Origin of the sequence: Epilithonimonas hominis, assembly GCF_003730015.1 — a bacterium.
Lineage (GTDB): Bacteria > Bacteroidota > Bacteroidia > Flavobacteriales > Weeksellaceae > Epilithonimonas > Epilithonimonas hominis.
In genome coordinates, this window is sequence record NZ_RJTU01000061.1 from 1 (window position 1) to 57,671 (window position 57,671).

Consider the following 57,671-nt stretch of genomic DNA (forward strand, 5'->3'; position numbering starts at 1 on the left):
ACTGCGTGATTTGGGTTTAAATCAAAATGAAAAAACTTGTACTAACTCTTTTGGTAAGCCTTGTATTAAATTCTGTTTATGGACAGGCTCCGTCAAACTATTATGATGGCACTGCGGGATTATCAGGAGCTTCTTTAAAGTCAAAGTTGAAAACTATCATTACCAACGGCCACCAAGATAATGGCTATGGCAATTTGCTGACAGCTTTTCAAAGCACAGATAGGGATTATTTCTACGAAAATGATGGAACTGTAATGGATATGTATTCTGAAAATCCGACAGGAACAGATCCATATATTTATAATCATGGAGTCAAACAATGTGGAAATTATAGTGTTGAAGGAGACTGTTACAACCGAGAACATGTCGTACCGCAAAGTTTATTTAATCAGAATTTACCGATGAGATCTGATGTCCATTTTGTTACACCTACTGACGGAAAAGTCAACGGAATGCGATCAAATTATCCTTTTGGAAAAGTAGGATCAACCTCATTTACATCACTAAACGGTTCTAAACTGGGAAGTTCAGTATCTGCAGGTTATGCGGGGACTGTTTTTGAACCAATTGATGAGTTTAAAGGTGATATTGCCAGAATGATATTATATTTTGTAACCAGATACGAGACGCAGCTATCAGGTTTCAGCAGCGGAAACATATTAGGTAGTACAGCCTACCCTGGCTTACAGACATGGGAATTAAAACAATTACTCGAGTGGAATAATTTAGATCCTGTTTCTCCTTTTGAGATAGCAAGAAATAATGCGGCATTCACTTACCAAGGTAATAGAAATCCATACATCGATCGTCCTGAGTTCGTCGCTTTAATTTGGGGTGCTTATATGGGAGTTGCAGATGTAGATTTGTCAAAAAGTCTTGTGATCGTTCCTAATCCCGTAAAAGATAATAAGATTTATGTGTTAGGCGGAAAAAATCTAGGACAATATAAAATTGCTTTGATTTATAATATGACTGGTCAATTAGTACAGACAATTGAAAATCCATTTCAAAAAGATAATACAATTATTCTTACAGATCTTCCTAAGGGTATTTATATTTTGAAAACTGGCGATCTGAATACAAAGTTTATTATAAAATAAATCAATAAAAAAGATTATTTATAAAATACTGTTCTAAGTCAAAAAAATTATAATATTGGTTAGATTGTAAATTATAATATCTCCCATTAGTTGAGAAGGTTTTTATGTGTAAATATTTAATACATAAATAAAGAATAACTTTTTTGTACCATATTTGTACCATAAAAATATAACTATTTGATTTATAGTAGTTATTATATTAGAAGAAGTCAAATAACTTGATGAGTCAGATCACATAGAAAATCCGCGAGCGAAAGCTCGGGGATTTTTTGTCATTTGAATAAACAAGAAATTATCAATTCGAACAACTAATTTTAACAAAATAATAACATTTTTTTATAATATTTTAAAATTTTACGGCTCACTATTTGCAATTGTAATAAACGATTCTCATGTTTAATTTGAGTTTTCATGGTTATTAGTTTTTACCCAGCTTCGGCTGGGTTTTTATGTTTATCTTTAACAAAAAAAATGAAAAACTATATCATACCTATCTTATTCGTTGCTAATTTTTATCAATCGCAAATTACAAATAGAGATAAAATATTCACTTTAACTAAAGAAGAATATGACAACCTAAAAACATATCTCGCATCCAAAAATATTCCTGTAAAAGATACGATAGTAATTAAATATGATTATAAAAATGATTCCTGCTGGAATCTTCTCGATGAGCAATCCGACTCGAGAATTAAAAATGTTTTGCAGAACTTTAAAAAGCACATTAAAAACTTCAATGATAAGCATCCGGAAGCGATAGCAATTAATTTTAGAGAACCTGGTCGTAATTTTAATAAATTAAAGCTTTGGGATGACTCAATAATCATTGACGAAAACCTTTTCCTTAAAAATACAATTTTCAAAAAGAAAAGAATGTGTGGAAATTCTGCCATTATACTTAATGATGGCTCTTATGTATTAAGATCTTCTGACCCTCATTTTGACTTATTAGATGCAATAAAATAATTGGACTTTTATAGGATTTAATATCTTTGCAGTCCTAAAAACAAAATCAATGTTTTCAAAAATCACAGTTCATAGAGTCGGGAATAAAATCAATGGTGAGTCACTTACGCTTTCGCAGGAAGAACTTCAGCTGGAAGAAGATATGAAAGAACTGCTCGGTAATTATTTTATGAGCGCTTTCAAATCTGAGGAGCAATTTCAGTTTTACAGTGATTCTTATTTGGTTAATAATCCGGTGTACAGCTCTGTGTCGGAGATTTTTGAAGATAAAGCCAAATTTCAGTGGGAATCCGAGAATATTGCCAAACATCTTTTCAATGCGGCAGAAAATCCAAGAGTACAGGCCGGCGAATTGTTCATCGTTTACTTTGAGGGCGAGCCTATTGAAACTGAAGATGGCGAACCTAAACAAATCGATTCCATCGGTATTTTCAAAACTGAAAAAAGAGAATCTTTTCTGAAAATCTTTCCTAAGAATGAAACGTTTGATATCGACAGAGATCAAGGAATCAGCCTGTCAAAAATTGATAAAGCAGCGTTGATCTACAACAATGACAAAGAGTCCGGCTACATTCTATCCGTGGTAGATAATAACAAAAACGGCGACATCTATTACTGGTTCGAGGATTTTCTGAAGGTGAAACAGCGCGATGACGAGTACTTCCACACCCAGGAAACGCTCACGGTTTATAAGGATTTCATCACACAGAAACTACCGGAAGAATTTGAAGTTTCCAAAGCTGATCAGGCAGATTTTCTGAATAAGTCTATCAATTTTTTCAAGGAAAAAGAAGAATTCAAGTATGATGATTTTGTGAACGAAGTGTTGCAGGACGAAAGTGTGATCGAAAGTTTTTCCAACTTCAAATCCGATTATGAGCAGGATATGCAGATTTCTATATCGGAAGATTTCCCTATTAATAATCAGGCTGTTAAAAAGCAACAAAGACATTTTAAATCCATTATCAAGCTAGATAAAAATTTCCATATCTACATCCACGGTGATCGCAAAATGATAGAAACCGGACAGGATGACAAAGGAAAATTCTACAGACTTTACTTTGAGCAGGAGAAATAAATCTGTTACAGATTATTGTTGGGACTTAATATAATATCTGCTCTCTCAGAAAAAAAATTCTACATTTGCATCTATGTTCATTCGGGGAAACAAAATATTCAGAACGGTATTTTCGGCTTTTGTAGCCGTGAGCTACCTTTTTGTGGTCTTGTTTTCTGCCGAGCTGCATAATCATAATACGGACATTTTCAAGGATTTATCGTTCAAAAAATCCGAACTAAAAATCACCAAATCCACTCAGGATAAACAAAGTTCCGGCGACTGTCTTTCGTGTCATTTCGTAGCCACGGGCAACTCGCTACTGCCGGAGCAGTTCACATTTCATTTCGAAAATTATACCCAGGAAGTTAAAACGATCATTTCCATACAGGAAAAAATATGGTCTCAGACCAAGTTCACTTTCCAGCTGCGTGGGCCGCCAACTATTTCCTGATTTCGTTTTTCTCAGCAACCAATTGAGAATCTCTTTTTCGGAACAATCCCATTTATTTGCTTTTAAAATAAGTCTTATTTGGCAGCTTTATCCGTCTTCCGTTCCCGCTTTTTTCTGTCATTACGAATGCAGTTTCAAGATCTATAGACAATTTGTCCATTCGTAATAACAGAAAAAGAGCTCCACTCAAGCCGGGCTGCGTGCAATTCACCGTTCCAAATTCGTCAATAATTAATTTTTTTATTCGATAAGTGCAGCTGCGCTTATCATCATACATTTTATAAAATGAAAAACATTATTAGTCTGATGTTAGTCTTCTGTGGACTGGCATTGGTCTCTTCCCAGAAATATACTGTAGAAGGAACCGTTCAGGATTATCATGACAAGACCATGCTGCAAAATGTTACGGTGACCATCGGACCATATTCTGCCAAAACAGATCCGTCCGGCAAGTTCAGAATCAGACAAATCCCTGAGGGTAGTTATACTTTGCTGGCATCGCATCCGGATTGCGCGAGTTTTTCGGAAGCCATAGAAGTTAATAAAGATTTGCATCTTTCCATCAGCCTGGAACATCATGTACACGAGATCGAGTCTGTAACACTTCACGGCAATCATAAAAACAATGGGACGCTTGTCATAAAAACGCTGGATCACACTACAATTGAAAGAAATTCGACAGAAAATTTAGGAAATTTACTGAAGAATATTTCTGGTGTGAGCGGACTGAAAACAGGGAATAACATCGTAAAACCAGTGATTCACGGACTCTACGGAAGCCGGATTTCCATTGTTAACAATGGTGTCAGGATGGCAGAGCAGGAGTGGGGCGTGGAACATGCTCCCAATATTGATGTCAATAATTTCCAGCATATAGATGTCATCAAAGGTGCATCGGCTCTTCGGTACGGAAGTGATGCTATTGGTGGCGTTGTGGTTCTGGAGCCAGAGATTTTCCCTAAAAAAGATACTTTGAAAGGAAATATAGGACTTTCTGGAATATCCAACGGACGGGGTCTTGGTCTGGATGTCAATCTGGTAAAGGTCTGGAAAAACGGTTGGGCGGTAAAATCGGGAGGTAATCTTCAGAAGCTGGGTGATCAAAGTGCTCCACATTATAATCTGAAAAATACAGGCTCGGATTTTTCTTCTTTCAATTTTACGGTGCAGAAGAATTCCTTCAAAAGCGGAATATCATTCGATTATTATCTGACGAATCAAAATCTTGGGATCCTGCGCGATTCGCACGTTTCTACACCGCGGGATTATGAAGCAGCGATGAACACGCCAATCCCTTTCTACTCAGGAAAGTTCAGTTATGATATAGATAACCCGAGGCAGCTGGTAGAACATCATCTGGCAAAAATTGCTGCATTCAATAGGTTCGAAAACATAGGAAAAATATCGGCGACATACAGTTTTCAGTATAATCACCGTCAGGAGTTTGATTTGAGGAGAGGAACACTTAGTGAGATTCCGTCCCTTGATTTGGCGCTGATGACGCATCAGTTCAATATCAATGATCTTCTGGAAAGAGAAAAATGGTCTTTGGAAACAGGAATTGATGCAGCCTTTCAGAATAATTATTCCAATCCGGCGACGCAGGCAAGAAGACTGATCCCCAATTATGACAAATATTCAGCAGGCATTTATTCGGTGTTCAAATATAAAATCTCACCACAGCTGAATGCCGAAGCGGGAGTCCGTTATGATTACAATTATTATGATGTTACAAAATGGTACAATAAAAGCGATTGGGAAGATTATTATGCGGCAACTTTTCCGCAGTTCTATGTAAAAAAAGATGCCAATAGAGTCTTGACAAGACCTAAGCTGACTTTTGAGAACTGGTCTTACAACGCTGGTTTGGAATATCATCCGTCAGCCAGTTTTAATCTGAAATTCAACTATGCAAAAGTAGGAAGAACACCGAATATTGCGGAGCTTTTTTCAGACGGACTGCACCATTCTGCCGCTATTATAGAGAAAGGCAATATGAATATCAAAAATGAAGAAGGACACCAGTTCAACTTGGTTGCAGATATCAAATTTGAAGTTCTGAAAGGCTTGGAGATTTCTGCTAACCCATATTTCTTTATCACAAAGAATTTCATTAACCAGATTCCGAACGGCGTTTTGCAACTGACACAGGCTGGGACTTTTCCTGTTTGGATCTACCAGCAGATTGATGCCAAAATGTACGGACTGGATTTTGATATTAATCTTAACATTACGGATAATCTTTCTTATAAAGGAAGAGGCGCTTACGTCTACGGACAGGACGAAACGAACAATGAACCGCTGATTCTGATGATGCCGCTTAATTTTTCGAATACTTTACAGTTTAAAAATCAGAAATGGCACGGATTCTATTTCAATATTGAAAATCAGACCTTTTTATATCAGAACCGATTTCCGAGTCATAATCTGGAATATACGGACTATATAGATGGGGAAGAAGTCAATAAGACTGTGGACATCAGCACACCGCCAAGACAATATTCACTATGGAATATTCAGACAGGGATCAATCTGGCTAAGAATTTTTCTGCTGGTCTTACAGTAAACAACGTCTTCGATATTTCTTACAAGGATTATCTGAACAGAATGCGGTTTTTTGACAACGATTTGGGAAGAAATTTCATTCTGAACTTCAGATACAAATTTTAAAAACAATTATTAAGTTATAAAAAAACAAAAATTTAAAACAATGAAAAGTAAATTCAATTTCAAAAAATTAGTAAGTGTTTCAGCTGCATTATTTTTAATCTTTAATGTCATCTCTTGCCAGAGAGATGAGGATGTAGCAGCAGATGATCTTCCCCAGGAAGAGCTTACCAAAATCACGCTGAGTGTGAAGGATATTGCCGCAGAGACAACTAAAGAATATAGCTACATTATTGGATCTGGAGCACCCGTTATTCCGTTAACTGATGGTAAATCCTATGAAGTGACTGTTACGTTCTGGAATGGAAGTGATAATGTGACCCAGGAAATCCGGGATGCGAAAGATGAACATTTTCTGATCTTTGATTTTCCGAAATCGACAGTTAATCTTACCAGGTTGGATGATGTAACTTCTACAGGGGAACTTGGAAAAGTAGGACTCAAAACGAAATGGGATGTGATAAAAGTGGTAGGATCATCTTCACCACTGTTAAAGTTAACCTTGATCCACGAACCGGCATCTGCCAGTGAAGCGCAAAACGGAACAGCGTGGGGAAGTGTTTCCGGTGGAGAAACTGATGCTGAAGCAACTTTCGGACTGTCCAACTAAAAACAGGTTTTTTCAATAATCAACAAAGGCATCTTTATGTTATGAAGCTGCCTTTGTTATTTTTTCGTTTCTGATAATTATGATTTTTTTATAAGAATCTGTTGGGAATTTAATTTGCAATTCTTCAAAAATTGCCTATTTTTGCAACCTAAAAAATTCAATTAATGAACGTTACAGCAACCAACCATGACGAAGTGAGCGCATTGCTTACAGTAACATTGGAAAAATCTGATTATAAAGAAAAAGTAGAAAAACAATTGATCAACTATGCAAAAAATGCACAGGTTCCTGGATTCAGAAAAGGAAAAGTACCATTGAGTATGGTTAGAAAACAATATGAAGCAGGTATCGCTTATGAAGAAATCAATAAACAGATTTCGGAAGCTTTGAATAACTACGTTGCTGAAAATAAATTAAGATTAGTGGGGCAGCCGGTTCCACAGCCTGTAAACGATTTCAATCATAATGCAGATTCACTTTCTGTAGCATTTGAAGTGGGATATGAGCCGGAATTTACCGTGGACTTGACGCAATATGAAGCGCCACATTATAAAGTAGAAGCATCTGAAAAAGAGATCTCTACAAGCGTAGAAAACATGCAGAAGCGTTTCGCAGAAAGAGTTCCTGAAGAGAAGATCGGAAAGGATTCTTATGTGGCATTAGAAGTTTCTCAAGTGGTGGAAGCAGACGCAGAAGGTGAGCATCACCATCAGCCAAAAAACGTAACGGTTTCCAAAGAACAAAAAGAAGCTTATGATCTTGTAAAGAAACTTAAAAAAGACGAGTCTGTAAAAGTTTCTAAAGAAGATCTTCAGGCAAAAGAAGAATTGGCTAAACAATTAGGTTTCAGCAAAGAGGAAGCAGAACATCTTCATCATAATGAGGTGGAAGTAACTGTAAAAGATATCTACGGATTAAACCTTGCAGAGCTTAACCAAGAGCTATTTGATAAAGTTTACGGAAAAGATGAGATCAAATCTGAGGAAGAATTGAGAGCCAGAGTGAAAACTGAATTGGATGAGTATTTCCAACAAAATGCTGATGTTCATTTCGTAAACAAAATTCTTGAGCAGGTTAATGAAAAACAAGAAGTAAAACTACCTGAGGCTTTCCTTATAAAATGGTTGATGTTCTCTAACCAGAATATCACATCTGAAGAGCAGGCAAAAGAAATCCTTGAGAACGAAAAAAGCATTATCAAAGGTCAGATCCTGGAAGGGAAGCTGATGAATGATAATAATATTCAATTGGATTATGCAGAAGTTCTGGGGCAAGCTGAGCAGTTGGTAAGAAACCAGTTAGCAATCTACGGAATCCACCATTTAGGAGATGATGAGGTTCAGAAATATGCTGCTGAAATGCTTAAAGATGAAAACCAAGTGAGACAAATTTCTTCTGAAGTTGCAATGGCTAAGTTGAAAGACGTAATCCTTGAAAAATCTAAAAAGAAAGAAACTAAAATCTCTCACGATGAGTTTCTTGAAGAATTGAAGAAGTAATTTCCTCAGAATAAATGAAAAACGTTCCAAATATGGAGCGTTTTTTTTATTAGCATTTTTAAGTTTTTCAGAACCCTTGCGGTTGATTGAGAATTATAGATGATACTAAAAATTCACAAACAATCTTGGATTAACCGGCTGATTATTTTTATGAACTTCGTAATGCAGGTGCGGCCCGGTGGAGCGACCTGTATTTCCGGATTTGGCAATAATCTGACCTACTTTTACTCTGTCATTCGTTTCTACAAGGATTTCGGAAAGATGTCCGTACAGAGTTGCCAGTCCATTGCCGTGTTCCACAATGACACAGTTGCCATATCCGCCTTTGACACCTGCAAAAATAACTTTTCCAGAAGCGGCGCATTTAACAGGACTTCCATAAGCCACAGCAATGTCTAAACCTTTGTGGAATTGCATCTGGTCTTTTTCTGCCGGAGCATTGCTGGATGCATTTTTATCTTCTTTGATGATCGCTTGTCTTTTTATAACGTTTCCGAGACTATCCTTTTCTTCAAGTGTATTGTTTTGGGCGGAAATTATTTCCGGAGATTTAGGAGGAATAGGATTTTTACGGATACCAAAATTTGATGAGATATAACCATAGGTGGGAATTCCCAGCGGAACCTGCTGTAATTTCTGTTCAAGATCTGCCAGATACTGGCTGTATCGGTTGCTTACTTTTGCAAGATATACTTTATTTTGCAGGCTATCCTGCGCCAGTCTGTCAATCCGAAGATCCGACACATTTTTTGATTTCAGAAAACCGTCGATGCTTCGGATGCTTTGATCTACAAGAGCCAGGTCGGTTTTCAATTGCAGATGGTCAATACTGTCCTTTTCGTTATTTATTTTTACCAGATTTACTTCATAAAGTTTATCATCTTTGCCTGTGTATAATCTCGCAATGATCAAAGACTGAATAAAACACGCTATCAGCAAAAGTATCAGTACAATATTTTTTTTCTTTTTAGATTTGAAGAACTGAACCATTAATACATTTTTAAAATGGAATGCAAAATTAGTAATTTTTATCTTGATTAATGATAATCAGGATCAACGATATATTTTCTGCAAATAAAAGTTAATTATTCTTAATTTATAATTAAAGCATAATTTGATTTAGCCAAATTCATAAATAAGCTTAGATTTGTAAATGCTAAAAAAAGCCAAACCAGAAATGAAAAAGAAATTGACTAAAGCGACTAAAAATGCGAGAGTTGGAGTTTTAGGAAGCGGAAGTTTTGCAACGGCCATTGTGAAAATGTTACTGGAAAACTGTAAAACCGTCCAGTGGTGTGTGAGAAATGAATTCGTGAAGGGAGCTATAGAGCAAAGAGGCCATAATCCTACCTATCTCACTACAGTGGCTTTCAACTTAAAAAAACTTAATATCACAACCGATATCAATGAATTGGTTTCCAATTGTGATGTCATTATTCTTGCGGTGCCTTCTATTTATCTTGCAGAATCTATGGAGAAGCTGACATGTGATTTGGAAGGAAAATTGTTTTGTTCCGCTATAAAGGGAATTGTTCCCAAGCATAATGATATTGTTGCTCACTATCTGAGGGACAACTTTAAAATAGGTTTTAAAAATCAGGCTGTTATTGCCGGTCCTTGCCATGCAGAAGAAGTTGCAATGGAACGTCTGTCTTATCTTACGGTCGCTGTTGCAGAAGATGAAGATGCTAAAGTTCTCCAGGAGATTTTGTCTTCCTGTTATATAAAAGTGAATACAAGCCGGGATATTCTCGGAAACGAATATTCTGCAATTCTTAAAAACATCTATGCTATCGGAGCTGGTATTGCTAGCGGACTAGGCTATGGAGACAATTTTATTGCGGTTTATGTTTCGAATGCAATTCGTGAAATGGAGGCATTTCTGCAAGCCATTTATCCCGAGCCGAGAGACGTGAATGACAGTGCCTATTTAGGTGACCTGATAGTTACGGCGTACTCCCTTTTCTCCAGAAACAGAAACTTGGGAAATCTAATTGGCAAAGGTTATACCGTGAAGTCTGCAATCCAGTCCATGAGTATGGTTGCGGAAGGTTATTACGCTACCAACGGAATCTACTCTATCTGCAAAGACAAAAAATTGAAGCTTCCGATAGTCAATACCATTTATGAGATATTGTATGAAGGAAAAAATGCGGAAAAGCAATTTGCGAAACTAACAGAGAAATTAACCTGATCTTAATGAAAGTTAATTAATTATACAACAAACACAATGGAACAGATTTTGCAAAATTTGCATTCTTAAGAAATGAAAAAATATTCAAACACAAAAATGAAACATTCTAAGTTTAAGCTGGCTCAGGAAGCCTTAAAGCACAAAGGATTTTTACAAAAAATTCCAGCGGCTGTCAGAATGATAAAATCCTGGCGAAAAGGTGAGTATAAAATGAAAGTAACAGACATTTTATTACCTGCGCTAGCATTATTATATGTTATCTCACCAATAGATCTTATTCCGGATTTTGTTTTAGGAATAGGTGCATTGGATGATCTTGCAATATTGGCATTTGCTATTCCTCTGTTGCTAAAAGAAGTGGATAAATTTCTGCTATGGGAAAGCCAGAAAAAAAATCCAAATGTGATAGACGCAGAGATTGTTGAATAAAAAAACCAGAGAATAATTTTTCTCTGGCTTTTTTATTAGATATTTACCACAGTCTCTATTTCCGGAGCGTATTGCTTAATGGTGCTTTCTACTCCCAACTTCATTGTAGAGCTACTGATGCCACAGCTGGAGCAGTGTCCTAACAAACGGACATAGACAGTTTTGTCTTCTACATTTACCAGCTCTATATCGCCCCCATCTTTATTAAGAAACGGACGAATGCTGTCCAATGCCTCCATTACTTTAGTAACCAATTCTTCCTGGATATCATTTGTATTGTTCATAAATTTATTATTTCTTTGGCGAGCAGCCTGCCATAGTCGTAATTTTTACAGCTTCTGTTGCTGGAAGATTTTTATTTCTTTCTACTAAACTTTCAACCATATTTTGGGCAGTTTTTGTATAAATGTCAGATATTTTGGAATTTTCCTGCAGCGCCGCTGGTCTTCCTACATCTCCAGCTTCTCGGATACTTTGAATCAAAGGAATCTCTCCCAAAACAGGAATTCCAAGATCTTCTGCCATAAACTGAGCGCCTTGTTTTCCAAAGATATAGTACTTATTATCGGGCAATTCTTCTGGTGTGAAGTACGCCATATTTTCTATCAATCCCAAAACAGGAATGTTGATGCTTTCCATATTGAACATCGCAATTCCCTTTCTCACATCGGCCAATGCAACGTGTTGAGGTGTACTCACAATCACAGCTCCCGTAACCGGAACTTCCTGAATGATAGATAAATGAATGTCGCCAGTTCCAGGAGGAAGGTCAATCAAAAGGAAATCCAATTCGCCCCAATCTGCATCACGAATCATCTGATTCAATGCTTTGGAAGCCATTGGGCCTCTCCAAACTACTGCTTGGTTAGCACCGGAAAAATATCCAATTGATAACATTTTTACACCGTAATTCTCGATTGGTTTCATCAGATTTCTGCCGTTCACTTCTACAGAAATTGGTTTTTGGCCTTCTGTATCAAGCATTGTAGGAACAGACGGTCCGTAGATATCTGCATCCAGCAATCCAACTTTGAAACCCATTTTTGCTAACGTTACAGCAAGATTAGCAGAAACTGTAGATTTTCCCACGCCACCTTTTCCGGAAGCGATGGCAATAATATTCTGAATTCCCGGGATTTGTTTCCCTTTGATTTCGTTTGTCGCAGGTGTTGCAGGCAATTCAGGAGAAACAATTTTCAACTTCAAATTGATATGTTCCCCAAACTCCGAAGCAAAAGCCTGCTTCATAGCGACTTCCAATTTCTTTTTCTCATGCATTGCAGGAGAATGTGCAGTCATATCAATATAAACATCATCACCCATCACTTGGAAATTGCTTACAAGGTCATCTACTTCTATCTCTTTCAGAAAATCCTGAACTTTTGATTTCGTCAGCATAAAATTTATTATTCTTTAAGTGGCTACAAAATTACGGATTTTAAAATTAATTTAGAATTAATTGAATTTATGATTTTGTCTATGTTGATGATTTTTGGCAGGTTAAGTTGGCTTGCTATTTTAACTTGTTTTAAATTCGCATTGATAAGATGTCTAAGATTATTTCATTAAAAAGTTATAGTCGAATTCATTTTAATCGAAAGAATGTTCAACAATTAGCCCTCAAAATTATGAATGCTACTGCGATACAACAACTGAATGATAAATTAAAATCTCTTCCCGATACTTTGGTACAAGAAGTAGAACAGTTTATTGATTATTTATCTTTTAAAAATTCCCAAGAAAGAGGTATAACGGATATTCCTCAATGGCAAAAGGATTTAGTTTTGGACAGAGTCAATAATCCCCAAAAACCTGTAGATGCTTTTAAGATGTTGCAAGAATTGGAGGACGATCTATGAAAACCTTCCGAGTTATTGCTGACCCCAGAGTAAAACTGGATTTACAGGATGCTAAAAATTTCTTGGAAAGAAAGCAAAAAGGACTTTCTCTAGAATTCTTCAAAGATTATAAAAAAGCACTTAAAAAATTACAAACTAATCCTTTTTTCCAAGTGAGGTACAAAGAGATACATTGTCTGCCATTGGAAGTTCTTAAATATATCCTCCATTTTAAATGGATGAACAAAATCTTACAGTTACAGTTTTTGCTGTAATTTCTACTCGTAGAGAACCTGATAAACATTGGTTGTGAGTCTTAATCTTTAATATATCGTAAATTAAACAAAGTCAACTTTTAATATTTATTGCTCAAAGTAGTGAGATTAGCATCGGAGTTTATAGCTTTGGTATTAAAATAATTTTGCCCATCCAGAGTTAAAATCTTTTGTATTAATAAAAATCTTCTTGTCATTAGTTTTATCAAAAGTTTTTGAGACAAAAAAATGAAAATCAGTAATTTGCTTTTTAAATACTAAGTCGAAAATATATTTCGATATTTTTTTTGCAAAAAATACAACAATTAGAACAGATAGTAATCCAATATATTTTACTTCTTTAACATTAAAAAATAATAGACCAATCAAAGTATAAAGTGCTAAGATAAATGCAAAACAAAAAATAAATACAAATAAATAAAAAATAGGATGAACAATTAATGTTAAAGTAATATATCCAGTAGTTTTACTTATTGAGAATGCTATTTGCTTGTAATGAATTATATCTTCATTTTTAGAATTGTTTAAAACTTCGTTGAAATTTGTTTCATTTATCTTCATAATTATATTATTAGTTTTTTTAATAAAAAATTTCACATATTTTTTTCAAATTTAATACCTAAAATTTCTTCAATAGATTTTATTTGTTTTTTAGCTTGCTCTTCACTTTTTGAGATTTGAGACTTAAAAAAAAGGCATTAAATATTCATTGTTAATAATTTCAATATTCAGAAAGCCGTCATTTTCTATAATATACTGATATTTTTTCATTATTAATTTTTTTTTTAAACCTTTTGAAATTAAGTAATCTATAAAACTGAATTTCTCTTTATCCATTTGTTAATTTTTTTAATTAACATTTCCTATCCCTCCAATTGCCCTTCCCACTTACTCACAGCAGAAGTCGCCAAAGCATTACCCAAAACATTAGTCATACTTCTTCCCATATCGCAGAAGTGGTCTATTGGTAAAATCAAAGCAATTCCCTCAACAGGAATATCAAACATCCCACACGCTGCAACAATGATAACCAGACTTGCTCTCGGTACACCTGCAATTCCTTTACTGGTGAGCATCAGAACCAAAAGCATAATAATTTGCTGTCCAAGCGGCATATCGATTCCGTAAATCTGTGCAATGAAAATCGAAGCAAAGGTCATATACATCATGCTTCCGTCCAGGTTGAAAGAATATCCTAATGGTAATATGAATGAAACAATCCTGTTGTTGCAACCAAATCTTTCCAGCTCTTCTACCAGCTTTGGAAAAACAGCCTCGGAACTTGTGGTGGAAAAGGCGATCAATAATGGCTCTTTGATTCTTCTCAACAATTCGAAAAGGCGTTTGCCGAGAATCATATATCCAACCAAAAGTAAAACAGCCCAAAGAACAGCCAATGCAAAGAAGAAATCTCTCAGGTAAATAGCATAAACTTTAAAAATCTCGAACCCGTTAGTCGCAACAACGGCAGATATCGCACCGAAAACACCTAATGGCGCAACCCACATTATATAACCCACCATTTTCAGAATGGCGTGTGCAACAATGTCCAGACCTTTGATAACCGGCTTCGCATACTCTTCTCCCATCGCTGATAAAGCAATGCCGAACATCACTGAGAAAACCACAATCTGCAGCACTTCATTAGTTGCAAACGCTTCAAATAAACTTTTCGGAATGATATGTTTTACAAAATCTTCCATCGAGAAACCTTTGCTGTTGCTCACAATTTCCGAAGCAGAAGCTGCATCCTGAATTGGTAGTTTAGTAACGTGACCAGGTTCCAGCCAATTGACCAAAGCCAAGCCTATTGTAAGCGATATCAAAGATGCACTGATAAACCAAAGCATCGCCTTCGTTCCGACACGTCCCACCATTTTTATATCACCCATTTTTGCAATCCCTACAACCAGTGTAGAGAACACCAATGGTGCAATAATCATCTGAATCAGACGAATAAAAATCGTTCCCAGCAACTTTATGTTTTTGGCAAATTCTTCTGCGGAATCCGGATTATTGGTATGTACGATGCCGCCTAGGATCACACCTAAAACCAATGAAATAATGATTGCGAAAAAAAGTTTATTCTGACCTTTCATAACTTTCTACATATTTTAATGTTTTGAACACAATGTGCACAAATTCTAATCTATTTAAATTAAGCAGTTTCAGTTTAAAGTAATGCTGTATGTCTAAATCTTAGCATTATAAAATCTGACATAAATTGAAACTGAACAAAACTAATATTTTTGAGAGAATAACCGCTTATTTTTTTAAGTTAATATTAAGTACAATTCAGTAAAGCATCTATTTTCAAACATCAAAAATAAAATAACATTCACGCATAGTTTACATTAGAAGTCGTTCTTTGTACAAAACTGATAGCTAATGAAATCAATATCAACCCGTTTATGAAAAGAGAGGTGGAAATCGTTATCATTTCTGATCTGCACCTTGGGACTTATGGCTGCAAAGCTAAGGAACTGTTGCATTACCTCAATTCCATTCAGCCTAAAACACTGATCCTGAACGGCGATATCATCGATATCTGGCAGTTTAAGAAATCCTATTTTCCTAAATCACATCTGAAGGTTGTCAAGAAATTGATTTCATTTGCCACCAAAGAGTCAGAAGTATTTTACATTACGGGCAATCACGACGAGGCGTTCCGGAATTTTACAGATTTCGAACTGGGAAAACTCAAGCTTTGCAACAAGCACGTTTTGAAATTGGGAGATAAGAAGGCGTGGATCTTTCACGGAGATGCTTTTGATGCCTCTGTTCAGCATTCTAAATGGATTGCGAAGCTTGGTGGGAAAGGTTATGATTTACTTATAGCAATTAATAATTTGGTGAATTGGTTTCTGGAAAAGATCGGAAAAGAGAAATATTCTTTTTCTAAAAAAATCAAAAATAATGTCAAAAAAGCTGTAAAATACATTGGTGATTTTGAACTTACAGCTTCCGAACTGGCTATCGAAAATCATTTTGATTATGTGATCTGCGGACATATCCATCAGCCACAAATCAAGGAAGTGACTAACAAAAAAGGGAAATGTGTGTACATGAATTCTGGCGACTGGGTCGAAAACCTTACGGCTTTGGAATATAATGGCGGCGAGTGGAAACTGTTTGTTTATGAGGATGAGAAACACACTTTAAAAAATGAAGAACCAGATGAGTTTAAGAAAATAGACAGCAAAGATTTAATGAAAATAGTGACTCAACTTGCGTAAATAATTTTACAGCAAATGCAAAAAAAAATACTTAAGCGACTTTATGCTAAATTGAAAAAAAAGAGTAACCGATGAAAATATTATATGCCTTCCAAGGTACAGGGAACGGACATCTTGCCAGAGCTCAGGAAATTATCCCGATTCTAAAGAAGCACGCCTTGGTAGATACGCTGATCAGTGGTCATCAGACCCAATTGAAGTCGGATTTCGACATTGATTTCCGATTTAAAGGCATCTCCCTGTTATATAATAAAACTGGGGGACTTTCTTATAAAAAAACATTGTTTCACAACAATTTTTGCAAGGCTGCAAAAGTTATTAAAGATATGGATCTGACCGCTTACGATTTAATTATTAATGATTTTGAACCACTGACGGGATGGACGGCTAAACTTAAAAATCTGCCGATCATAGAACTGAGCCACCAGGCATCATTAACGTTCAAAGAAACCCCAAAGCCCGATAAGAAAGATTGGTTGGGAGATTTTATTCTGAAACATTATGTGCCATGTGATAAAAAAATCGGGTTCCACTTCGATAACTATAACCCAAGCATTAAAAAACCGGTTATCAGGAAAAATATCAGAAAACTGAATCCGGATAAAAAAGGGCATTATCTGGTTTATCTGCCGAGTTTTTCTGATGAGGTTATAACAAATATGCTAACAAGGATTGACGTGGAGTGGAAGGTTTTTTCCAAATACGCCAGACAGATTCAGAAATTCAGGAATGTGGAAATCTTTCCTATTGACGAATTAAAATACCTTGAACTGTTCGAATCCTGCGAGGGAATTCTCTGCAATGCTGGTTTTGAAACACCCGCCGAAGCTCTGTTTATGAATAAGAAACTATTCGTGATTCCCATAGAAAACCAATATGAGCAGGAATGTAATGCTTTTGCCCTTCATAAAATGGGTGTTTCAAGTTCCGAAAGACTTGATCCATCCAAAATCCGGGAATGGATTAACTCTGAACAATTAATCGAAGTGGATTATCCGGATAATATTGAGAGTATCCTGACAAAAGAGGTGTTGTATTGAATTCGTAATTACTTCAAATTTTGGTCAAATTCATCAATAAAATTATGAGCCTTTATTTCCGCCAAATCTACTCACATTCAGCAACAGAGAAAGCATGAAATAACGTCTCAGGACAAGATCTTCCCGATCTTCAATATAATTGTCACCAATGTTACGGATAGCATTCTGACGCTGGTTGAGCACATCATTAATACTAAATTTGAGAGTCATCTGCTTTTTGTAAAATTGATAGTTAGCGCCTGTATTCCAAAAATAGGAAGTACGATTAAAGCCAGCTGATATGTTATTATTTTTGGCGATGCTGATTTCATTAATAAAATAAAGGGAAGATTTCATAAAATAATTAGTCATACCAAAAGAAAAGTTTTGCTGTGCAGCACGGGTTTTATCAATACGATAATTCTCAAAGTTTGAGATATTATAATTGATTCCTAATGAACTGTTTATGTCCATAATTTCTTTTAAAACCAGCTTCAGTGTTATTTTCGGGGCGATGTTATATACTGAGTTTTTATATTCTGTTCCATTAATAAAACCCTTTCTTTGGGCATAACTCGAGTAAAACGAAGGAGAGATTCGAAAATCATTGCCACGCCATTTCCAACTTTTGGTAAAACGGCTGTCCAAACTTAAAACTTTATTGCCGCTGATGTTTGCATAAGTACGGAACTGCCTTCCGGCATCATCATAATAAGAATAATCCGAAACGTCATTATCGGTATAGTCAAATTTAATTTTTGCTGAATATGTGATGTTTTTCGGGATATTTCTGTTTAGAAAATATAAGGAACTCGTGTTTTTCCAGGTGCTTTCCAAATCGGGATTTCCCTGGATGGTCACCAGTGGGTTTGAAATATCTGTGAATGGATTGAGCGACATCATTGACGGTGCATTAAAACTACTCATATTCGAAAGTTCTACTGATTTGGTTCTGGAAAATCTATAAATAAATTTGGTGTTGTAACTGGGAAAAACAAAGTTTCTACGAAAACTTTTATCTTCATTGTTGAAGACAGAATTAAAATCATTATTGTTGATTTCCAGATTTGCGTGAAAGAAAAACCTGAATCTAGTTTTATTCAAATCATAACCAACTGAACTATAAAGCGAGTTGATATTTTGATTGATGAGGTTGGACAACAGTGTGTTATAGCTGGAGTAGTCTTCTGTAGCTAAATTAAAATCATGAACTTGTCTGTCGTTTTTTAAGGATTGTGATATGTAGGTGATTTCCGTTGAAACGATAGCCGAGTCCGAAACCGGTTCGTCATATCTGGCATTAAAATTAAAATCTGTATTTTGATTTTTAGCTACAGTACGCTGATTTCTGTAATCATTATCCAAAGGGGATTGGTTGAAAATGGTATTGGTTAAATTATAATCCGTGCTGCTGTTTCCCGTAATATTTGTACTGACGGATCCGGAAAAAGAGCGTCCCTGTTTCTCGAATTTTTTTGTAACAGCCAGTGATTGAGAGAAGTTGTTATTTATAGATTTTTGATTAATAACACCTGAGCTGGAGTTCAGTAAAATATTATCGCGGTATGTGGATGAGTTATTTTCTGAAGCGCCCTCATTTGTATTGTTATTAAAAGAAGAGTTGAAAATCAGGTTGGTGGATTTGTTAAGCCTAAGTGTAGCATTCGTGTTAAATGAAAATCGTTTAAGATCCCTTTTGCCCGATCGTTCCGTGTTTTTATCCAATTTGTAATCAGGCAAAAAAGTGGTTCTTGCAATTTTGGAGTAGGTTTCGGTATTTCTCTGATAAAAATTAGCATTCAACCTTTCCAGATCAAGGTTGTCAAATTTTTTAGAATAAGTTGCATTTACAATCGTTGTAGTGAAAATGCCAGTACCAGAACTAGTTTTGCCGGACAATCCACTATTGATATTATTAGAACCTGCGGACAATGAAAGCTTGGAATCCTGATTTATTTTTGTAAAAAATAATGCACCGTCATATCTGTTGTTCGAACCATAACCTAGCCTCAGGTTGGTAATTGTTCCAAGTCGGTTTTTTTTATCCATCACAAAGTTTATGGTCAGGCTGTCAGTTATTGGAGTTCTGCCCGTCAATTCTTCTTCCTTGGTTTTGGATGTGGTAACCTGAATTTTCTTGATGATGTTTGCGGGAATGGTTTCTAATTCTATTTTCCCGTTTTTGTCAAACAGAGGTTTTCCGTTGATGTGGATTTTGCTCACAGATTTTCCATTCACGGTTATTTTTCCATCTGCTTCAATTTCTGCACCAGGAATTTCTTTGACTAGATCATCAATTTTGCTGTCTGGCTTCACCTTCATTCTGGAAGCATTGTATTCAACCGTATCTTTTTTGATGATGACAGGTGCCGCATTGATCTGAACCTCTTCAATATTGGTTACAAGATCTTTAATTAGTTTTAAAGTTCCAAGTTCTTCGTTCTGTGATATGTTTTTGAAAATTCTTGAAGTCGGGCGAAATTGACTGCCAGAAATTAGTAGAAATACGGTCTCATTCTGCTTTGGGGTTTTGATGCTGAAGTTTCCGTTTTTGTTTGTACCGGTATAATTGATAATTGAAGAATCCTTTTGTTTCATTAAAGAAACGGTAGCATTTTCCAGAGGATTGTTATTTTCATCGGTTACTTTTCCTTTGATGCTAAACGTTTGGGCGTTTAGTTTTAGAAAAATGAATAATAAAATCAGTAATATTTTTCTAATCATTTGGTTTTTAGTTTTCCTTCAAATCATAAAATTTAACATGTTTTTTTAATAGGATCCAATTTATAAAACTTATAAAATCGAAAACTATTGTGTATTTATGATTTTTTAGATAACTGAGTTCGATTTAAGATTGATGCAAAAATATAATAGGAATGGGCTTTAGCCCATTTTAATGATTCGGAACGGACATTGGCTTTAGCCAAAACATATCATTGATTTTGGCTAAAGCCAATGCTGAACTTCAATCTTTACATCGGGCTAAAGTCCGAAGCTATTAATAAAATGCAATAAATTGATTATCAGTTAATTTGAAAATACCCTACATCGAACTCACGTTAAATAATATCAAAATAAGAAAACCTCCGGGTTTCGGAGGTTTCCATATTTCTTTAGGTGATTAAAATTATGCCTTCAAATACCTTGAGTAAGCATAACCTTCTTCGCCGTCTTTAGTTTTGATTTTCCACCAATCGTCAGAAGATTGTTCTACTAAAGTTACCGCTTCTCCTTTAGCCGCCTTACCCACAACAGCAGCTTCAGTAGAAGGTGCCTGTCTGATGTTCAAATTAGAATCTTCGGTAGCAACTGTAAGAGATGTTCCTGCTTCCAAACCGGAAACCTGAACGTCAATGTTAATATCTGTAGCAGTGTACGAAGTATCAATAGCACCAAGCGCATTCCATACAGCATCTTTTGACGCACTGTTAGAAGCCTTTCCTGTGATGTAAAGAACGCCGTCCTGCTCCTGAACAGAAAGGTCAGAAAGTCCTGCTGACTGAGCTGCAGAAACTACACTAGCATATTTGTCTTGTAAACTCATTTGTGATTATTTAACTGTGATTTTGTTATCGTATTTTCCAATTTTAAGCGCATCCACCGATTCTTTCACTTTTCTTGCGTTTGCAGCAGTTGTAGATCCAGTCAGTGTAAGAGTTCCATTGATATCTTCTGCTTTTACGCCAGGGATATCTTTAAGAGCATCATTCACTTTTTGAAGAACTGCAGCATCTACCACATTCACTTCAACTGGTGCAGCTGTAGGAGCTGGTGTAACTGTCGCCATATCGTGAACATCTTTCACGCCTTGGATTTTTTTCAGAGCATCGATTGCAGCTTGCTTGTCTGCTTCAGTTGCAAAAGTTCCGCTCAGGTGAGCTTGTCCTTCTTTCACTTCCACAGAAGTTCCCGGATAAGCTGTAATCGCAGTTGTAGCTTGTGAGGTAAGTTCAGCGTCAGATACTTTCTTTTTACAAGATACGGCTGTCATTGATACCATCAATGCTAGAGCCGCAATTTTAAATGTTTTTTTCATAGGATAAAAATTAATTTATTTAAGTCGTGATTTATAACTAATAAAATTGATGCCAAACAAAGGGTAGGACCATCGTATTTTGATTTAAATTTCGTCTTTAGTAAATTTAAAAACTTTTTTAATGCAAAGATGCACATCAGAAATATTTAACAGAACTTTATAAGTTGATGAAAAAGGTGATTTCTGATCTATTTTATTCTGAGAAACTCCTTTGCAAGTTCTATCAATTTTGGGTCACCGGTGTATTTCCCTTTTTCATCAGATAGCTTCACCGTTGGGATCCATTCGTTGTTAATACCTTTCACGCTGATAAGTTTCATTACAATATTCATTGGTTTCAGTCCCACATCATTGGTAAGGTTGGTTCCGATTCCGAAAGAGATTCCTATTTTACCCCTGCAGTAATTCGTGATTTCTTCTACTTTTTCGAGATTCAGTCCATCGGAAAAAATAATGTATTTGAATAGCGGATTGATGCCTTGCTTCGTATAGTGAGCGATTGTTTTGTCTGCAAATTCCAGCGGATCGCCGCTGTCGTGACGTACCCCATCAAACAACTTTGCGAACTTTTTATCAAACTGCTGGAAGAAAACATCTGTGGTGTAAGTATCGGACAAAGCCACGCCTAGATCGCCGCGGTAAACATTGACCCAATTTTCTAGTGCGATAGAATTCGCCATTTTAAAACCAAATTCCGCAGCGTGAAACATAAACCATTCGTGAGCGTGTGTTCCGATAGGTTTTACGTTATACATCATAGCCAGGTGTACGTTGGAAGTTCCGGTAAAAGTCGATTTTTTATCCTGAATCAAAGCATCCATCACCAATCTGTGGACTTTGTAAGAATGTCTTCTTCTGGTTCCAAATTCGGCAAATGGCACGCCAAGCTCTGTGAGATAGATGGCTTTTTCTACAGTCTTATTAATGACTTCTTCGTTGGTTTGTCGCTCCATATGATTCATTTCATAGTGAAGTTCACTAATGAGAGCAAGAAGAGGAACTTCCCAAAGAATTGTTCTGTACCAGAGGCCTTCTACTGATACTTTCAGGTCATTTCCGATTTGTTCTATTTTTACTTCCGATGGGTCATAATGAAAACCTTCCAGAAAATCCAGATAGGGTAGCGCTAGATATGGACAGGTGACTTTCAGATATTTTTTTTCGTCTTTGGTCAATTTTAATTCTGCCATTGCATTGACAGCCTTTCGGAGTTCATCAGCAAAACCTTGCGGGAATTCATGTTTCCCACGGTTGATGAATTCATATTTTACAATCTCGTTTGTGAATAATTTCACAACTGCATTTTGCATTGTAATTTTATAGAAATCATTATCTAGAATAGATTTGAGCCTTACCTCGTGCATAAAAATATCGTTTACACAAATCTAATGAATTTTGTTGACGAGATTTAGAATTGCTGAGAAATTTATCAAAAAGACAATTTCTTCTTTGAGTTGCTTTATATTTCGAAGGCACAAGGTTTTTAACTTCGTTAAATTGAGCAATCTTTGAGCCTTATAAGCACGTAGATAGAAATCATACCTTGCGATTTTGTGTTTTGCTTTGGGGATTCCAAAAGTAATTTTCAATTACAATCCTTACTTTTGTCAAAATTTTTTGAAATGATAAAATCGCTGATGTATTTCGCAGTTGGAACCCTGATTAGTTTTTTTCTTAGACGTCTCACGGGCGACCCTGCGGATTTCTGGGCGGAGCTCTACGTAGCTTCCGCTTTCGGAATCGGTTGGGGATTGGCTTATTTTGTAGACCATCCGGAATGGCCGCTTCATAAGAAAATGGGAATTTCCTTAATTGGAATTGTATTCCTGGTGGCCATCGGACTGATATTTTTCAATTTCGAAACTGCAGTTCCTTCTATTATAAAGTTTTCTACAGTTTTCGTCGCTTATTATATGATTGCAAGTTTCCGAGAAAGTAAATCTTTGAGATATTAATTGGCTTCTGGCAGAGGGCTTTCAGTGATTTGTTTATTAGACAATATTTAATTTAAAAAAGTCTGGTTTTTTAAGAAAATTGGCTTTTTGTTTTAATGGATCATCAGAAAACTGATGATGCCCAAGCCTACAACCAAAAATAAAAAGGCAAAGAAATTAATCATAAACAGAATGCTTCCAATGATAAAACTGGTTACTCCGTGGGTATGATAAACCTTATGGTGCGCTATGAAGAAATATATAATACTATAGAAGAACAAGACATTCATCACTATGTAAATAATAATACTGATTAACGAATGTGTTACATCTGCCAATTTATCCAAAAAAGAAAATGCTAAGATTGTCAGTAACAGAAAACTGAAATAATGGAGCGTAAAAATACCGTGATCAAAATACCACCACTTTTTTTTATCGTGGAAAATCCATAGGAAAAATGCAAAAATCGGAAGGTAAATAAACAATGCTTTCGGCAGATTATGAAACGATACTTCGCCCAGTTTTTTTAAGATTTCACCTTTTGCAACACCTTGTTCTTTTAGTTCGAAAAATTTATGAGCAATCGGAACATTGATAAAATCATAGAAAGATGGGTTTTTAGCTTTTGCTGAATCGAATGACTTCCGGCTCGTATAACCGTTGTATTTAAAATTGTCATCCAATTTTTTACTCATATCGAAATCATTCTGAAGGCTATTTAATTTGATAGAATCTTTCAGCAAAGCATTAACTTTAGAAATGGTTACAGAGTCTTTCCCATTTATGTTTTCCCTTTTTCTGATGCTGTCCAATTGTTTGGAAGTTTCGGTTAATCTGTGTAGCGCTATTTTCTTTTCTTTGCCATCCACGATTTTTCCTTCGAAATTAAAACTGAAAGGAGGAAAAACTGCGAATAAAAAGAACGTAATAAAACTGGTAAAGATATACAGCTTAACAGGAGGGACAAATTTTTGTCTTTTACCTTCAAGGTAAGTATTTGTTAATTTTCCTGGTTTGAACACTAGATTCTTCAACGTTCCCCAGAACTGTCCATCATAGTGGGTAAAATCTTCAATAAAATGAGTGAAAAGATAGTGGAACTGCTGTCTTGTCTTGATATTCTGTTGTCCGCAGTTGGGACAGTATTTTTCTTCAACGATATGTCCGCAGTTCAGGCAGTCTTTTTCTTCTCTCAGTTTTCCGTGGCTCATTTTCCAAGATTTTTTTCAAAAATATAAAAATCATCAATGATAAATAACGTTTATTTTGATAATTTCAAAAAGTATTCGCATATTTAATACTTAGCTAACGTATTAATTTTTAGAAAATTAAAATATTTTTCTGAGCATAATTTTTCATAAGAAAAAAAATTCCTACCTTTGCACACCCTTTGAGGGAAAATTATGTTTAATCGTAAACGATAAATTGTGAATACATTAAGTTACAAAACAGTATCAGCAAACAAAGCTACCGCTAATAAAGAATGGGTTGTGGTAGACGCTGCTGAGCAACCGTTGGGAAGACTAGCTTCTACCGTTGCAAAGATTTTGAGAGGTAAGCACAAAACGAATTACACACCGCACGTAGATTGTGGAGACAACGTAATCGTTTTGAATGCAGGGAAAGTAACACTTTCCGGAAACAAGTGGGCAGACAAAACTTACATTTGGCACACTGGATATCCAGGTGGTCAGAAGTCTATGACTGCTGAAGAGCTTAGAAAAAAAGATGCACTAAAAGTGTTGGAAAAGTCTGTAAAAGGTATGTTGCCAAAAAACAGATTGGGTTCCGCTCTTTTCAAGAACCTTTATTTATATGAAGGGACTGAGCATAAACACGAAGCTCAACAGCCAAAAGTAATCAATGTTAACGAATTCAAATAATTGAGTATGTCTATAGTACACAAAATCGGAAGAAGAAAAACTTCTGTTGCAAGAGTTTACGTGAAGCCAGGAACTGGTAATATCACGATAAACGGGAAAGATGCTAAAACTTACTTCTGTACGGATGTTTTAGTTTATAAAGTAAATCAGCCATTTTTGTTGACAGAGACTGTAGGTCAGTATGATGTTACAGTAAATGTTTTTGGTGGAGGTATCACTGGTCAAGCAGAAGCAGTAAGACTTGGTGTTTCCAGAGCACTTTGTGAGATCAACGAAGAGTTCAGATTACTTCTTAAGCCACACGGATTGCTTACAAGAGATGCAAGAATGGTGGAAAGAAAGAAACCAGGACAGAAAAAAGCAAGAAAGAGATTCCAGTTCTCAAAACGTTAAGAAATCATTGGGCTATTGGCTTATGGCACATAGCGTTGATGAACTTTTTAAAAATTTATTTTTTAATCAAAAGCTGGAAAGCGAATTGCCAAAAGCAAGAAGCCCACAGCCACTTTGCCCGTTACGTTTAGCATCCAAACTTTACTCCCATCTAAAGTAAAGTTGATTGCAGAAAAGCGGAAAGTAAACTAACAAAAAACAAGAAAACATGGCAAAAGCAAATGTAAAAGACCTTTTAGAGGCTGGCGTACACTTCGGTCACATGACTCGTAAGTGGAATCCAAATATGGCTCCATACATTTTCATGGAGAAAAACGGTATTCACATCGTAGATTTACATAAAACAGCAGTGAAATTGGACGAGGCTTGTACAGCTTTAGAAAAATTAACTTCTGCAGGTAAAAAAGTTCTTTTCGTAGCTACTAAAAAGCAAGCGAAAGAAGTAGTAGCAAAACACGCTTCAGAACTTAACATGCCTTACATCACAGAAAGATGGCCAGGTGGAATGCTAACTAACTTCGTGACTATCAGAAAAGCGGTTAAAAAAATGAACGCTATCGATAAAATGAAGAAAGACGGTACATTCGAAACACTATCCAAAAAAGAAAGATTACAAGTAGATCGTCAAAGAGCAAATCTTGAGAAAAACTTAGGATCTATTGCGGATATGGTGAGACTTCCTTCAGCTATTTTTGTAGTGGACATTATGAGAGAGCACATCGCAGTTACAGAAGCAAAAAAATTGGGTATCCCAGTTTTCGGTATCGTAGATACTAACTCAGATCCAAGAAAAGTGGATTTCGTAATCCCAGGAAATGATGATGCTTCTAAATCTATCGATATGATCCTTTCTGTTGTAGCAGACGCTGTAAAAGAGGGTCAGTCTCAGAGAAAAGCAGAAAAAGAAAAGTCTAAAGAAGAAGGTGAAAAAGTTTCTGCTGATGCAGATTCTGATTTCGATGCAGAATAATTAGAATTTTTTCTATAATAAAAAAGCGGTTCATCATTTGAATCGCTTTTTTTTGTATATTATTTTGGACGCCTATTTCCGCCTTCCGTTCCCGCTATCCGCCTTCAGCGGATGAGCTCCACTCAAGTCGGGCTGCGAATTCAACTGACAACAACCTTTTCCAATCAATAGAAACAAAAAACCCTTTCAGAGCTCGATACTCTAAAAGGGTTGAAATATTATTATCAAAGGAATCAAGCCGCAAAAAGCCAATCACCAGCAACCAAATGCTACCCTTTGAATTCTCCCATTGCGATAAATTTATCTTGTCTCTCTGCAACCAGTTTCTCAACCGACATTTTAGATAATGTTTTGATGTCTTTTAGAAGCACTTTCTTCACGTTGTCAAAAGTGGCTGCGTTGTCATAATGAGCGCCTCCAAGTGGTTCTGGGATGATGTCATCAATCAACTTCTGCTTCAACATATCATCAGCGGTAAGTTTCATTGTTGTTGCTGCAGTTTCTTTGTACTCCCAGCTTCTCCAAAGTATTGCAGAACAGTTTTCTGGAGAAATCACAGAATACCAAGTATTTTCCAGCATATAAACTTTGTTTCCTACACCAATTCCTAAAGCCCCTCCACTTGCACCTTCACCAATGATGATTGTGATAATTGGAGTTTTCAATTGGCACATTTCAAAGATATTTCTGGCAATAGCTTCACCTTGTCCGCGTTCTTCTGCTTCGAGACCAGGATAAGCACCAGGTGTATCCACAAAAGTTACCACAGGAATATTGAATTTCTCTGCCAATTTCATCAATCTAAGAGCCTTTCTGTAACCTTCTGGGTTAGACATCCCGAAACGTCTGTGTTGTCGTTCTTTAGTTGTTCTACCTTTCTGAGTTCCGATGAGCATTACGGTATTTCCGCTGATGCTGGCAATTCCACCAATCATTGCAGGGTCATCCCCGAAATTTCTATCACCGTGCAATTCTACAAAACTCCCCGCATCAGCCAAACCGTTGATGTAGTCCAATGTGTAAGGTCTGTCCGGATGTCTGGAAAGCTGTACTCTTTGCCACGGCGTTAGGTTACCGTATATTTTCTTTTTGGTATCTTCTATTTTATCTTTTATTTTTTTACAAGATTCATCTACATTGATTCCGCTTTCAGTGCCTAATTGAACGCATTTTTCGTATTGTTCAATTAGTTCTTTTACAGGTTGTTCAAATTCTAAATATTCCATATTATGTTTGGATTAAACCGTTCAAAAATAATCTTTTTTTTACAAATAGATTTTGAATCCGATAATTAATTTGTCCTAATCGCTTTTTCGATTCGTGCTACCGTTTCTTCTTTGCCAATGATATTCATAATATCAGGAACATCGGGACCTTTCAGTTCTCCAACCAAAGCGAGACGAAGAGGCATCATTAGTTTTCCCATCCCGATAGAATGTTCTTCTGCAAAATGATGAATCGCTTCTTTCAAAGTTTCTGAATCAAATTCCGACGTTTCTAATTGGGTTAAGAAATCTTTCAAAATTGCAGAAGTGGTTTCGTTCCAGGCTTTTTTGGTTGCTTTTTCATCGTAAGAAGTTGGAGCTTCGAAGAAGAATTTTCCATCATTGTAAATATCAACCACAAAAGTTGCTCTTTCTTTCATCAATGAAATGATTTTCAATAATTTGTCATCAGAAAGATTCAAAGCATGAACTTCATCAATTTCTTTCAGTAAAACCAAAACCTCTTCATCAGATTTCAACTTCAAATATTCCTGATTAAACCATTTAGCTTTCTGTGGATCGAATCTTGCGCCGGCTTTATGAACTTTGTGAAGATCGAACTCGGCAATCATTTCGTCCATTGAAATAATCTCTCTATCGTTTGAGGGTGTCCAACCTAACAAAGCTGTCATATTGATAAAAGCTTCAGGGAAATAGCCAGATTCTTTATAACCTTTCCAAATTTCATCACTTTCCGGATCTTTGAAATCCATAGGAAAAACTGGGAATCCGAATTTTGCGCCGTCTCTTTTGCTTAATTTTCCTTTACCTTCAGGTTTTAGAATTAAAGACAAATGAGCAAATTCCGGTGCTTCCCAATTCATTGCTTCATATAATAAAACGTGCAAAGGCATAGATGGTAACCATTCTTCTCCACGGATAACGTGAGAAATTTTCATTTCAAAATCATCCACAACATTGGCGAAATGATAAGTTGGCATTCCATCATTTTTGATTAGAACTTTATCATCTAGCGTATTGGTATTTACTGAAAAATTTCCTCTGATGATATCTTGAAGATTAAGAGTTCTGTCAATCGGCATTTTGAAACGAACAACATAAGGAACATTTTCATCTAATAATTTCTGAACTTCTTCCGCGGAAAGAGAAATACTGTTTCTTAATTGTTGTCTTGTCTGATGATTGTAGGCAAAAACATCACCTCTAGCTTCGAAGTCTTTTCTGATAGCATCCAATTCTTCAGGCGTATCAAAAGCTAAATAAGCATAATCTGTTTTCAATATTTGCTCTTTGTATCTGTCGTAAATATCTCTTCTTTCAGATTGTCTGTAAGGAGCATAAGGTCCGCCAACTTTTGGGCTTTCGTCAGGAATAATCCCACACCACTCCAAAGAATTCATAATATAATCTTCTGCGCCTTCTACATATCTGGCTGTATCTGTATCCTCGATTCTGAGTACAAATTCGCCACCTTTGTTTTTTGCGAAAAGATAATCATACAATGCAGTTCTAACACCGCCTAAATGTAAAGCTCCCGTTGGACTTGGTGCAAAACGCACTCTTACTTTTGTCATATATAGATATGTAATGTTTTAAAAGGTCATTCCGATTATCGGAATAAGTAATATAATCGCTTATATCCATCTGTAGATCTACAAGTTTATAATGGCGATTTCATATCAAAATTGTGGTGCAAAATTAAGAAATTTCGTTGGTTTGCCTTTTATAATTTGGTTAATCTTACACGAAATAGTATTTTTGACGATTAAAATTATGACTATGTTAGAAATTGGTGAAAGACCTTGGGGAAATACTATGTTTTGGCAGATGAGCCAAACTATAAATTAAAAAGAATTGAAGTCAATCCTGGTCAAAAATTATCTTATCAATATCATCATAAAAGACAGGAGCAATGGACCATTATCGAAGGTAATGCAACGATTGTTGTGGATGGTGAAGAAATTTCTTTAGCTTACGGTCAAAGTGTTTTTATCCCACTTGGTGCAAAGCACAGAATAATGAATCTTACGGATAAACCTGTTGTTTTTATAGAAGTTCAGACAGGGACTTATTTTGGTGAAGAGGATATTGTGAGATTGGAGGATGAGTATGATAGAAGTTAAAAAAAAATTAAACATAAAACAAAAAAGGGAATAGCGATATTCCCTTTTTATTTAAATTAAACTTTTGAGATAAAGTTTAATTTTTTTTGTAAAAGATAAATCTAAGAATAATTTCTTTTGAGGGTGTTTTTGTTTGAAATTTTCAATAAAATCCTGGATATTATTTGCTTCAATAAGCCAGTTTTCCCCAGAATGACCCAGGAAGTGGGTGGAAATCAACCTAATTCTCAAAATTATTTTTGTCTAAATCCATCCATTTTTTATAGAATTCCTGCACGTCAAAGTCATTTTTATGTCCCCAGTTTTTGATTTTTTCTTCAATCTCAGTAGGATTTCTTGCCCAAGATTGATGAATCATAAAATAGTATAGTTGTATAGTTCTGCCAACGTGAGGTTTTCTTGCTTTTTCATAAACAGGATTATTAGTAATCAAGAAGCACGTCTCATTGAATGGCTTGGCTGTATTACATAATAGCCGTCTTTGTTATTTTTGAAAAGTACAATTAAATTCACTAGAAAATTAATTGGTGTTTTCTTCGGATTTTTAGTAAGGAATCGGTTTTTTCTTAGAAACTTTGCCATTGTCCCAAAATCATAAGCATATTCATCACTATCAATTTGGATATGCCAACCGCCATTTCCCATTTTTTCTGCCATCATATTCCGCTGTCTTGTTTCCAATTCCATAGGCTCACGGTTGGGAATATAAAATTGATCTTTGTAAAAAGCGATTTTATTATGAATATCAATTGCTTTGATTTCAGTAAAAAAACTTTCTGGAATTAAAATGTCATTTCCTGCCCAAGTTTTATTATCAGCATCATAACTGATTATAATGCTATCCACATGATTGTAAATTAATTTTAATGAATTGAAGATATATGCGTAATCATAAGAAATAAGATATCCAGCTTTGATAACATTTTTTTTGTCTGTCATAATTTTACTACTTTCGTTTTCTTAATAAAATAGCTTGACAAAATAATAAATTAAAAATGGGAATTAAAAGATTTTTAAAAAAAAGAATTAAAGATCGTAGTTTTATCAGAAATAAGAGAAAACTAAAGATTAACCATTTTGATCTTGATTTTTTTAAAAGCTATAATTTCGATTTTAGTAATTCCAATGTAAATCCGAAGGTTTCTATTATTATACCTGTTTATAATCAAATCAGATATACGCTCAATTGTCTCTACACTATTTCACAATTTGACAAGGAAGTTTCAAAGGAAATTATTATCATCAATGATAACAGTACTGATGATACTTTGGACTATTTAAATAAGATAGCTGGAATTACTGTTATAAATAATTCTGAAAACCTAGGTTTTTTAAGAAATATAAATAAAGGGATAGAGGTAGCCAAAGGAAAATATGTTTATCTTCTAAACAATGATGTAGAAGTTCAGGAAAACTATTTATCGAGTTTACTGGAGGTTTTTGAAACTAAAGAAAGTGTGGGTGCAGTTGGCTCCAAGATGGTTTTTGCAGACAATACTTTGCAGGAAGCAGGTTGTCTTATTTTTAAAGATTCTGAGATTGTTAATTTGGGAAGATGTTATGCCATAGATGCTCCAAAGTATAATTATCTTCGAAAAGTAGATTACTGCTCTGGATGTAGTTTATTATTCAAAAGAGAAGATATTGATGGAAAACTAAATCTCTTGGATGAAGCATTTTTACCGGCATATTATGAGGAAACCGATCTTTGTCAAAGATTAAAATACGAACAGAAACTGGATATTTACTATCAGCCAAAGTCGGAAATTATTCATTTTGAAAATATCTCTTATACGGGAAAAGATAGTAACAAAGAGCGTTTGTTACAGAAAAACAGAGAGACTTTTATAAGTAGATGGGATCAGTATTTTACTAATGAAAGATTTTTGGAAGATGGTAAAAGGACTAACTTCAATGCACATTACAAAAAACCAAATATTCTTATTTTAGAGGAAAACATGCCAAAACCGGATAAAGATTCTGGTTCGAGAAGGCTTTTTGAAATGATTAAGATTCTACAGAAAAATGATCATAAAATAATTTTAGCTGTAAAACAATTCGAAGAAACTGGTGATGATGTGTATATAGACTTTTTCAGAGGTATTGGTATCGAAGTATGTAAAGACTATGTAAATACGAAGGATAAAATTGTAACAGTTTCAGATCAGGTGACAGAAGCTCTTCATTATGTAGATATTGTCTGGATTTTCAGACCATTAGGATTTGATTATTGGTATAAGCAGATTAAAAATAAAATTTCTGGCAAAAAGATTATCTACGATATGGTAGATCTTCACTACCTGAGAATGGAACGGGAAAATAATTATTTGGAAGTTACGAAAAGTAGAAAAAAGGAGATGAAGTCTTTTAAAGACAAAGAGTATTTTGGGATGCAGAATGCAGATGCAGTAGTATCCATCAGTGATGAAGAAAAAAATATCGTCTCTAAGCAAGGAATTAATAGAGATAAAATATTTACTGTTAGTAATATACATAAACCTGTGACACTTCAAAATGCTGATTTCTCAAAGCGTGACGGTTTGCTTTTTATAGGCGGCTATTATCACATGCCGAATCTGGATGCCGTAAAATTTCTATTTGAAGAGATTATGCCACTGGTTTGGGAAAAAAATAGTTCTATTAAAGTTTTCATTTTAGGCTCTAATTTTCCGGAAGATCTCAAAGAGCAATATCATTCTGATAATTTTCAAATTTTGGGTTATCAGGAATCGGTAGATGATTGGTTTGAAAATTCCAAAATATTTGTTGCACCATTGAGATACGGAGCCGGCGTGAAGGGAAAAATAGGGCAGGCGCTGGAGTTCGGTTTGCCGGTTGTCACGACAACGATTGGTGCTGAGGGAATGGGTCTGGAAGATAAAATTACTGCTTCCATTAGTAGTGATAGCCCAAAAGATTTTGCTGAAAAAATATTAGAATTGTACAGCAATGAAAATTTATGGCAGACTTTACATTCCAATAGTGCTTTGCCACTTTCAAAATTTTCCATTGAGTCACAGGAAAATAATATTAAAAAACTTTTTAGCTATCTGGGATTTTAAGCTTCTGTAATCTGTTTGATCCAATTGGTGAAGCCATATTTTTTTACAATTTCTTCAGAAAGTTCTCGATAGGGTGTGTTGAGAAAGCTGTCTATTTGATCAAAATTTTCGTCTAAAACAAAGATATTGTCTGGATGGTAAAAGTCATAATCTTTTACTGTTTGATTATCTGTAATCACTTTTTTCTTGTAATAGATTGCTTCGAAAAAACGGATAGAAAGCCCATTATGTACTGGATCTACAAAATCTAATAAAACATCTGCTTTTTCTACGTTTCTAAGGTTTTCCAAAAAAGTAATCCTTTCCTTTATATATTTTATTTTTGGGTTCTTGATTTCTGATTTGTTATTATATTGAATAAAAATGGACAGTTCAACTTCCATTTTTAATACTTCGGATATGAATCGGTCAATCTTTTTCTCTCTATTTTCCCAATATAATCCTACAAAGTAAAACTCGGGTTTTTGAGCATTATAATCTTTGTAAACCGGCGGAATGCAATCAAAATAAAAGTTAGTAATTGGTTTTATATTGTTTTTTTCGTCCGCAGAATCAAAACAGAAAAATGTGTCAAAAAGATGAAAATATTTTTTCACTTCAGGGAATTTTTCGATCCCATCCCATTGGTAAGCAATTAGTTTTTTGGTTTTCTTTTTTAACTCCTGAATCACAGGAATAGGAAATGCATCCGGACGAATTACCAAAACATAATCTAACATATCAAGCTGCGAAATCTTTTTATAATATTCTCTAAGCTTATGTTCCTCAATCAGCTTCTTTTTATATTCTCTATCTTTTAAAAAAAATTTCCTGGAAAAATTGATGATCTTTTCAATGCCCTTATACTTGAATTTTGATGGATTGTCTGTAATCACAAATGGCAAAAAACCTACCTTATTCAGATTATCCATAAATAAATTAGGAAAGTCTGAATAATCTGGCATCATTAGAAGAAAAGTTTTATGGTTTCCCATCCTATTTCAAAAAGTTTATTTTCAGAACCAGAAGTAGTTTTCTCAGACTGTTTATTTTATTACGAAAGAAATATTTCTCTATAATTCTAAAATTATTTAAAGATAACTTATTGATTGTTTTATAATAAATACTGTTATTCTTTGAAAGGATATTTTTTTTACCTAGAGGCACATAGCTAGTCTTTAAAGATTTTTCCATTTCAGAAATAACTTCTTTGCTTAATTTGCTACGTTCCCTAATTGCAAAGTCAAAGAATATTTTTTTTATGTAGATCGCATACCAAGTAGCAATGACACCATATTTTTCATCACGTCCGTATTTTTTTAAAATCTCTTCCATAACAAGAATATAAGATTTCAAATTATTGTCACTTAAGTTTTTAGTTATGGATGCGGCATTATCAATCCTGTAATAGTATGTCTCTTTATTAATGAATTTCACATTCTTTGCAACCAGCATTGTTTCAAAAAACCAAAGTTCGTCTTCGTGTAAAATACCATTTTTGAAACAAAGATTATTTTTTTTGATAAATTCTCTATTATACAATCTGTTTTGTGCAACTGGCTTAAGACCAGATTCCATTGTTATTTTTAAAACTTCAAAATGATCATTTTTAAAAGTAATTGAGCCTTCTTTTGGATGTAGCAGCTGAGAAACCTTATTTATTTCTCCTTCTATAATATTCGTTGTTACAGTAATCCCAACAATGATATCATTATCCTCGAATGAATAAACCATTGTGCTGATTGCATCAGTGGCTAGAATATCATCTTGATCCAGGAAAAAGATAAATTCTCCTTTTGCATTATCCATTCCTTTGTTTCTAGTAGCAGAAAGTCCCAGATTTTCTTGCGCAAAAACAGTTATCTTATGGCTTTCAGCTTCAAAGATTTTTATTATATTTAAAGTATTATCCTTGCTTCCATCATTGATTATGATACACTCCCAATTTTCATAATCTTGTAATATCACAGAGTTTATACACGCTTCGATATATTCTTCCGCATTGTAACAAGGAATAATAATAGACACTAGTGGTTGAGAAATCATTTTTTTGATATTAATTTTGTGTACAGATTAGGAAAGTAATAATACAGTCTCAGATAAAAATAGTATTCTAAGCCGATTGTTTTCGCGGGATATTTTAGAAATAAAGTAAATGATTGTCGGATGGCTTCTTTCTCATTTGTCATTTCTTCTTTGGAGGTTTGACGCAGAATCCTTTTGAGAACCATCAATAATTTCTTAACAAAATTTTTGGCAATTTTTTGTTGGTTTTCTACTTTTCTTGTGCCTTGCCAAAACCTGAAAACGTCCATTATGGCAATGTAAAAATAATAAGCTGTTTCTGGAGAAAGGTCGTGGGAAAGACTGTTGTCTCGCTGGATGTAATGGTATAGCTTATCATTGGATCTTACCACTTTTTCTGCTTGGTCAAAAATTTTGAAAAGTGTGGAATAATCTTCAAAACATTTTAAATTTTCGGGGAAACTGAGATCTTTTATCAGACTGGATTTGTATAATTTTCCCCACGGATGACTCTGGATCACGGTATCTTCTAACAAAAGAGATAAGGCTTTTCTACCGTCAAAAGTTGTTTCCGTGGTGGTAGGTTTCTGGAAAACAATTTGCCCGTTTTCATCTTCATAGCTGGCTTCTATAATGGCAATGTCTGCATTTTCATTTGTAAGTAATTGAAAGAGTTTTGCGCAATAATTGGCATCAACCCAATCATCAGAATCTACAAAACAGATGTAGTCTCCGGTTGCAGATTTCAGCCCTACATTTCGGGCTTTGGAAACACCTCCGTTTTCTTGTTTGATTATTTTTATTCGTTCATCTTGGCTCTGATGTTTCGTATATATTTGCAATGATCCATCAGTGGAACCATCATCTACAATAATGATTTCTAAATTCCCATACGTTTGCCCGCATACTGAAATCAGACATTTTTCCAGCGTTTTTTCAGCATTGTAACAAGGGATAATTAGGCTAATTAATGGGTAATTCATTTGGTTTCAAAAATGTTTGCTTGAAAATTAAAAAACAAAGCCGCTTGCGGATCGCCTATTTTACAATATTTTATTAACTTGCAAGATAATAAAAAACTTAATAATTATCAGCGCATCGCTCTGTTTTACTAATTGTTTACTATCCCGATTCCCATCAAAATTAAACAAATGAACATTGTATATTTAGTATTTGGTACTAAAATCGAAAATTATCAGCAAGCCTATTTTTCCATTTTTACGGCTCAGTTACATAAAAACGGTGATGATAAAATTATTGTAATAACAGATGACTCCTCCCTATTCGGTTTTTTCGAAGATAAAATAGAAACAATAGTCATTAACCAAGATACTATAAGGGATTGGGAAGGTCCTCATCAGTTTTTTTGGAGGGTAAAAATAAAAGCACTGCAGTTGGTTGCTCAGAAATATCCACAGGATTCTATCTTGTATTTGGATTCGGATACTTTTTTCTATAAAAATACAGCTGTATTGCGTACTGCTCTTCAAAGTGGAAATCAATTTATGCACCTTAACGAAGGCAAACTATCGCAACTTTCATCAAAAACCGAAAAACTAATGTGGAAACAGATGAAAGGGAAGTCCTATGGAAATATCATAATCAATGAAAATGTAGCAATGTGGAATGCCGGACTAATAGGCGTATCACAAAAACATTTCGAATGTCTGGAACTAACGCTTCAGATTAATGACGCCATGTGTGCAGATGGCGTTACAAGAAGATTGATTGAACAATTTGCGTTTTCCCTTGGACTCAATCAATATTCAGAGTTACAACCAGCAGACCATATTGTTGGGCATTATTGGGGAAATAAAAAACAATGGAATGATACAATAAGTCTTTTTCTAAGAGAATGTTTTATGAAGAAGTATCATTTTGATGCAGTTGTAGAACGTATAAAAGATATGGAACTTTCTAAAATTCCTATTCGGATCAAAGAATCCAGCACTCAGAGAAAACTTAAAAATCTGATTGATAAATTTTACACCAACCAAAGACCTGTTTATGTTAAGAAGTAGCTTTTCTTAATGATTCATAGGTTTCATAAACATATAAACTTTGCAGATAACTAATCTTTAAACCGTTTATACCATCCAAGACCCCGAGTTTTAAAATATAAGTTTTAATAAATTTGAAAGTAGTTTTACTCCATTTCATAAAAGAACTGTATTTTTTTCCTTTTTGAGACAGTTCCAAACCTTTCAGTTGCCCATAATAAATCATTTTATCTTTAAAACGATGATAATTCTCAAAAGAATAGTGAAGTAATTTATGCTTTAAAAATCCAATTTTTCCGTTTACTAAAAGTGTTTCGTGCACCTTTTTCAGATCATCATAATGCGCTTTTGATTTTCTGAAAAGCCTGAAGTTTTTATCGTTTTGTGTACCGGAAAAGCGTATTTTTTGCTGACCTAGAAAAAAAATTCGGTAGATATAATAGGCATCGCAAGCATTAGGATTGTTCACGGTTTCTATAATTTCTTGTTTTCCTTTTTCCGAAATTCTCTCGTCCCCATCCAGAAAAAAGACCCAATCATTGTTTGCCAAATTGAGAGCGAGATTTCTTTGTTTCGTATAATCTTCAAATTTATTTTGAACAACTGTGACATTAGAAAAGGATCTAGCAATATCCGTTGTTTTATCTGTGCTGTAAGAATCAACAACGATAATCTCATGACAAAAATCAAAACATTCGAGAACTTCTCGAATGTTTTTTTCTTCGTTATAAGTGATGATTAAACCGCTGATTTTTTCTTTAAGGTGTGTCATTTTAAAACTCCAAAATAGTTTTCTCGATGATTTTTACACAATCCAATAGCTGTTCTTCGGTGATTACCAAAGGTGGTGCCAATCTTATAATGTTTCCATGTGTGGGTTTGGCAAGCAATCCATTTTCTTTCAGTTGTAAGCAAAGATTCCAGGCTGTTTTGCTGTCTGGGGAATCATTGATTAGAATGGCATTCAGCAAACCTTTACCTCGTACTTTCGTTATTAAATCTGTTTTCTCAATTAATTTCTCTATCTCAGAACGGAAAAGCTGTCCTAAATCTTCAGCTCTTTCGGATAATTTTTCTTCTTCTACGACATCTAAAGCTGCCACTGCCACTGCACAAGCAATAGGGTTTCCTCCAAAAGTTGATCCGTGTTGCCCTGGCTTGATAACATTCATAATATCGTTGTTTGCTAAAACTGCAGACACAGGATACATTCCGCCGGAAAGCGCTTTTCCTAGAATCAGAATATCAGGTTGAACATCTTCGTGATGACAGGCAATTAATCTTCCGGTTCTTGCAATTCCCGTCTGAACTTCATCTGCAATAAACAATACATTGTATTTTTTGCACAATTCTGATGCGCCTTTCAAAAATCCTTCATCCGGAACATAGACACCAGCCTCACCTTGGATTGGTTCAGCCAAAAATGCAGCAATATTCTGGGCGTTATTTGATAGAGTTTCTTCCAACGCTGCCAAATCATTGTAAGGTATTTTTACAAATCCAGGCGTAAAAGGCCCGTAATTCTGATTCGCATCCGGGTCATTAGAAAAAGAAACGATCGTCGTTGTTCTTCCGTGGAAATTGTTTTCACAAACGATTATTTTAGCAGCATTTTCTGAAATTCCTTTGACTTCGTAACTCCATTTTCTGGCCAATTTTACCGCCGTTTCTACAGCTTCAGCACCAGAATTCATGGGAAGTACTTTATCAAACCCAAAAAGACTTGTAATTTTTTTCTCGTATTCACCAAGATTGGAATTGTAAAATGCTCTTGATGTCAAAGCTAATTTCTTAGCCTGATTTACCAAAGCATCAATAATTTTTGGATGAGAATGACCTTGGTTTACAGCGGAATAGGCCGAAAGAAAATCGTAATATTTTTTACCTTCTACATCCCAAACAAAAACGCCTTCGCCGCGTTCCAAAACCACAGGAAGCGGATGATAATTATGAGCGCCGTGTTTTTCTTCAAGATTAATGAAATATTGTGAATTTTTTTCCTGAACTGCTGTTGACATAACTTTAATTTTTTGTAAAAATAATGAATTTGATTGCAATTAATGATAAGAAAAATGCCTAACTGTAAAAGTCAGGCATTTTATCTATAGGGATTTTATTTTTTAGATATTATTATCAAAATTTTTATCCATTACAAAATCTTCCATAAATTTTGTAGTGTAATTTCCGGCAAGGAAATCTTCATTTTCCAATAATTGTCTGTGGAAAGGAATAGTCGTTTTCACCCCTTCGATGTAGAATTCTTCCAGCGCACGTTTCATTTTTGCGATCGCTTCTTCTCTGTTCTGAGCAGTAACAATTAGTTTTGCAATCATTGAATCGTAGTTTGGCGGAATTGCGTAGCCCGAATAAACGTGTGTATCTACTCTCACGCCGTGTCCTCCAGGAATATTAAGACCTTTGATGACACCCGGAGAAGGACGGAAGTCCATATAAGGATCTTCAGCATTGATTCTACACTCAATAGCGTGCATCTTTGGGTAATAATTTTTACCACTTATTGGCGTTCCGGAAGCCAGTAAAATCTGCTCGCGAATCAAATCGTAATCTACAACCTGTTCGGTGATCGGATGTTCTACCTGGATTCTGGTATTCATTTCCATAAAATAGAAATTCCTGTGTTTGTCCACCAAAAATTCGATGGTTCCTACACCTTCATATCCAATAAACTCCGCAGCTTTTACTGCTGCTTCGCCCATTTTCTCACGGAGTTCATCCGTCATAAAAGGAGATGGCGTTTCTTCTATCAGTTTCTGATTTCTTCTCTGTACAGAACAGTCTCTCTCGGAAAGGTGACAGGCTTTCCCATATTGGTCTCCAGCAATCTGAATTTCAATATGTCTAGGCTCCTCAATCAGTTTTTCCATATACATTCCGCCATTTCCGAAAGCGGCAACCGCTTCCTGAATCGCAGAATCCCAATGGTCTTTCAGATCTTCTTCTTTCCAAACGGCTCTCATTCCCTTTCCACCGCCACCGGCAGTTGCTTTAATCATTACAGGATAACCGATTTCTTTAGCTGTTTTCTTTGCATCTTCATAAGAATCGATTAATCCGTCAGAACCTGGAACACAAGGGATTCCGGCCGCTTTCATTGTAGCTTTTGCCGTCGCTTTGTCTCCCATTTTTTCAATTTGCTCAGGAGTCGCTCCGATAAATTTGATGCCATTTTTAGCACATATTCTTGAGAAGTTTGCATTCTCGGAAAGGAAACCGTAACCAGGGTGGATGGCATCTGCATTGGTAATCTCAGCAGCTGCAATAATATTTGGGATTTTCAGATAAGAGTCTTTGCTCATTGGAGGTCCGATGCAGACAGCCTCGTCTGCAAAACGAACGTGAAGACTATCCTTGTCTGCTGTAGAGTACACTGCAACAGTCTTGATTCCCATTTCTTTCGCCGTGCGCAGGATTCGCATAGCGATTTCCCCACGGTTAGCGATTAATATTTTTTTGAACATCTTTTTCGAATTTTAAATTATAAATTTTGAATTTTAAATTATTTTAAATGAAAAATCTTCCATTTAAAATTTATAATCTTTAATCTAAAATTGCTTAAGATGGATCTACCAAAAATAAAGGTTGGTCGTATTCTACAGGAGAAGAATCTTCTACCAATATTTTCACGATTTTTCCGCTGATTTCGGATTCTATCTGGTTGAAAAGTTTCATTGCCTCAATGACGCAAACCACTTTTCCTTCAGTAACAGAATCGCCCACGTTTACAAATACATCTTTGTCCGGTGATGGTTTTCTGTAAAAAGTACCAATCATTGGAGACTTGATCGTGATATATTTGCTGTCGTCAGCAGTAGTTGCTGCTTCGGAAGTGATAGTAGTTGCTGAAACTTGACTTGCTGCTGGTGCAGAAACTGGTGCTTGGTAGGCAACTTGAGGAGTGACATAGCTTACAGGCTCACCTCCAAGGGGAGTTTTTATATAGATTTCAAAGTCCTTGTTTTTATACTTCACTTCTGAAACACCTGCCTTTGCAACAAATCTTACAAGATTCTGAATGTCTTTAATATCCATAAATTTTTTAAATTATTTTGAACGCCAAATATAATAAAAAACCACCCAAATTGATAAAATCCGAGTGGTTTTTTATGTTTAGTATAAGATTTTCAAAAGTAAATCTTAGTTTTCTTCTGTTGTTTCAACAGTTTTCTCTAGTACAACTTTTCCTTTGTAGTAAAGTTTTCCTTCGTGCCAGTGAGCTCTGTGATAAAGGTGTAGTTCACCAGTCGTAGCATCTTTTGCCAATTGAGGCGCTACAGCTTTATAGTGCGTTCTTCTTTTATCTCTTCTTGTAGACGACTGTCTTCTCTTAGGATGTGCCATTGTTAATTATTTTAAAAAATTCTACCGAATTATATGTTATATTTAATTATTGTTTCTCAATTTTTTCAAAGCTTCCCATCTTGGGTCTGTGCTCTGTTCTTCCTCTTCTTCGATTGGCTTCGGACTGTATTTTTCCAGTAGCTTTTTATACTCGTCATTGTCTCTTACAGATGGCGCCACTTTTTTCATAGGGATTGATAAAACCACGGTTTCATATATAAGATTGGCGATATTAAATTCGCTGTCTTTCTGAGGAATGGTGATAATGTCTTCATTGCTGTCATCATATTCTTCCCCGAATTTCACAAGAATTTTCAAATCGTTCATTATATTGTCAGAAAATTCATCTGTGCTGATATCGCAAATCAGTTGAACTGTTCCTGAAACATTGATGAAAAATTCCAAAAAGGTCGTGTGCTTGTCTAGACGAACATCCACACTGATCTCTGGGTTAAAAAACTCCTGTTCAGTCTCAAATAAATCAAAGAACTCTTGATTGATTTCAAATTTGAAATCGTGCTTTCCGGTTTTTAGACCAGAAAAAGCAATATCGTAGTTTCTAAATCTGTCCATAAAAAATGGTGTGCAAAAATAATTTAATTTTTTGAAATAACAAAATGTTTTTGGAAATACTTGAATTGCAAAAATTTACTTCAGAAATTTTAGTCTTATTCATCTCCAGTTGGAAGGTCTTCATCCACACCATTGGTAATGTGTGAAAGCTTTGTGAGAAGCTTGTTCTGTGTTAATTCCTTATATTCGCTTCTGTTTTTAAAAATCTTGATGGCTGTAAAAATAGCTTCAGAAAAGGAAGTTTCATCGGCTAGATTTTTTCCGGCAATATCGTACGCTACCCCGTGGTCTGGGGAAGTTCTGATAAATGGCAGACCTGCGGAATAATTAACGCCCTCTTCGTAAGCAATGGTTTTAAACGGTGTCAGTCCCTGGTCGTGATACATTGCTAAAACTGCATCGTAAGCTTTGTATTTTTCAGGCTGGAAAAAACTGTCTGCCGGATAAGGTCCAAATGCCATAATGCCTTGGTCAAATAATTCTTTGATAGCCGGTTGTATAATCTCAATTTCTTCTCTACCGATTACGCCGCCGTCACCAGCGTGCGGATTCAGTCCAAGCACGGCAATTTTTGGTTTTTCTACACAAAAATCTTCTTTTAACGTAGAAACCAATTGCTTAACCTGTTTCTTGATTTTTTCTTTGGTGATGTGTTGCGCCACTTCCGAGACTGGAATGTGATGGGTGGAAACAGCCACTTTCAGCTCGTCTGTTACCATAAACATCACGGCTTTTTTCTGTGCTTTTTCTTCGAAGTATCCTGTGTGACCTGCGTGCGCAAAGCCGTACTTTAACATCTCATCTTTATTGATTGGAGCGGTAACCAGCACATCGATTTCCTGATTGAGCAAGGCTTCTGTAGCGGCTTCAAGGGAAGCAATGGCCAGTTTGGTGGATTCTTCTGTAGGAACTCCAAATTCTATATTGCTGTTCTCTTTTATGAGATTGACCATGTTGATTTTTCCACCCTGAACTTCCTTTGGTGAGTTGATGTAATTGAAATTGGTCTGTAATTTGAAAACATTTTTCTGATAAGTAAAGAGTTTTCCCGACCCAAATATTACTGGTGTAAAAAAATCTGTAATGGTTTTGTCCTTCAGGGATTTCAGGATGATTTCCGGGCCGATGCCGTTGAAATCACCGATTGAAATTCCTACTCTGATTTTATGGTGTTTGGAGCTCATTTGTTTATCTTTGACTTTTAAAAAGAATTTTACAAAATTACGGTTTTTTTAGGTTGTATTTATAACTATTTGTTTACACATTCTACTAAAAAGTTGGTAAAATATGCAACATTTATAGCCCCGATTGTAGTGGAAATCCTTTTTCTTTAACTTCAGAAAGAAAAACATTGCAACGTAAAGCGGGATAAAGCTCCTAAAAATCCTTTAAAATAAGACGCACTAATGTTTACAGGAATCATTGAAGCAACAGGAAATGTTGTTAAAATCGAGAAAAACGAAACTAATATAGACTTCACGTTAAGCTGTCCATTTACGCAGGAACTGAAAATAGACCAAAGTCTAGCACACAACGGCTGCTGCCTGACGGTGGTCGAAATCAACGGGAACGAATATAAAGTGACTGCCATCAATGAGACGCTTGAAAAAACGAATCTCGGCCATTGGAATGTGGGAACGGAAGTGAATTTGGAACGCTGTTTGAAATTCGAAGGAAGACTGGATGGTCACGTGGTGCAAGGTCACGTGGACAAAACCGGAATTGTAGAGCATATTGAGAATCTGAACGGCAGTTACATCATTACGGTTTCTTATGAAGAATCGGATGAATATACGACAGTTCCTCAAGGGTCAATTACAGTCAACGGAACGAGTCTAACCGTTGCAGAGAGCGGAAAAAATCAGTTTTCTGTAGCAATTATTCCGTACACCTGGGAGTTTACGAATAAAAAGCATCTGAAAAAAGGTGATGTAGTGAATCTAGAATTTGACATCATCGGAAAGTATGTTGCCAAACTTTTGAAAAAGCAAAATGTCATTTAGTAATTATAAAGGTTACCGTTTAAGAAACCGCGTTTTCTTAGGTTTTATGGCTATTTGTTTACTGAGTATAGTTACTTCGGGTGTTCTTTCTTTTGTGATATTGAGAAACAATGCGAAAGAACAAAGCCGTACCGATATGCAGAATAAATCCGAAGCGCTAATGTCATCTCTGGATTATGCGCTTAGCCACTCAACGGTCAAAACACAGGATATTCCTACGGTTCTCGAGAATAAAATCTATGAGATTGCAGATATTAATAAGCACGATATTATTATTTATGATTTGAATGGGAATTACCTCCTCTCCAACAAGGAGCCAAATCTGGTGGCGCAAAAGAAGATGCCAGCGGAAGTAATCGCAGCTATTCGGAAAGACGGTAAGCGCTATGATCACAAATCCTATGATGAAAATCTTAAAGCCAGTATTGTCTCATCCTATATGGTGCTGAAAAATAACATGCTGGAGGATATTGCTTATGTTTATTTTCCTTATTATCATAATGAAAGTGCCTACAAGGTGGTTTTTAAACACTATTTCGGATACATCGTTGGTGTCAATTTGCTGATTATTTTTCTCAGTATCTGGCTTAGCTGGATCATTTCAAATAATCTAACAAATGCGATTACACGTTTCACCTCTATGATTAGTAAAATTAATCTGTTTGATAAAAATCTCCAGCCGATCCGTTATTATAAGAATGATGAACTAAATGCTTTAGTTAAGGCTTATAATAAAATGATCTCCGAGATTGCTGACCAAAGAGAGCGGCTAAGTTATATTGAAAAACAATCTGCGTGGCAAGAAATGGCTAGACAAGTAGCACATGAGGTCAAGAATCCGCTGACGCCAATGAAGCTGATGATGCAGAATTTCGAGAGGAAATTTGATGCCAATGATCCTAATAACGAAACTAAAGTTAAGAATCTTAGTGAAGTAATCATTGGTCAGATTGAAGTCATCAGCAGGGTAGCAACGGCATTTTCAGAATTTGCGCAGCTCCCAAAAAGGAACGACGAAGAAATCAATTTGAATAGGGAAATCCGAAATGTTCTCACTATTTTTAGTGATGAAAATATCTTCATCCATGCAAGTCATGATAATATAATGATGAAAATAGACAAGGATTATCTGGCGAGAATTATAATCAATCTTGTGACCAATGCTAGTCAGGCGAAAGCAGATAACAGAAAGTCAGTCATCAATGTAGATATCGAAAAGATTGAAAAGCGCATAAAGATCATAGTTGACGATAATGGAGTAGGGATATCGCCAGATAAGTTGGAAAAAATATTTGATCCAAATTTCACTTCCAAAAACAGCGGAATGGGTATAGGTCTAACAATGGTAAAAAGAATGGTGGAAGATTATAACGGTACAGTAAGCGTATTTTCTGAAGTGGATAAAGGTGCGGTTTTTACCATTTCAATGCCGTCCAATTTATAAATGAAGCCATTTAGATTTCAGCAATTTGAAGTTCAGCAGAGTTCTGAAGTGTTTCGAGTGGGAACTGATGCTGTTTTGCTTGGAATTTTGTCCAATGTCCATCAGGCGAGAGCGATTTTGGAAGTAGGAACCGGAACCGGAATTGTCGCTTTGATGCTGGCTCAACGCAATTCTGAGGCTAATATTTTAGGAATTGATATTAATCCTGAAGCTGTCCAAATTTCTCAAAATAATTTTTATAATTCTCCTTTTTCTGATAAAATTAAAAGTCAACTTCAGGATTTTAAAAATTTTGAAACTGATGAGAAGTTTGATTTAATTGTTTCTAATCCACCTTATTTTGAAACCAACAGTTCTGAAAAAGATATTCTTGCAAGACAAAGATTAGAATTGGATTTCTCGGATTTGATTCAAAATGCTTCGCAATTACTTTCCGATGAAGGCTTATTTTCTGTTATTATTCCCATTGATTCCGAAAAACAATTCACTCAAATCTGTAGCGATAATTTTTTATGTCTGCAAAGAAAAGTCATTATCAAAGGAATCAATACTTCTAAACCGAAAAGGGTAGTTTTAGAATATTCATTTCAAAAATCAGAAGTTACCGAAGAATATTTCGTTATAGAAAAGTCACCAAGAGTTTATTCCGATGAATATCTTGAGCTGACGAAAGACTTCCACATATTCAACAAAAAAACTCTTTGAGTTTCTTCAAAGAGTCTAAATTTTTATAACTGGAAATTTTCTTATTCAAAAAGTTCAGCAGTATCAAGAACAGTTACCTGTCCGTTTTCGCATCGGATGGCTTCCCCGGGATAATTCTGAATCATATGGTAATCGTGGGTTGCCATTACTACGGCGCAATGGTTTTCTTCTGCCAGATTTTTTAGAAGAGTCATAATATCATTGGATGTTTCTGGATCAAGATTTCCTGTTGGTTCATCTGCAAGAATCAACTCTGGATGATTAAGAAGTGCTCTGGCAATCGCAGCACGTTGTTGCTCACCTCCGGAAAGCTGGTGAGGCATTTTATGCTTTTTAGTTTTCATACCAACGCTGGAAAGTACTTCATCTATTCTTGCTTCCATTTTGTGTTTGTCACTCCAGCCGGTGGCCTGAAGGACGAAGAGGAGATTTTTCTCGATATTCCTGTCTGGTAACAACTGAAAATCCTGGAAAACGATTCCTAGTTTTCTTCTCAGATTAGGGACGTCAGACTGTTTCAATTTTTTCAAATCAAAGCCTGCAACTTGTCCGCTTCCGCCTTGTAGAGGAAGTTGTCCGTACAGTACTTTCAGAAGAGAACTTTTTCCAGACCCTGTTTTTCCAATCAGATAACAGAATTTTCCTTTTTTGATATGAAGATCCACGTCATTCAGAACTGTAAAGTTTTTCTGTACAATCTTAGCACTGCTCAAATCTATAATATCGATACCCGGGTCATTTCTGTGCGGCATAATTTGTAAATTGAAAGTTTGTAAGATTCAAAAATAGCAAAAACTTATTTTTCAGCTTTTACTTTTGGCAAATTTTAACAACAAAAAATGCTTGAAAAAAAATTCAAGCATTTTTTGTATATGATAATTAAAGAAAATTATCTCTTAGCGCGCGCTGCACTAACAGTTAAGCTCTTTCTGCCTTTCGCTCTTCTAGCTGCCAACACTCTTCTTCCGTTTGGTGTAGACATTCTTTCACGGAAACCGTGTTTGTTTCTTCTTTTTCTTTCAGATGGTTGGAATGTTCTTTTACTCATCACTAATATATTTAGTTCGTAATTATCTTTTTATTTTCAGACTGCAAATATAGAGATTTTATTTTGAGTGGCAAATATTTGAAAACTTTTTTATGTTAATTTTTTAATTCCTATTGATTCTGATTCTTTACAACTGATTACGTGAAGCTAAACGTGTCTGTATTTCGCCCAGTTCAAAATTCAAAATGAATTTAACGTTATCAAAAAAACTTGGATTGGCTAGTTATATGAATTCCTTCAATAAATAATGATAGATTTGTAGTAAAGAACTAAACAATTATGAAAACTATCTCTTTTGTACTGAAAGTTATTTCTTTTGTGGTTTTGATTTTGATCTGGATTTTTACAATTGTTAATTTTAAAAACCTGCCAGAAACCATTCCCATTCATTATAATATTGCTGGAACGCCTGATGGTTTTGGTCCAAAAAGTACTATTTGGTTTGAAACGACTCTAACTACAGCTTTGTTTTTATTTCTAATGTATGTTTCGAAAAATCCTGATTTTCCTCTACTTAATATTCCTCAAAATATAAAAAAGAAGCCTATTCTCACGGAATTTATTGTAAGTATTCTGTTATTAATAATTATGCTGATATTTGCAGATGTTAATTATGAAAGTATTCAGAATGCTTTAGGAAAAACCAATGGATTAAGTTCAATAATGCATTATTTGTTAGGCTTGGTTTTTATATTTGTTTGTGGACTTCTAATTTATTCTTATATAATTTCAAAACGTCAAAATTTACAAGGTTGATTAAATGAAATCTGTATACAATCTTTTCGTGCATGTAATGATTTTCGGGATGAAAGTCTTTTCAGTATTCAATTCGAAAACAAAAAAAGGGATTCGTGGCAGAAAGCAGTCTGTTAGCATTGTCACAGAAAAACTTCAGGGACAAAAAGTGCTTTGGATGCACGCTGCCAGTCTTGGCGAATATGAACAAGGCTTGCCGGTCCTAGAAAAATTGAAAGAACAATTCCCCGAACATAAAACTTTGGTGACTTTTTTCTCGCCATCAGGTTATGAGAATGTGAAGAAAAGAAAACAGATTGCCGATGCGATTTGCTATTTGCCTTTTGACAGGAAAAAAGACGTGAAAGAATTTGTTTCCACTTTTGAAACTGAGATTTTCTTTACCGTGAAATATGATTACTGGTACAATCTTTTAGAAGAACTGAAAAATCGAGGGACAAAAAATTATGTGATTTCGGCTTTGTTTTATGAGCATCAGGTTTTCTTTGAAAGTTATGGAAAGTGGTTTGTAAAACAGCTGAAACAGAACATTGATTGGTTCTTTCACCAGACTGTGAAGTCTAAGGCTTTGGCAAAAAAAATCGGACTAACTAATTCTACTGTTTCCGGCGATACAAGATTTGACAGAGTTAAACAATTTCTCGACAGAGATAATCATTTAGAATTTATAGAAGAATTTAAAAACGGTCAGAAACTGATTGTGTTTGGAAGCAGCTGGCAGACGGAAGAAGATATTGCTCAGGTTGTTGCAAAAAAACTTCCTGAAATTAAAATCGTTATTGCACCTCACGACTTGCAGCGTGTTCCGCATCTGCAAACACTGTTCCCGAATGCTTGTCTATACAGCTCGCTCTCAAACTCTCAGACTCTCAAACTCTCAGACTCCCAAATTCTCATTATAGATTCAATTGGTAAACTTTCCAAATTGTATTCTTATGCAGATCTGGCAGTTGTAGGTGGTGGATTTCATTCGGCGGGATTACACAATATTTTGGAAGCAGCAGTTTATGGCGTTCCTGTGATTTTTGGCAATCAATACAGAAAAAATCCGGAAGCAGATGCGCTGATTGATGCCAACGGCGGAAAATGTTTTGACGATTTTGTGGCAGCTTCGGTTTTCATCAGAGAAGTGATAAAAAAAGATGTTGAGAATGAAGGCGAGGAAAAGTCTTTTTTGAAACAGATGTCAGAAAATGCATACAATTTTGTGAATTCTCAGCCATATGCGACAGCGATAATAGTGAAGAAAATCTTGGAATCAAATATTTAACTACAAAAGAAACAAAAGATAATTTCAATATTTCAATTGTTATTTATTAATAGATAATGTTTTTGGATTTTGATAATTACTTTAAGAATCCCTGGCTTCTTATATCTTTCACAATCAATTCAAAGTGATCTGGGATATTTTCGCATTTCAGCCAGTTGAAATCTAAACCATTGTTGATGCAAAGTTTTTCAAGATATAGGTTTTCGTGTAACTGGAAATCAATATCAGTTAAGATTTTGTCAAACTCCAGCCAATAATCCTCGTCTAGTTTTTGAATTTGGATTAAGGCTTTGATAATTTTATTGATGAGGTAGATGTATAGCTTGTAAACGGCATCAAACCTCTGCCTCGATAACTTGTCGTTATGCTCCAAAATGGTATTTACAAGAAAGAGATTAAGATAAACATCCCCAAATTTATCCGTTGTGATTTTCACATGTTCCGTTATTTCTGCGCTCAGTTTTCTGATCAAAACCAAAAAATATTTTTGATTGGCAACATATTTTGAAATCTCCGTAACTCTTTCGCTGATGATTTCTTCCATCGCATTTCGTTTATCATCAGTCGTTTCCGGATCGATGAGTTCGAAATACAGTTTTTTGGAAAGCAATTTATCTTTCTTCAATAATCGGAAAATCAGTCGGTCTTTCTCAATTGAAGAAAACTCGCTAAGAGCTTGCTTGAATTCTTTTGAATATTCCATTAATTAAAGATTTTAGAATATTTGATAAAACCGTTGAAAGCCCAATTAGCTGTATAATACAGAGATTTCAAAGTTGAGAATTTCATATAATCTTTGTACACCAAATATTGGTCCTTCATAATGTTTGATTTGTTTCGAGAAACGCTGTTGGGCAACATCCGGTATTTTGATAAAGTCTTTTTCAAAGGTTTTCCTTCCGGGATCTTTTTCAAAAGTTCCAGCCACATTACGTGATCTTCTCGTTTTGTACCTTCGGGGAAATAGAATTTTCCAACTCTTTTGGAATCGTACATCGATGCTAAAAGTGATAATCTGCAGGTTTTCAAAAGATTGTTGAAATTTACAATTTTATCCGCTTCAAAATCGCCAATTTCGGTAGGATTCAGGTTTTGATCACAACGAGAATAAGTGGAGTAGGCTAATTCTGCATTTTCTGATTTCATAAAATTGATCATTTCCTCAAGGAAATTCGGTTCCCAAAAATCATCGGCGTCCAGAAATGTTATGAATCTTCCTGTTGCGTTTTTCAAAGAAATATTCCTCGCGTGTCCGGCACCGCCATTTTTCTCTGCTTTGAAAACTTTGATTCGGGAATCGTTTTGTTTTTCTAGAATCACCACCGAATTGTCCGTTGAACAATCATCAGTAATCAACCATTCCCAATCTTGAAAAGTTTGCTTCAAAACCGAATCAATCGTCTCCTGAAGATATTTTGAGGAATTGTAACTCGGCGTGATGATTGATATTTCGGGCACTTGCGATTTTTTTACAAAGATAAATAAAGACGAGAAGATAAAAGAATAAAGAAAAAGGACTTCTGGTTTTAGGATATAGACTTAGCTCGATGTGACAATTTTCACACTTGTCAAAATAATTCAATGGCAAACATTGTGGTTTATGACAAAACTTGTTTCGATGCTAGAATCTGCACCCCGGCCTGAGTGGAGCTCTTTTTTGTTATTGCGAGTGCTGTAATTTTCTATTACCGATTGGATTCTTTCGCAATAACAAAAAAAGCGGGAACGGAGGACGGATAAAGGCGCCCAAATAATTATAAATGCTGAAATGTGATCCAAAAATTAAAAATTGTCTATTTATTCCAAAATCTTAACTTTGTGAATCTTAAAAAAAAATTATTCATTATTAATTCTTACTTTATAGAATGTTTTACGACCATCAGCAGATAGAAAAAAAGTGGCAAAAATATTGGGAAGACAATCAAACCTACAAGACTTCCAACTCAACCGATAAACCGAAATTTTACGTCCTCGATATGTTTCCGTATCCTTCCGGAGCCGGACTTCACGTGGGGCATCCGCTTGGTTATATTGCTTCTGATATCTATGCGCGATACAAAAGACATCAGGGTTTCAATGTTTTGCATCCGGTTGGTTACGATAGCTTCGGTCTTCCGGCAGAACAATATGCCATCCAGACTGGAACGCATCCAGCCATTACAACAGAACAAAATATCACAAGATACGAGGAACAATTAAGAAAAATCGGTTTCTCTTTCGATTGGAGTAGGGAAGTTAGAACTTCGGATCCTTCTTATTATAAATGGACACAATGGATTTTTATTCAGTTGTTTCATTCTTGGTATAATAAGAATACGGACAAGGCGGAATCCGTCGAAACCTTAATCAAACATTTTGAAGAAAAAGGAACTGAAGGTCTTAATGCCAATCAAAATGAAGAATTAAATTTCACTTCAGAAGAGTGGAAATCTTATTCTGATATTAAAAAAGAAGAAATCTTATTGAATTATCGTTTGGCTTACAGAGCGGAAACAACTGTGAACTGGTGTCCTGCTTTGGGAACGGTTTTAGCAAATGATGAGATAAAAGACGGAAAATCCGAAAGAGGTGGTTATCCTGTTTTCCAAAAGAAAATGATGCAATGGAGTATGAGAATCTCTGCATATTCTGAAAGATTATTGCAAGGATTGAAAACTTTGGACTGGCCACAACCTTTGAAAGATTCTCAGGAATATTGGATTGGGAAATCTCAAGGTGCACAAGTTAGATTTGCTACTGAAAATGGAGAAACAATTGAAGTTTTCACAACAAGACCTGACACTATTTTCGGAGCGACCTTTATGGTTTTGGCGCCGGAAAATCCTTTGGTTCAAAATCTGACAACTCAGGAACAGAAAACTGAAGTTGATAATTATATAGAAGAAACTTCCAAAAAGACTGAACGTGATAGAATGGCTGACGTGAAAAATGTGAGTGGTGCTTTCACGGGAAGTTATGCAATTAATCCTTTTAATGGGAACAAAATTCCGGTTTATATTTCTGATTATGTGTTGATGGGTTACGGTACTGGAGCTGTGATGGCTGTACCTGCACACGACGAGCGTGACCATAGATTTGCGAAGAAATTTAATTTAGAAATTATTAAAGTTGTTGAATCTGATGTAGATGTTCAGGAAGAAGCTTATGATTCTAAGGATTCGGTTTGTGTGAATTCTGATTTCCTGAATGGTCTTAATTATAATGATGCGAAAGCAAAAATAATTGCTGAAATCGAAAACAGAGGAATCGGTCACGGCACTACGAATTACAGACAGCGTGATGCGATTTTCTCTAGACAAAGATATTGGGGAGAACCGGTTCCTATATATTATAAGGAAGGTATGCCTTACACGTTGCCAAATTCTGCTTTGCCTTTGGAACTTCCTGAGGTTGAGAAATATTTGCCGACAGAAGACGGCGACCCACCATTAGGAAACGCAAAAACATTTGCCTGGGACGAAGCGAATCAAAAAGTGGTTGATACGGATTTGATTGATGATAAAACCGTTTTCCCTTTAGAATTATCCACAATGCCAGGCTGGGCAGGAAGTTCTTGGTACTTCCTAAGATATATGGACCCGAATGATGATGAGGTTTTCTGTAAAAAAGAATTGTCAGATTATTGGGGACAAGTTGATTTGTACATCGGCGGAAGTGAGCACGCAACTGGTCACTTATTGTATTCTCGTTTTTGGAATATGTTCTTGAAAGACAGAGGTTATATTGAGCAAAATGAGCCTTTCCAAAAATTGATTAATCAAGGAATGATTTTGGGGATGAGTGCGTTTGTTTATAGAGTTGATGGAACCAATCAATATGTTTCTAAAAATTTAGTGAAAGATTACAAAACTCAAGCAATCCACGTTGACGTATCTTTATTAAAAGGAACAACCGACGAATTAGATACCGAAGCTTTTAAATCTTGGAGGCCAGATTACGCAGATGCAGAATTTATTTTAGAAGACGGAAAATACATCACAGGTCGTGAAGTAGAAAAAATGTCTAAGTCAAAATACAATGTTGTAAACCCAGATGACATCTGTAATGAATACGGAGCAGATGGTTTAAGATTGTACGAAATGTTCCTTGGTCCATTAGAACAATCCAAGCCTTGGAACACGCAAGGTCTTAGCGGAGTTTATGGTTTCTTGAAAAAATTCTGGAATCTTTATTTTGATGGCGATAATTTCTCAGTTTCTGATGAAGAGCCAACGAAAGCAGAATTTAAAGTGTTGCATACATTAATAAAGAAGGTAGTTTACGACATCGAAAACTTCTCTTTCAATACTTCTGTGTCGTCTTTTATGATTGCCGTGAACGAATTGCAGAAATTAAAATGTAACAAGCGCAATATTTTGCAACCCTTGGCTGTTATTATATCACCATATGCGCCACATATTTGCGAAGAGGTTTGGCAATTGTTGGGAAATAATGCTTCTATTGAATTTGAACAATTTCCAAGGCTAGATGAAAGCTATCTGATTGAAGATGAGATAGATTACCCATTGAGTTTCAACGGAAAAATGAAAATGAAGCTGAAGTTGGCTGCTCATCTGACAAAGGATGATGTGCAGACAATTGTGATGCAAAATGAAGATGTTAAAAGGATTTTAGGCGAAAATCAAGTTAAGAACTTCATCTTTGTCCCGAAGAAAATCATCAATATTGTTAGCTGATTGTAGATTTCCTTGGGATAGATTAAGAAAATTTATTGTAGTATATACCGAAAATTATTGAAATAAAAATCATAATTTTATCATATCAATTTTAAGTATATAATCTTAATAGTTCGAAAAGGAATAATAAATTCACAAAAACAAGGTTTTAAATTATTTAATAATGAAATTAATTGTTTTATTTGACTATAGAAAATTAGAACTTAAAGCAAAAATAATTTTGCATTTTTAAAATATTTGACTTTATTTTACACGATAAAATTTAACAATTATAATTTAGTTTTAATATGGAAATGAATGTTTCAAACACGGATGAGCAAGTAGTTGCTAGAAAAAAAGGAGGTCTTAATCCTGCGGTAATTATACCAATCTTATTTGCAATTGGTATTGCAATCTTTTTATTTGTTTTAGGTAATCCATCTAACTTTCAAGAGGATGCTCGTACAGCTGGCACAGCTTCAGTAGCATTTGCTGATATCAAAGGGACGGAATTACACCCTCACGGATTAGGCGTTATTTATATGGGAGGAGTTCTTGTTCCTGTGTTGATTACTTTTATGATTATCGTTATTGTTTTCGCTATTGAAAGAGCTATTGTATTGAACAAAGCTTCTGGAACTGGAAATGTTGATAATTTTGTTGTAAAAATCAGAAGCTTGCTTAACAAAAACAAAATCGATGAGGCTTTGGAAGAATGCGATAAGCAACAAGGTTCTATCGGAAATGTTGTGAAAGAAGGTCTTACGACTTACAAAGCATTAGCTCACGATACAACTCTAGACAAAGAACAAAAAATGGCTGGTCTTAACAAAGCAATTGAAGAGGCTACAACTCTTGAGATGCCAATGTTAGAGAAAAATATGAACATTCTTTCTACATTAGGAACAGTTGCAACGTTGGTAGCACTATTGGGAACAGTATTAGGTATGATTCGTTCATTCCAAGCATTAGGAGAAGCAGGTGGAACACCAGATGCTGCTGCATTATCAATCGGTATCTCTGAGGCCTTGATGAATACAGCTTTAGGTATTGGTACTTCTGCAATTGCAATTATTCTTTATAACTATTTCACATCAAAAATTGATGGTTTGACTTACAAGATCGACGAGATTTCTATGAGCATCCAACAATCTTTTGCTGAGTTTCACTAAGAAACTGAGTGTTTTCTTAAAATGTAGTTTTATTACATTTTAAATTTCATCAAATAGTTAAATAGACAAAATAATGGCGAGAATTAAACCAAAAAGACATGGTGTAGCTCTAGATATGACAGCAATGTGTGACGTAACATTCTTACTTCTTACATTCTTCATTATGACTACCCAGTTCAAAAAGCCCGATGTGGCACAGATAAAACCGCCTTCTTCTATATCAGAGAAGTTACTTCCTGATGCTAGTCTTATGACTGTAAGTATTACTCCAGATGGTGTGTTTTATTTTCAGCCTGTAGATAACGGGTCAGAAAAAATACAACTTTTGGATAAAATGGGAGCAAAGTACAATATGACTTTTACAAACCCAGAAAAAGCTGCATTTGCAAAAGTAGAAGCGGTAAGCGTACCAATGGGACAATTGAAAAGTTTTTTGAATCTGCCTGCAGAACAACAAAAAACTTACAAATCAAAAGAAGGTATTCCTATGGATAGTACAAATAAGCAATTAATTGATTGGGTAGAGCAGAGTCTTGCTGTTAATCCTAACTACAAGTTAGCGATTAAAGGTGATGTGACTACAAAATATCCAAAAGTAAAAAGCTTGTTTGAAGGTTTAAGAGATATTGATTTTCTTAAATTTTGGTTGATTACATCACAAGAGACAAATAAAAATTAATCAGGAAATGGCAGAAGTACAAGTAAAAGAGGATTCCGGGAAAGGCGGTAAGGTCCGCTCGAAAAAGCACAATCCCCGTGTAGATATGACTCCGATGGTTGATTTGAATTTCTTGATGTTGATGTTCTTTATGTTTACCACAACATTTAGTAAACCAAATGTGATGGATCTTGGTCTTCCGGCTAAGCCAAAGGAAAACCAGAAACCACCAGATACAGAAATCAAATTAAATAATTCAATTTCTATTATAATAGGAAAAGATAACAAAATTTTCTATCACCAACAAGATCAAGCTGGTCTTAACGATCAAACACTTATTGAAACAAACTTTGATAGAGAAGGTATTACGAAAGTAATTGAGAGAGCAAAAGCTGGAGCCTCTGATAAAGAAAAATTCACAGTAATTATCAAGCCAACAGACGATGCAGTATATAAGAATTTTGTAGATATTCTTGATGAAATGGCTATTACCAAAAATGAAAGATATGGGGTTACCGATATCAAACCTTGGGAGTTAGCTATTTATAAAAAGAAAGTTGGAGAATAATTTCTCTCTACAAATATCATATTTAATATTATTAAAATGGCAGACGAAAATTTGAAGTACGATCTTTCTCTTGATGAGATTGTATTTGAAAATAGAAATAAAGAATATGGTGCGTACGATCTTAGAACTGCGTATCCTAAGTTGCTTACCAGATCTTTTTTGATAGGAACGGCTTTCTTTATTCTTCTTGCGGTTTCTCCTCTTGTCTATCTGAAAATTCAGCAAATGAATGCTAAAGATGCTGTGGAGGTAGATGCAAAGTTGGTAGATATCTTAGAAGAAGAACCAATTATTGAGCAACCTAAAGAAGAAGAACCACCACCACCTCCGCCTCCAAAAGAGCCTGAACAGCAAGAGGTAATTCAGAATGTTGTTCCAGAGCCTAAAAAGGCGCCAAAGATTGAAACACCGCCGCCACCAATTACTAAACAATTGGAGACAACGACAGGTTTGGTAGCTCAAGAAGGGGTTAAAACTCCTGCTTATACGCCACCACCACCACCACCATCTAGTGGAACGGGTAAGGTTGCCGAGGTAAAACCTGTAACTAATGAAGTTTATGAATCTGTAGATCAATCTGCAGAATACCCTGGAGGGATTAATTCTTTCAGAACTAAATTCAGTAATAATTTTGATTCTGGAAATCTTGAAGGTGAAGGTACTTTTAAAACTGAGATTACTTTTGTTGTAGAAAAAGATGGTTCGCTTACACAAGTAAAAGCAACAGGTCCTAATTCTGACTTTAATAAAGAAGCTGAAGCTACAGTTAAAGGTATCAAAACTAAATGGACTCCTGGTAAGGTTAATGGACAACCTGTAAGATCTAGATTTAGATTACCTGTTACAATGAATTTCCAATAAGGATTTAATTTGTAATATATTATATAAAAGAGAAGTTTTTATAACTTCTCTTTTTTTATTAAATTTGTGATATGTATAAATGGCTTTCTCTAGTTGTAGGATTTCTCTACATTGCTTTCGGTATCTTTATTATTGCTTACAGATATCTGGAAATCGTAATATCTAATATTGCTTATCCTCTGGGAGTTTTATTAATTGTTTATGGTATTTTCAGATTTGTAAGAGCTATAATTGCGCTCAAAAATGATAATTAGAATGAAAAAAATATTTTTTCTATTCATGGCAATTCTAGCTGTGACTTACTCGTGTTCAAAAGATAAAGACGTTGACAATCCTAACAAAGGTGAAATTACCATAGAAGCAGACGAATCTTTCAAAAGTGTCTCAGAAGCTTTAGTAGAACGTTATACAGCACTCAACCCAAAAACCAAGATTAATCTTGTTATTAAAAAAGAAGATTTTGGATTGCTTGATCTTTTAGATAGAAAAGTAAGAGTGATTGTTATGTCTAGAGAGTTATCTCAAAAAGAAAAAGAAGCTTACGATACTAAAGTAGATTTACCTTGGAAGCCTGCAAAATTTGCTGCTGATGCCGTTTTATTTGTCGTTCCAAAAAATTCGCCT

The 57,671-nt window shown here is 35.2% G+C and carries 60 protein-coding genes and 1 pseudogene (1 of these 61 running past the window's edge); 32 read left to right on the forward strand and 29 right to left on the reverse strand.

What is annotated here, in order from left to right; all coding sequences use genetic code 11:
- Positions 1-26: 26 nt before the first annotated feature.
- The 7 genes from EGH73_RS08610 (at position 27) to EGH73_RS08645 (ending at position 8,353) form a co-directional block, all read left to right on the forward strand.
- Positions 27-1,100: an endonuclease gene (locus tag EGH73_RS08610; RefSeq protein ID WP_002977387.1), complete on the forward strand. Its 1,074-nt coding sequence runs from the start codon at positions 27-29 to the stop codon at positions 1,098-1,100.
- A 471-nt stretch (positions 1,101-1,571) separates the two neighbouring features.
- The gene (locus tag EGH73_RS08615) at positions 1,572-2,066 is read left to right on the forward strand and encodes a hypothetical protein (RefSeq protein ID WP_148041692.1); all 495 of its coding nucleotides are present in this window, start codon (positions 1,572-1,574) and stop codon (positions 2,064-2,066) included.
- A gap of 49 nt (positions 2,067-2,115) precedes the next feature.
- Positions 2,116-3,144: a nucleoid-associated protein gene (locus EGH73_RS08620; RefSeq protein WP_123281485.1), complete on the forward strand. Its 1,029-nt coding sequence runs from the start codon at positions 2,116-2,118 to the stop codon at positions 3,142-3,144.
- Between the two features lie 73 nt (positions 3,145-3,217).
- On the forward strand, positions 3,218-3,577 hold the full coding sequence (locus EGH73_RS08625; RefSeq protein ID WP_123281486.1) for a hypothetical protein: 360 nt from the start codon (positions 3,218-3,220) through the stop codon (positions 3,575-3,577).
- A 285-nt stretch (positions 3,578-3,862) separates the two neighbouring features.
- Entirely contained in the window at positions 3,863-6,247 is a 2,385-nt protein-coding gene (locus tag EGH73_RS08635; protein WP_123281488.1) for a TonB-dependent receptor, read from the forward strand.
- A gap of 40 nt (positions 6,248-6,287) precedes the next feature.
- Positions 6,288-6,854: a hypothetical protein gene (locus tag EGH73_RS08640; RefSeq protein WP_123281489.1), complete on the forward strand. Its 567-nt coding sequence runs from the start codon at positions 6,288-6,290 to the stop codon at positions 6,852-6,854.
- A gap of 164 nt (positions 6,855-7,018) precedes the next feature.
- Complete coding sequence (locus tag EGH73_RS08645) at positions 7,019-8,353, forward strand: trigger factor (RefSeq protein WP_123281490.1); 1,335 nt, start codon at positions 7,019-7,021, stop codon at positions 8,351-8,353.
- 105 nt (positions 8,354-8,458) lie between these two features.
- On the opposite strand, the gene EGH73_RS08650 is transcribed toward EGH73_RS08645, so the two are convergent.
- The gene (locus EGH73_RS08650) at positions 8,459-9,343 is read right to left on the reverse strand and encodes a M23 family metallopeptidase (protein ID WP_123281491.1); all 885 of its coding nucleotides are present in this window, start codon (positions 9,341-9,343) and stop codon (positions 8,459-8,461) included.
- Positions 9,344-9,530: 187 nt separating this feature from the next.
- Between EGH73_RS08650 and EGH73_RS08655 the strand changes: the two genes are divergently transcribed.
- Entirely contained in the window at positions 9,531-10,547 is a 1,017-nt protein-coding gene (locus EGH73_RS08655; protein WP_123281665.1) for an NAD(P)H-dependent glycerol-3-phosphate dehydrogenase, read from the forward strand.
- 72 nt (positions 10,548-10,619) lie between these two features.
- Positions 10,620-10,976 (forward strand): YkvA family protein, encoded by a 357-nt coding sequence (locus EGH73_RS08660; RefSeq protein WP_245985484.1) that lies wholly within the window; start codon positions 10,620-10,622, stop codon positions 10,974-10,976.
- Between the two features lie 35 nt (positions 10,977-11,011).
- Here the strand turns inward: EGH73_RS08660 and EGH73_RS08665 are convergent, their stop codons facing one another.
- Together EGH73_RS08665 and EGH73_RS08670 are read right to left on the reverse strand one after the other, a co-directional pair.
- A complete protein-coding gene (locus EGH73_RS08665) occupies positions 11,012-11,260 on the reverse strand; it encodes a NifU family protein (RefSeq protein WP_123281492.1) in 249 nt (82 codons plus the stop codon).
- 7 nt (positions 11,261-11,267) lie between these two features.
- Positions 11,268-12,374, reverse strand: coding sequence for an Mrp/NBP35 family ATP-binding protein (locus EGH73_RS08670; RefSeq protein ID WP_123281493.1), 1,107 nt, complete (start codon positions 12,372-12,374; stop codon positions 11,268-11,270).
- A gap of 230 nt (positions 12,375-12,604) precedes the next feature.
- Here EGH73_RS08670 and EGH73_RS08675 point away from each other — a divergent pair, with 230 nt between their 5' ends.
- Both EGH73_RS08675 and EGH73_RS08680 read left to right on the forward strand, forming a co-directional pair.
- Positions 12,605-12,835 (forward strand): hypothetical protein, encoded by a 231-nt coding sequence (locus EGH73_RS08675; RefSeq protein WP_148041693.1) that lies wholly within the window; start codon positions 12,605-12,607, stop codon positions 12,833-12,835.
- Positions 12,832-13,089, forward strand: coding sequence for a hypothetical protein (locus tag EGH73_RS08680; RefSeq protein ID WP_123281495.1), 258 nt, complete (start codon positions 12,832-12,834; stop codon positions 13,087-13,089). The genes EGH73_RS08675 and EGH73_RS08680 overlap by 4 nt, the downstream gene beginning before the upstream one ends.
- A 135-nt stretch (positions 13,090-13,224) precedes the next feature.
- Here the strand turns inward: EGH73_RS08680 and EGH73_RS08685 are convergent, their stop codons facing one another.
- The 3 genes from EGH73_RS08685 to EGH73_RS08690 form a co-directional block, all read right to left on the reverse strand.
- Positions 13,225-13,650 (reverse strand): hypothetical protein, encoded by a 426-nt coding sequence (locus EGH73_RS08685; protein ID WP_123281496.1) that lies wholly within the window; start codon positions 13,648-13,650, stop codon positions 13,225-13,227.
- A 123-nt stretch (positions 13,651-13,773) separates the two neighbouring features.
- Positions 13,774-13,926 carry a hypothetical protein gene (locus tag EGH73_RS14005; protein WP_184808089.1) on the reverse strand — a complete coding sequence of 51 codons (153 nt, stop codon included), beginning with the start codon at positions 13,924-13,926 and terminating at the stop codon, positions 13,774-13,776.
- A gap of 26 nt (positions 13,927-13,952) precedes the next feature.
- Complete coding sequence (locus EGH73_RS08690) at positions 13,953-15,188, reverse strand: dicarboxylate/amino acid:cation symporter (protein WP_123281497.1); 1,236 nt, start codon at positions 15,186-15,188, stop codon at positions 13,953-13,955.
- A 312-nt stretch (positions 15,189-15,500) separates the two neighbouring features.
- Here EGH73_RS08690 and EGH73_RS08695 point away from each other — a divergent pair, with 312 nt between their 5' ends.
- Positions 15,501-16,325 carry a UDP-2,3-diacylglucosamine diphosphatase gene (locus EGH73_RS08695; protein WP_123281498.1) on the forward strand — a complete coding sequence of 275 codons (825 nt, stop codon included), beginning with the start codon at positions 15,501-15,503 and terminating at the stop codon, positions 16,323-16,325.
- Between the two features lie 71 nt (positions 16,326-16,396).
- On the forward strand, positions 16,397-17,365 hold the full coding sequence (locus tag EGH73_RS08700) for a glycosyltransferase family protein (protein WP_123281499.1): 969 nt from the start codon (positions 16,397-16,399) through the stop codon (positions 17,363-17,365).
- A 42-nt stretch (positions 17,366-17,407) separates the two neighbouring features.
- On the opposite strand, the gene EGH73_RS08705 is transcribed toward EGH73_RS08700, so the two are convergent.
- From EGH73_RS08705 to pncB, 4 genes are all read right to left on the reverse strand, one after another.
- Positions 17,408-20,068 (reverse strand): TonB-dependent receptor, encoded by a 2,661-nt coding sequence (locus EGH73_RS08705; RefSeq protein WP_123281500.1) that lies wholly within the window; start codon positions 20,066-20,068, stop codon positions 17,408-17,410.
- Between the two features lie 403 nt (positions 20,069-20,471).
- A complete protein-coding gene (locus EGH73_RS08710) occupies positions 20,472-20,888 on the reverse strand; it encodes an SH3 domain-containing protein (protein WP_089768891.1) in 417 nt (138 codons plus the stop codon).
- 6 nt (positions 20,889-20,894) lie between these two features.
- A complete protein-coding gene (locus EGH73_RS08715; protein ID WP_089768890.1) occupies positions 20,895-21,380 on the reverse strand; it encodes a BON domain-containing protein in 486 nt (161 codons plus the stop codon).
- Positions 21,381-21,568: 188 nt separating this feature from the next.
- Entirely contained in the window at positions 21,569-22,744 is a 1,176-nt protein-coding gene (pncB, locus tag EGH73_RS08720; RefSeq protein WP_123281501.1) for a nicotinate phosphoribosyltransferase, read from the reverse strand.
- 258 nt (positions 22,745-23,002) lie between these two features.
- Between pncB and EGH73_RS08725 the strand changes: the two genes are divergently transcribed.
- A complete protein-coding gene (locus tag EGH73_RS08725) occupies positions 23,003-23,335 on the forward strand; it encodes a hypothetical protein (RefSeq protein WP_089768886.1) in 333 nt (110 codons plus the stop codon).
- 92 nt (positions 23,336-23,427) lie between these two features.
- Here the strand turns inward: EGH73_RS08725 and EGH73_RS08730 are convergent, their stop codons facing one another.
- Positions 23,428-24,525 (reverse strand): DUF3667 domain-containing protein, encoded by a 1,098-nt coding sequence (locus EGH73_RS08730; protein ID WP_123281502.1) that lies wholly within the window; start codon positions 24,523-24,525, stop codon positions 23,428-23,430.
- Positions 24,526-24,741: 216 nt separating this feature from the next.
- Between EGH73_RS08730 and rplM the strand changes: the two genes are divergently transcribed.
- From rplM to rpsB, 3 genes are all read left to right on the forward strand, one after another.
- Entirely contained in the window at positions 24,742-25,197 is a 456-nt protein-coding gene (rplM, locus tag EGH73_RS08735) for a 50S ribosomal protein L13 (protein WP_089768885.1), read from the forward strand.
- 6 nt (positions 25,198-25,203) lie between these two features.
- Positions 25,204-25,590 carry a 30S ribosomal protein S9 gene (rpsI, locus tag EGH73_RS08740; protein ID WP_089768883.1) on the forward strand — a complete coding sequence of 129 codons (387 nt, stop codon included), beginning with the start codon at positions 25,204-25,206 and terminating at the stop codon, positions 25,588-25,590.
- A 208-nt stretch (positions 25,591-25,798) separates the two neighbouring features.
- Entirely contained in the window at positions 25,799-26,560 is a 762-nt protein-coding gene (gene rpsB, locus EGH73_RS08745) for a 30S ribosomal protein S2 (protein WP_089768881.1), read from the forward strand.
- Positions 26,561-26,829: 269 nt separating this feature from the next.
- Here rpsB and EGH73_RS08750 read toward each other — a convergent pair whose 3' ends face one another.
- Positions 26,830-27,786, reverse strand: a complete 957-nt coding sequence (locus tag EGH73_RS08750; RefSeq protein ID WP_123281503.1) for an acetyl-CoA carboxylase carboxyltransferase subunit alpha — start codon at positions 27,784-27,786, stop codon at positions 26,830-26,832.
- Between the two features lie 65 nt (positions 27,787-27,851).
- Positions 27,852-29,360, reverse strand: coding sequence for a glutamate--tRNA ligase (gltX, locus tag EGH73_RS08755; RefSeq protein WP_123281504.1), 1,509 nt, complete (start codon positions 29,358-29,360; stop codon positions 27,852-27,854).
- Between the two features lie 205 nt (positions 29,361-29,565).
- Between gltX and EGH73_RS08760 the strand changes: the two are divergent.
- Positions 29,566-29,909: pseudogene (locus tag EGH73_RS08760) on the forward strand (phosphomannose isomerase type II C-terminal cupin domain).
- A gap of 220 nt (positions 29,910-30,129) precedes the next feature.
- On the opposite strand, the gene EGH73_RS08765 reads toward EGH73_RS08760, so the two are convergent.
- Positions 30,130-30,342, reverse strand: coding sequence for a hypothetical protein (locus EGH73_RS08765; RefSeq protein WP_123281506.1), 213 nt, complete (start codon positions 30,340-30,342; stop codon positions 30,130-30,132).
- Positions 30,339-30,848 (reverse strand): hypothetical protein, encoded by a 510-nt coding sequence (locus EGH73_RS08770; protein WP_123281507.1) that lies wholly within the window; start codon positions 30,846-30,848, stop codon positions 30,339-30,341. Before EGH73_RS08770 ends, EGH73_RS08765 begins: the two co-directional genes overlap by 4 nt.
- Positions 30,849-30,904: 56 nt before the next feature.
- On the opposite strand from EGH73_RS08770, the gene EGH73_RS08775 reads away from it, so the two are divergent.
- Positions 30,905-32,971, forward strand: coding sequence for a glycosyltransferase (locus tag EGH73_RS08775; RefSeq protein WP_123281508.1), 2,067 nt, complete (start codon positions 30,905-30,907; stop codon positions 32,969-32,971).
- Here EGH73_RS08775 and EGH73_RS08780 read toward each other — a convergent pair.
- The 3 genes from EGH73_RS08780 to EGH73_RS08790 are packed head-to-tail and all read right to left on the reverse strand — an operon-like array spanning position 32,968 to position 35,958.
- Entirely contained in the window at positions 32,968-33,945 is a 978-nt protein-coding gene (locus tag EGH73_RS08780; protein ID WP_123281509.1) for a hypothetical protein, read from the reverse strand. The two genes, EGH73_RS08775 and EGH73_RS08780, sit on opposite strands and share 4 nt — an antisense overlap.
- A 1-nt stretch (position 33,946) precedes the next feature.
- Entirely contained in the window at positions 33,947-34,996 is a 1,050-nt protein-coding gene (locus tag EGH73_RS08785; protein WP_123281510.1) for a glycosyltransferase, read from the reverse strand.
- Complete coding sequence (locus EGH73_RS08790; protein ID WP_123281511.1) at positions 34,993-35,958, reverse strand: glycosyltransferase family 2 protein; 966 nt, start codon at positions 35,956-35,958, stop codon at positions 34,993-34,995. The genes EGH73_RS08785 and EGH73_RS08790 overlap by 4 nt, the downstream gene beginning before the upstream one ends.
- A gap of 168 nt (positions 35,959-36,126) precedes the next feature.
- Between EGH73_RS08790 and EGH73_RS08795 the strand changes: the two genes are divergently transcribed.
- Positions 36,127-36,996, forward strand: coding sequence for a hypothetical protein (locus EGH73_RS08795; protein WP_123281512.1), 870 nt, complete (start codon positions 36,127-36,129; stop codon positions 36,994-36,996).
- On the opposite strand, the gene EGH73_RS08800 is transcribed toward EGH73_RS08795, so the two are convergent.
- From EGH73_RS08800 to pdxA, 7 genes are all read right to left on the reverse strand, one after another.
- Entirely contained in the window at positions 36,986-37,747 is a 762-nt protein-coding gene (locus EGH73_RS08800; protein ID WP_123281513.1) for a glycosyltransferase family 2 protein, read from the reverse strand. The genes EGH73_RS08795 and EGH73_RS08800 overlap by 11 nt on opposite strands.
- Position 37,748: 1 nt before the next feature.
- The gene (gene rocD, locus EGH73_RS08805; RefSeq protein ID WP_123281514.1) at positions 37,749-38,993 is read right to left on the reverse strand and encodes an ornithine--oxo-acid transaminase; all 1,245 of its coding nucleotides are present in this window, start codon (positions 38,991-38,993) and stop codon (positions 37,749-37,751) included.
- Between the two features lie 102 nt (positions 38,994-39,095).
- Positions 39,096-40,454, reverse strand: coding sequence for an acetyl-CoA carboxylase biotin carboxylase subunit (gene accC / locus EGH73_RS08810; protein ID WP_123281515.1), 1,359 nt, complete (start codon positions 40,452-40,454; stop codon positions 39,096-39,098).
- A gap of 94 nt (positions 40,455-40,548) precedes the next feature.
- Positions 40,549-41,025, reverse strand: a complete 477-nt coding sequence (gene accB, locus EGH73_RS08815; RefSeq protein ID WP_123281516.1) for an acetyl-CoA carboxylase biotin carboxyl carrier protein — start codon at positions 41,023-41,025, stop codon at positions 40,549-40,551.
- A 105-nt stretch (positions 41,026-41,130) separates the two neighbouring features.
- A complete protein-coding gene (rpmF, locus tag EGH73_RS08820) occupies positions 41,131-41,334 on the reverse strand; it encodes a 50S ribosomal protein L32 (RefSeq protein ID WP_076781964.1) in 204 nt (67 codons plus the stop codon).
- Positions 41,335-41,376: 42 nt separating this feature from the next.
- A complete protein-coding gene (locus EGH73_RS08825; RefSeq protein WP_123281517.1) occupies positions 41,377-41,907 on the reverse strand; it encodes a YceD family protein in 531 nt (176 codons plus the stop codon).
- A gap of 95 nt (positions 41,908-42,002) precedes the next feature.
- Positions 42,003-43,091, reverse strand: a complete 1,089-nt coding sequence (pdxA, locus tag EGH73_RS08830) for a 4-hydroxythreonine-4-phosphate dehydrogenase PdxA (RefSeq protein ID WP_123281518.1) — start codon at positions 43,089-43,091, stop codon at positions 42,003-42,005.
- Positions 43,092-43,313: 222 nt separating this feature from the next.
- Between pdxA and EGH73_RS08835 the strand changes: the two genes are divergently transcribed.
- From EGH73_RS08835 to EGH73_RS08845, 3 genes are read left to right on the forward strand one after another with little or no spacing between them, the layout of a single operon-like run.
- Positions 43,314-43,910, forward strand: coding sequence for a riboflavin synthase (locus tag EGH73_RS08835; RefSeq protein WP_123281519.1), 597 nt, complete (start codon positions 43,314-43,316; stop codon positions 43,908-43,910).
- On the forward strand, positions 43,900-45,354 hold the full coding sequence (locus EGH73_RS08840) for a sensor histidine kinase (protein ID WP_123281520.1): 1,455 nt from the start codon (positions 43,900-43,902) through the stop codon (positions 45,352-45,354). The genes EGH73_RS08835 and EGH73_RS08840 overlap by 11 nt, the downstream gene beginning before the upstream one ends.
- Positions 45,355-46,059 (forward strand): tRNA1(Val) (adenine(37)-N6)-methyltransferase, encoded by a 705-nt coding sequence (locus EGH73_RS08845; RefSeq protein ID WP_123281521.1) that lies wholly within the window; start codon positions 45,355-45,357, stop codon positions 46,057-46,059.
- A 41-nt stretch (positions 46,060-46,100) separates the two neighbouring features.
- Here the strand turns inward: EGH73_RS08845 and EGH73_RS08850 are convergent, their stop codons facing one another.
- Positions 46,101-46,811 (reverse strand): cell division ATP-binding protein FtsE, encoded by a 711-nt coding sequence (locus tag EGH73_RS08850; protein ID WP_089768858.1) that lies wholly within the window; start codon positions 46,809-46,811, stop codon positions 46,101-46,103.
- A 137-nt stretch (positions 46,812-46,948) separates the two neighbouring features.
- The gene (gene rpmH, locus EGH73_RS08855; protein ID WP_039365072.1) at positions 46,949-47,107 is read right to left on the reverse strand and encodes a 50S ribosomal protein L34; all 159 of its coding nucleotides are present in this window, start codon (positions 47,105-47,107) and stop codon (positions 46,949-46,951) included.
- Between the two features lie 279 nt (positions 47,108-47,386).
- Between rpmH and EGH73_RS08860 the strand changes: the two genes are divergently transcribed.
- Together EGH73_RS08860 and EGH73_RS08865 are read left to right on the forward strand one after the other, a co-directional pair.
- Complete coding sequence (locus EGH73_RS08860; RefSeq protein ID WP_123281522.1) at positions 47,387-47,863, forward strand: DUF1648 domain-containing protein; 477 nt, start codon at positions 47,387-47,389, stop codon at positions 47,861-47,863.
- A 4-nt stretch (positions 47,864-47,867) separates the two neighbouring features.
- Positions 47,868-49,133: a 3-deoxy-D-manno-octulosonic acid transferase gene (locus tag EGH73_RS08865; protein ID WP_123281523.1), complete on the forward strand. Its 1,266-nt coding sequence runs from the start codon at positions 47,868-47,870 to the stop codon at positions 49,131-49,133.
- A 76-nt stretch (positions 49,134-49,209) separates the two neighbouring features.
- On the opposite strand, the gene EGH73_RS08870 is transcribed toward EGH73_RS08865, so the two are convergent.
- Complete coding sequence (locus EGH73_RS08870) at positions 49,210-49,836, reverse strand: deoxyuridine 5'-triphosphate nucleotidohydrolase (RefSeq protein WP_123281524.1); 627 nt, start codon at positions 49,834-49,836, stop codon at positions 49,210-49,212.
- Positions 49,836-50,591, reverse strand: coding sequence for a glycosyltransferase family 2 protein (locus EGH73_RS08875; protein WP_123281525.1), 756 nt, complete (start codon positions 50,589-50,591; stop codon positions 49,836-49,838). The genes EGH73_RS08870 and EGH73_RS08875 overlap by 1 nt, the downstream gene beginning before the upstream one ends.
- A gap of 407 nt (positions 50,592-50,998) precedes the next feature.
- On the opposite strand from EGH73_RS08875, the gene leuS reads away from it, so the two are divergent.
- The 7 genes from leuS to EGH73_RS08910 all read left to right on the forward strand — a co-directional run.
- Positions 50,999-53,809 (forward strand): leucine--tRNA ligase, encoded by a 2,811-nt coding sequence (gene leuS / locus EGH73_RS08880; protein WP_123281526.1) that lies wholly within the window; start codon positions 50,999-51,001, stop codon positions 53,807-53,809.
- A gap of 287 nt (positions 53,810-54,096) precedes the next feature.
- The gene (locus tag EGH73_RS08885; protein WP_123281527.1) at positions 54,097-54,960 is read left to right on the forward strand and encodes a MotA/TolQ/ExbB proton channel family protein; all 864 of its coding nucleotides are present in this window, start codon (positions 54,097-54,099) and stop codon (positions 54,958-54,960) included.
- A 73-nt stretch (positions 54,961-55,033) separates the two neighbouring features.
- Positions 55,034-55,639 carry an ExbD/TolR family protein gene (locus EGH73_RS08890; protein ID WP_123281528.1) on the forward strand — a complete coding sequence of 202 codons (606 nt, stop codon included), beginning with the start codon at positions 55,034-55,036 and terminating at the stop codon, positions 55,637-55,639.
- 7 nt (positions 55,640-55,646) lie between these two features.
- Entirely contained in the window at positions 55,647-56,186 is a 540-nt protein-coding gene (locus tag EGH73_RS08895) for an ExbD/TolR family protein (RefSeq protein ID WP_123281529.1), read from the forward strand.
- Between the two features lie 36 nt (positions 56,187-56,222).
- Positions 56,223-57,047, forward strand: coding sequence for an energy transducer TonB (locus tag EGH73_RS08900; RefSeq protein ID WP_123281530.1), 825 nt, complete (start codon positions 56,223-56,225; stop codon positions 57,045-57,047).
- Positions 57,048-57,118: 71 nt separating this feature from the next.
- Positions 57,119-57,301 carry a C4-dicarboxylate ABC transporter gene (locus EGH73_RS08905; RefSeq protein ID WP_123281531.1) on the forward strand — a complete coding sequence of 61 codons (183 nt, stop codon included), beginning with the start codon at positions 57,119-57,121 and terminating at the stop codon, positions 57,299-57,301.
- Position 57,302: 1 nt separating this feature from the next.
- Positions 57,303-57,671, forward strand: partial view of a PstS family phosphate ABC transporter substrate-binding protein gene (locus tag EGH73_RS08910; RefSeq protein WP_245985486.1) — the start only. The gene runs 498 nt beyond the window's last position; the window shows 369 of its 867 coding nt (coding positions 1-369); the start codon lies at positions 57,303-57,305; its stop codon lies beyond the right edge, outside the window.

Bases quoted from the DNA above. Each gene is read 5' to 3' on its own strand.
- EGH73_RS08780 (WP_123281509.1), bottom strand. From the start codon at position 33,945: ATGGGAAACCATAAAACTTTTCTTCTAATGATGCCAGATTATTCAGAC.
- EGH73_RS08690 (WP_123281497.1), bottom strand. From the start codon at position 15,188: ATGAAAGGTCAGAATAAACTTTTTTTCGCAATCATTATTTCATTGGTT.
- EGH73_RS08840 (WP_123281520.1), top strand. From the start codon at position 43,900: ATGTCATTTAGTAATTATAAAGGTTACCGTTTAAGAAACCGCGTTTTC.
- EGH73_RS08655 (WP_123281665.1), top strand. From the start codon at position 9,531: ATGAAAAAGAAATTGACTAAAGCGACTAAAAATGCGAGAGTTGGAGTT.
- EGH73_RS08790 (WP_123281511.1), bottom strand. From the start codon at position 35,958: ATGAATTACCCATTAATTAGCCTAATTATCCCTTGTTACAATGCTGAA.
- pncB (WP_123281501.1), bottom strand. From the start codon at position 22,744: ATGCACGAGGTAAGGCTCAAATCTATTCTAGATAATGATTTCTATAAA.
- EGH73_RS08635 (WP_123281488.1), top strand. From the start codon at position 3,863: ATGAAAAACATTATTAGTCTGATGTTAGTCTTCTGTGGACTGGCATTG.
- EGH73_RS08670 (WP_123281493.1), bottom strand. From the start codon at position 12,374: ATGCTGACGAAATCAAAAGTTCAGGATTTTCTGAAAGAGATAGAAGTA.
- EGH73_RS08710 (WP_089768891.1), bottom strand. From the start codon at position 20,888: ATGAGTTTACAAGACAAATATGCTAGTGTAGTTTCTGCAGCTCAGTCA.
- EGH73_RS08680 (WP_123281495.1), top strand. From the start codon at position 12,832: ATGAAAACCTTCCGAGTTATTGCTGACCCCAGAGTAAAACTGGATTTA.
- EGH73_RS08695 (WP_123281498.1), top strand. From the start codon at position 15,501: ATGAAAAGAGAGGTGGAAATCGTTATCATTTCTGATCTGCACCTTGGG.
- EGH73_RS08705 (WP_123281500.1), bottom strand. From the start codon at position 20,068: ATGATTAGAAAAATATTACTGATTTTATTATTCATTTTTCTAAAACTA.
- EGH73_RS08795 (WP_123281512.1), top strand. From the start codon at position 36,127: ATGAACATTGTATATTTAGTATTTGGTACTAAAATCGAAAATTATCAG.
- EGH73_RS08610 (WP_002977387.1), top strand. From the start codon at position 27: ATGAAAAAACTTGTACTAACTCTTTTGGTAAGCCTTGTATTAAATTCT.
- EGH73_RS08800 (WP_123281513.1), bottom strand. From the start codon at position 37,747: ATGACACACCTTAAAGAAAAAATCAGCGGTTTAATCATCACTTATAAC.
- EGH73_RS08775 (WP_123281508.1), top strand. From the start codon at position 30,905: ATGGGAATTAAAAGATTTTTAAAAAAAAGAATTAAAGATCGTAGTTTT.
- EGH73_RS08835 (WP_123281519.1), top strand. From the start codon at position 43,314: ATGTTTACAGGAATCATTGAAGCAACAGGAAATGTTGTTAAAATCGAG.
- EGH73_RS08725 (WP_089768886.1), top strand. From the start codon at position 23,003: ATGATAAAATCGCTGATGTATTTCGCAGTTGGAACCCTGATTAGTTTT.
- EGH73_RS08870 (WP_123281524.1), bottom strand. From the start codon at position 49,836: ATGGAATATTCAAAAGAATTCAAGCAAGCTCTTAGCGAGTTTTCTTCA.
- gltX (WP_123281504.1), bottom strand. From the start codon at position 29,360: ATGACAAAAGTAAGAGTGCGTTTTGCACCAAGTCCAACGGGAGCTTTA.
- EGH73_RS08615 (WP_148041692.1), top strand. From the start codon at position 1,572: ATGAAAAACTATATCATACCTATCTTATTCGTTGCTAATTTTTATCAA.
- EGH73_RS08660 (WP_245985484.1), top strand. From the start codon at position 10,620: ATGAAAAAATATTCAAACACAAAAATGAAACATTCTAAGTTTAAGCTG.
- EGH73_RS08785 (WP_123281510.1), bottom strand. From the start codon at position 34,996: ATGATTTCTCAACCACTAGTGTCTATTATTATTCCTTGTTACAATGCG.
- EGH73_RS08845 (WP_123281521.1), top strand. From the start codon at position 45,355: ATGAAGCCATTTAGATTTCAGCAATTTGAAGTTCAGCAGAGTTCTGAA.
- EGH73_RS08650 (WP_123281491.1), bottom strand. From the start codon at position 9,343: ATGGTTCAGTTCTTCAAATCTAAAAAGAAAAAAAATATTGTACTGATA.
- EGH73_RS08860 (WP_123281522.1), top strand. From the start codon at position 47,387: ATGAAAACTATCTCTTTTGTACTGAAAGTTATTTCTTTTGTGGTTTTG.
- leuS (WP_123281526.1), top strand. From the start codon at position 50,999: ATGTTTTACGACCATCAGCAGATAGAAAAAAAGTGGCAAAAATATTGG.
- EGH73_RS08645 (WP_123281490.1), top strand. From the start codon at position 7,019: ATGAACGTTACAGCAACCAACCATGACGAAGTGAGCGCATTGCTTACA.
- EGH73_RS08890 (WP_123281528.1), top strand. From the start codon at position 55,034: ATGGCGAGAATTAAACCAAAAAGACATGGTGTAGCTCTAGATATGACA.
- EGH73_RS08825 (WP_123281517.1), bottom strand. From the start codon at position 41,907: ATGGACAGATTTAGAAACTACGATATTGCTTTTTCTGGTCTAAAAACC.
- EGH73_RS08850 (WP_089768858.1), bottom strand. From the start codon at position 46,811: ATGCCGCACAGAAATGACCCGGGTATCGATATTATAGATTTGAGCAGT.
- EGH73_RS08865 (WP_123281523.1), top strand. From the start codon at position 47,868: ATGAAATCTGTATACAATCTTTTCGTGCATGTAATGATTTTCGGGATG.
- accC (WP_123281515.1), bottom strand. From the start codon at position 40,454: ATGTTCAAAAAAATATTAATCGCTAACCGTGGGGAAATCGCTATGCGA.
- pdxA (WP_123281518.1), bottom strand. From the start codon at position 43,091: ATGAGCTCCAAACACCATAAAATCAGAGTAGGAATTTCAATCGGTGAT.
- EGH73_RS08700 (WP_123281499.1), top strand. From the start codon at position 16,397: ATGAAAATATTATATGCCTTCCAAGGTACAGGGAACGGACATCTTGCC.
- rpsB (WP_089768881.1), top strand. From the start codon at position 25,799: ATGGCAAAAGCAAATGTAAAAGACCTTTTAGAGGCTGGCGTACACTTC.
- rpmF (WP_076781964.1), bottom strand. From the start codon at position 41,334: ATGGCACATCCTAAGAGAAGACAGTCGTCTACAAGAAGAGATAAAAGA.
- EGH73_RS08640 (WP_123281489.1), top strand. From the start codon at position 6,288: ATGAAAAGTAAATTCAATTTCAAAAAATTAGTAAGTGTTTCAGCTGCA.
- EGH73_RS08675 (WP_148041693.1), top strand. From the start codon at position 12,605: ATGAATGCTACTGCGATACAACAACTGAATGATAAATTAAAATCTCTT.
- EGH73_RS14005 (WP_184808089.1), bottom strand. From the start codon at position 13,926: ATGGATAAAGAGAAATTCAGTTTTATAGATTACTTAATTTCAAAAGGT.
- EGH73_RS08905 (WP_123281531.1), top strand. From the start codon at position 57,119: ATGTATAAATGGCTTTCTCTAGTTGTAGGATTTCTCTACATTGCTTTC.
- EGH73_RS08895 (WP_123281529.1), top strand. From the start codon at position 55,647: ATGGCAGAAGTACAAGTAAAAGAGGATTCCGGGAAAGGCGGTAAGGTC.
- accB (WP_123281516.1), bottom strand. From the start codon at position 41,025: ATGGATATTAAAGACATTCAGAATCTTGTAAGATTTGTTGCAAAGGCA.
- EGH73_RS08685 (WP_123281496.1), bottom strand. From the start codon at position 13,650: ATGAAGATAAATGAAACAAATTTCAACGAAGTTTTAAACAATTCTAAA.
- rpsI (WP_089768883.1), top strand. From the start codon at position 25,204: ATGTCTATAGTACACAAAATCGGAAGAAGAAAAACTTCTGTTGCAAGA.
- EGH73_RS08730 (WP_123281502.1), bottom strand. From the start codon at position 24,525: ATGAGCCACGGAAAACTGAGAGAAGAAAAAGACTGCCTGAACTGCGGA.
- rpmH (WP_039365072.1), bottom strand. From the start codon at position 47,107: ATGAGTAAAAGAACATTCCAACCATCTGAAAGAAAAAGAAGAAACAAA.
- rocD (WP_123281514.1), bottom strand. From the start codon at position 38,993: ATGTCAACAGCAGTTCAGGAAAAAAATTCACAATATTTCATTAATCTT.
- EGH73_RS08750 (WP_123281503.1), bottom strand. From the start codon at position 27,786: ATGGAATATTTAGAATTTGAACAACCTGTAAAAGAACTAATTGAACAA.
- EGH73_RS08900 (WP_123281530.1), top strand. From the start codon at position 56,223: ATGGCAGACGAAAATTTGAAGTACGATCTTTCTCTTGATGAGATTGTA.
- EGH73_RS08620 (WP_123281485.1), top strand. From the start codon at position 2,116: ATGTTTTCAAAAATCACAGTTCATAGAGTCGGGAATAAAATCAATGGT.
- EGH73_RS08665 (WP_123281492.1), bottom strand. From the start codon at position 11,260: ATGAACAATACAAATGATATCCAGGAAGAATTGGTTACTAAAGTAATG.
- EGH73_RS08885 (WP_123281527.1), top strand. From the start codon at position 54,097: ATGGAAATGAATGTTTCAAACACGGATGAGCAAGTAGTTGCTAGAAAA.
- EGH73_RS08770 (WP_123281507.1), bottom strand. From the start codon at position 30,848: ATGACAGACAAAAAAAATGTTATCAAAGCTGGATATCTTATTTCTTAT.
- EGH73_RS08715 (WP_089768890.1), bottom strand. From the start codon at position 21,380: ATGAAAAAAACATTTAAAATTGCGGCTCTAGCATTGATGGTATCAATG.
- EGH73_RS08625 (WP_123281486.1), top strand. From the start codon at position 3,218: ATGTTCATTCGGGGAAACAAAATATTCAGAACGGTATTTTCGGCTTTT.